Origin of the sequence: Saccharibacillus sp. WB 17 (assembly GCF_008634075.2) — a bacterium.
Lineage (GTDB): Bacteria > Bacillota > Bacilli > Paenibacillales > Paenibacillaceae > Saccharibacillus > Saccharibacillus brassicae.
Genome location: NZ_VPFK02000024.1, coordinates 230,019 through 287,689, shown reverse-complemented (window position 1 = coordinate 287,689; position 57,671 = coordinate 230,019). Strand labels below are relative to the sequence as shown.

Annotated in this window: 50 protein-coding genes and 2 tRNA genes (2 of these 52 cut by a window edge); 43 read left to right on the top strand and 9 right to left on the bottom strand. The window is 59.0% G+C overall.

The window, feature by feature from the left end; all coding sequences use genetic code 11:
* The 29 genes from FTE24_RS13950 to FTE24_RS13810 all read left to right on the top strand — a co-directional run.
* A protein-coding gene (locus tag FTE24_RS13950; protein ID WP_150230286.1) for a DUF3397 domain-containing protein crosses the window boundary here: on the top strand, positions 1 to 76 show its end. Its footprint begins 311 nt before the window's first position; only the last 76 of its 387 coding nucleotides appear in the window; its start codon lies beyond the left edge, outside the window; it ends in the stop codon at positions 74 to 76.
* A gap of 206 nt (positions 77 to 282) precedes the next feature.
* Positions 283 to 2,010 carry a peptide ABC transporter substrate-binding protein gene (locus FTE24_RS13945; RefSeq protein ID WP_141446281.1) on the top strand — a complete coding sequence of 576 codons (1,728 nt, stop codon included), beginning with the start codon at positions 283 to 285 and terminating at the stop codon, positions 2,008 to 2,010.
* Between the two features lie 227 nt (positions 2,011 to 2,237).
* Positions 2,238 to 3,170, top strand: a complete 933-nt coding sequence (locus tag FTE24_RS13940) for an ABC transporter permease (protein WP_141446280.1) — start codon at positions 2,238 to 2,240, stop codon at positions 3,168 to 3,170.
* Between the two features lie 22 nt (positions 3,171 to 3,192).
* On the top strand, positions 3,193 to 4,140 hold the full coding sequence (locus tag FTE24_RS13935) for an ABC transporter permease (protein WP_272915080.1): 948 nt from the start codon (positions 3,193 to 3,195) through the stop codon (positions 4,138 to 4,140).
* A gap of 33 nt (positions 4,141 to 4,173) precedes the next feature.
* Entirely contained in the window at positions 4,174 to 5,097 is a 924-nt protein-coding gene (locus FTE24_RS13930) for an ABC transporter ATP-binding protein (protein ID WP_150230281.1), read from the top strand.
* A gap of 272 nt (positions 5,098 to 5,369) precedes the next feature.
* Positions 5,370 to 6,998: a bacillithiol biosynthesis cysteine-adding enzyme BshC gene (bshC, locus tag FTE24_RS13925; protein WP_141446277.1), complete on the top strand. Its 1,629-nt coding sequence runs from the start codon at positions 5,370 to 5,372 to the stop codon at positions 6,996 to 6,998.
* Between the two features lie 57 nt (positions 6,999 to 7,055).
* Complete coding sequence (locus FTE24_RS13920; RefSeq protein WP_150230278.1) at positions 7,056 to 8,321, top strand: adenosylhomocysteinase; 1,266 nt, start codon at positions 7,056 to 7,058, stop codon at positions 8,319 to 8,321.
* Between the two features lie 216 nt (positions 8,322 to 8,537).
* Positions 8,538 to 8,975 (top strand): division/cell wall cluster transcriptional repressor MraZ, encoded by a 438-nt coding sequence (gene mraZ / locus FTE24_RS13915; RefSeq protein WP_141450301.1) that lies wholly within the window; start codon positions 8,538 to 8,540, stop codon positions 8,973 to 8,975.
* A gap of 46 nt (positions 8,976 to 9,021) precedes the next feature.
* Positions 9,022 to 9,978, top strand: coding sequence for a 16S rRNA (cytosine(1402)-N(4))-methyltransferase RsmH (gene rsmH / locus FTE24_RS13910; RefSeq protein ID WP_150230276.1), 957 nt, complete (start codon positions 9,022 to 9,024; stop codon positions 9,976 to 9,978).
* Positions 9,979 to 10,001: 23 nt separating this feature from the next.
* Complete coding sequence (locus FTE24_RS13905; RefSeq protein ID WP_150230273.1) at positions 10,002 to 10,409, top strand: hypothetical protein; 408 nt, start codon at positions 10,002 to 10,004, stop codon at positions 10,407 to 10,409.
* Positions 10,410 to 10,491: 82 nt separating this feature from the next.
* Positions 10,492 to 12,897: a penicillin-binding transpeptidase domain-containing protein gene (locus FTE24_RS13900; protein ID WP_150230271.1), complete on the top strand. Its 2,406-nt coding sequence runs from the start codon at positions 10,492 to 10,494 to the stop codon at positions 12,895 to 12,897.
* Positions 12,898 to 13,006: 109 nt separating this feature from the next.
* Positions 13,007 to 14,494, top strand: a complete 1,488-nt coding sequence (locus FTE24_RS13895; RefSeq protein WP_150230742.1) for a UDP-N-acetylmuramoyl-L-alanyl-D-glutamate--2,6-diaminopimelate ligase — start codon at positions 13,007 to 13,009, stop codon at positions 14,492 to 14,494.
* Positions 14,494 to 15,903, top strand: a complete 1,410-nt coding sequence (locus FTE24_RS13890; RefSeq protein WP_150230740.1) for a UDP-N-acetylmuramoyl-tripeptide--D-alanyl-D-alanine ligase — start codon at positions 14,494 to 14,496, stop codon at positions 15,901 to 15,903. Before FTE24_RS13895 ends, FTE24_RS13890 begins: the two co-directional genes overlap by 1 nt.
* 7 nt (positions 15,904 to 15,910) lie before the next feature.
* A complete protein-coding gene (mraY, locus tag FTE24_RS13885) occupies positions 15,911 to 16,876 on the top strand; it encodes a phospho-N-acetylmuramoyl-pentapeptide-transferase (RefSeq protein WP_141446272.1) in 966 nt (321 codons plus the stop codon).
* Between the two features lie 4 nt (positions 16,877 to 16,880).
* The gene (gene murD / locus FTE24_RS13880; protein ID WP_150230268.1) at positions 16,881 to 18,314 is read left to right on the top strand and encodes a UDP-N-acetylmuramoyl-L-alanine--D-glutamate ligase; all 1,434 of its coding nucleotides are present in this window, start codon (positions 16,881 to 16,883) and stop codon (positions 18,312 to 18,314) included.
* Between the two features lie 15 nt (positions 18,315 to 18,329).
* Positions 18,330 to 19,463 (top strand): undecaprenyldiphospho-muramoylpentapeptide beta-N-acetylglucosaminyltransferase, encoded by a 1,134-nt coding sequence (murG, locus tag FTE24_RS13875; protein WP_150230265.1) that lies wholly within the window; start codon positions 18,330 to 18,332, stop codon positions 19,461 to 19,463.
* A gap of 164 nt (positions 19,464 to 19,627) precedes the next feature.
* A complete protein-coding gene (locus tag FTE24_RS13870) occupies positions 19,628 to 20,401 on the top strand; it encodes a cell division protein FtsQ/DivIB (protein ID WP_150230263.1) in 774 nt (257 codons plus the stop codon).
* Between the two features lie 196 nt (positions 20,402 to 20,597).
* Entirely contained in the window at positions 20,598 to 21,851 is a 1,254-nt protein-coding gene (ftsA, locus tag FTE24_RS13865) for a cell division protein FtsA (RefSeq protein ID WP_150230261.1), read from the top strand.
* A gap of 51 nt (positions 21,852 to 21,902) precedes the next feature.
* Positions 21,903 to 23,033, top strand: a complete 1,131-nt coding sequence (gene ftsZ / locus FTE24_RS13860) for a cell division protein FtsZ (RefSeq protein WP_141446268.1) — start codon at positions 21,903 to 21,905, stop codon at positions 23,031 to 23,033.
* Between the two features lie 114 nt (positions 23,034 to 23,147).
* The gene (gene pgeF / locus FTE24_RS13855; RefSeq protein WP_150230258.1) at positions 23,148 to 24,023 is read left to right on the top strand and encodes a peptidoglycan editing factor PgeF; all 876 of its coding nucleotides are present in this window, start codon (positions 23,148 to 23,150) and stop codon (positions 24,021 to 24,023) included.
* Positions 24,020 to 24,709, top strand: a complete 690-nt coding sequence (locus FTE24_RS13850; RefSeq protein ID WP_150230255.1) for a YggS family pyridoxal phosphate-dependent enzyme — start codon at positions 24,020 to 24,022, stop codon at positions 24,707 to 24,709. The genes pgeF and FTE24_RS13850 overlap by 4 nt, the downstream gene beginning before the upstream one ends.
* A gap of 2 nt (positions 24,710 to 24,711) precedes the next feature.
* Positions 24,712 to 25,167 (top strand): cell division protein SepF, encoded by a 456-nt coding sequence (locus FTE24_RS13845; protein ID WP_141446265.1) that lies wholly within the window; start codon positions 24,712 to 24,714, stop codon positions 25,165 to 25,167.
* Between the two features lie 10 nt (positions 25,168 to 25,177).
* A complete protein-coding gene (locus FTE24_RS13840; protein ID WP_150230253.1) occupies positions 25,178 to 25,468 on the top strand; it encodes a YggT family protein in 291 nt (96 codons plus the stop codon).
* Between the two features lie 12 nt (positions 25,469 to 25,480).
* Complete coding sequence (locus FTE24_RS13835) at positions 25,481 to 26,263, top strand: YlmH family RNA-binding protein (protein ID WP_141446263.1); 783 nt, start codon at positions 25,481 to 25,483, stop codon at positions 26,261 to 26,263.
* Positions 26,264 to 26,429: 166 nt separating this feature from the next.
* The gene (locus FTE24_RS13830) at positions 26,430 to 26,960 is read left to right on the top strand and encodes a DivIVA domain-containing protein (protein ID WP_141446262.1); all 531 of its coding nucleotides are present in this window, start codon (positions 26,430 to 26,432) and stop codon (positions 26,958 to 26,960) included.
* 533 nt (positions 26,961 to 27,493) lie between these two features.
* Positions 27,494 to 30,586, top strand: a complete 3,093-nt coding sequence (gene ileS / locus FTE24_RS13825) for an isoleucine--tRNA ligase (protein ID WP_150230250.1) — start codon at positions 27,494 to 27,496, stop codon at positions 30,584 to 30,586.
* A 209-nt stretch (positions 30,587 to 30,795) separates the two neighbouring features.
* The gene (lspA, locus tag FTE24_RS13820; RefSeq protein ID WP_141446260.1) at positions 30,796 to 31,302 is read left to right on the top strand and encodes a signal peptidase II; all 507 of its coding nucleotides are present in this window, start codon (positions 30,796 to 30,798) and stop codon (positions 31,300 to 31,302) included.
* 2 nt (positions 31,303 to 31,304) lie between these two features.
* Positions 31,305 to 32,276, top strand: a complete 972-nt coding sequence (locus tag FTE24_RS13815) for an RluA family pseudouridine synthase (protein ID WP_150230246.1) — start codon at positions 31,305 to 31,307, stop codon at positions 32,274 to 32,276.
* Between the two features lie 314 nt (positions 32,277 to 32,590).
* Complete coding sequence (locus FTE24_RS13810) at positions 32,591 to 33,844, top strand: LL-diaminopimelate aminotransferase (protein ID WP_150230244.1); 1,254 nt, start codon at positions 32,591 to 32,593, stop codon at positions 33,842 to 33,844.
* A 192-nt stretch (positions 33,845 to 34,036) separates the two neighbouring features.
* Here FTE24_RS13810 and FTE24_RS13805 read toward each other — a convergent pair whose 3' ends face one another.
* Positions 34,037 to 36,034 carry a methyl-accepting chemotaxis protein gene (locus tag FTE24_RS13805; protein WP_150230240.1) on the bottom strand — a complete coding sequence of 666 codons (1,998 nt, stop codon included), beginning with the start codon at positions 36,032 to 36,034 and terminating at the stop codon, positions 34,037 to 34,039.
* Positions 36,035 to 36,590: 556 nt separating this feature from the next.
* Here FTE24_RS13805 and pyrR point away from each other — a divergent pair.
* The 10 genes from pyrR (at position 36,591) to FTE24_RS13755 (ending at position 47,749) form a co-directional block, all read left to right on the top strand.
* The gene (gene pyrR, locus FTE24_RS13800) at positions 36,591 to 37,148 is read left to right on the top strand and encodes a bifunctional pyr operon transcriptional regulator/uracil phosphoribosyltransferase PyrR (RefSeq protein ID WP_141446256.1); all 558 of its coding nucleotides are present in this window, start codon (positions 36,591 to 36,593) and stop codon (positions 37,146 to 37,148) included.
* A complete protein-coding gene (locus FTE24_RS13795) occupies positions 37,145 to 38,056 on the top strand; it encodes an aspartate carbamoyltransferase catalytic subunit (protein WP_150230238.1) in 912 nt (303 codons plus the stop codon). The genes pyrR and FTE24_RS13795 overlap by 4 nt, the downstream gene beginning before the upstream one ends.
* A 106-nt stretch (positions 38,057 to 38,162) precedes the next feature.
* A complete protein-coding gene (locus FTE24_RS13790) occupies positions 38,163 to 39,512 on the top strand; it encodes a dihydroorotase (RefSeq protein WP_150230235.1) in 1,350 nt (449 codons plus the stop codon).
* A 357-nt stretch (positions 39,513 to 39,869) separates the two neighbouring features.
* The gene (carA, locus tag FTE24_RS13785) at positions 39,870 to 41,000 is read left to right on the top strand and encodes a glutamine-hydrolyzing carbamoyl-phosphate synthase small subunit (RefSeq protein ID WP_141446253.1); all 1,131 of its coding nucleotides are present in this window, start codon (positions 39,870 to 39,872) and stop codon (positions 40,998 to 41,000) included.
* Between the two features lie 2 nt (positions 41,001 to 41,002).
* Positions 41,003 to 44,227, top strand: coding sequence for a carbamoyl-phosphate synthase large subunit (gene carB, locus FTE24_RS13780; protein ID WP_150230233.1), 3,225 nt, complete (start codon positions 41,003 to 41,005; stop codon positions 44,225 to 44,227).
* A gap of 112 nt (positions 44,228 to 44,339) precedes the next feature.
* Positions 44,340 to 45,077 (top strand): orotidine-5'-phosphate decarboxylase, encoded by a 738-nt coding sequence (gene pyrF / locus FTE24_RS13775; protein ID WP_272915078.1) that lies wholly within the window; start codon positions 44,340 to 44,342, stop codon positions 45,075 to 45,077.
* The gene (gene pyrE / locus FTE24_RS13770; RefSeq protein WP_150230230.1) at positions 45,074 to 45,715 is read left to right on the top strand and encodes an orotate phosphoribosyltransferase; all 642 of its coding nucleotides are present in this window, start codon (positions 45,074 to 45,076) and stop codon (positions 45,713 to 45,715) included. The genes pyrF and pyrE overlap by 4 nt, the downstream gene beginning before the upstream one ends.
* A gap of 217 nt (positions 45,716 to 45,932) precedes the next feature.
* Positions 45,933 to 47,489: an ABC transporter substrate-binding protein gene (locus tag FTE24_RS13765; RefSeq protein WP_150230228.1), complete on the top strand. Its 1,557-nt coding sequence runs from the start codon at positions 45,933 to 45,935 to the stop codon at positions 47,487 to 47,489.
* 64 nt (positions 47,490 to 47,553) lie between these two features.
* Positions 47,554 to 47,627: transfer RNA gene (locus FTE24_RS13760), tRNA-Met, on the top strand.
* Positions 47,628 to 47,675: 48 nt separating this feature from the next.
* Positions 47,676 to 47,749: transfer RNA gene (locus FTE24_RS13755), tRNA-Ile, on the top strand.
* Between the two features lie 645 nt (positions 47,750 to 48,394).
* On the opposite strand, the gene FTE24_RS13750 is transcribed toward FTE24_RS13755, so the two are convergent.
* Both FTE24_RS13750 and FTE24_RS13745 read right to left on the bottom strand, forming a co-directional pair.
* Positions 48,395 to 49,570: a serine hydrolase domain-containing protein gene (locus tag FTE24_RS13750; RefSeq protein WP_150230225.1), complete on the bottom strand. Its 1,176-nt coding sequence runs from the start codon at positions 49,568 to 49,570 to the stop codon at positions 48,395 to 48,397.
* A 120-nt stretch (positions 49,571 to 49,690) separates the two neighbouring features.
* A complete protein-coding gene (locus tag FTE24_RS13745; RefSeq protein ID WP_150230222.1) occupies positions 49,691 to 50,494 on the bottom strand; it encodes a helix-turn-helix domain-containing protein in 804 nt (267 codons plus the stop codon).
* Between the two features lie 155 nt (positions 50,495 to 50,649).
* Between FTE24_RS13745 and FTE24_RS13740 the strand changes: the two genes are divergently transcribed.
* From FTE24_RS13740 to FTE24_RS13730, 3 genes are all read left to right on the top strand, one after another.
* Positions 50,650 to 51,807, top strand: a complete 1,158-nt coding sequence (locus tag FTE24_RS13740; RefSeq protein WP_150230219.1) for a glycoside hydrolase family 88 protein — start codon at positions 50,650 to 50,652, stop codon at positions 51,805 to 51,807.
* Positions 51,801 to 52,949 carry a DUF2264 domain-containing protein gene (locus FTE24_RS13735; RefSeq protein WP_150230216.1) on the top strand — a complete coding sequence of 383 codons (1,149 nt, stop codon included), beginning with the start codon at positions 51,801 to 51,803 and terminating at the stop codon, positions 52,947 to 52,949. The genes FTE24_RS13740 and FTE24_RS13735 overlap by 7 nt, the downstream gene beginning before the upstream one ends.
* 203 nt (positions 52,950 to 53,152) lie before the next feature.
* Entirely contained in the window at positions 53,153 to 54,103 is a 951-nt protein-coding gene (locus tag FTE24_RS13730; RefSeq protein ID WP_150230214.1) for a ring-cleaving dioxygenase, read from the top strand.
* Positions 54,104 to 54,196: 93 nt separating this feature from the next.
* Here the strand turns inward: FTE24_RS13730 and FTE24_RS13725 are convergent, their stop codons facing one another.
* Entirely contained in the window at positions 54,197 to 54,346 is a 150-nt protein-coding gene (locus FTE24_RS13725; protein WP_160441764.1) for a hypothetical protein, read from the bottom strand.
* 219 nt (positions 54,347 to 54,565) lie between these two features.
* Here FTE24_RS13725 and FTE24_RS13720 point away from each other — a divergent pair, with 219 nt between their 5' ends.
* Positions 54,566 to 54,796: a hypothetical protein gene (locus tag FTE24_RS13720; RefSeq protein ID WP_141446244.1), complete on the top strand. Its 231-nt coding sequence runs from the start codon at positions 54,566 to 54,568 to the stop codon at positions 54,794 to 54,796.
* A 138-nt stretch (positions 54,797 to 54,934) separates the two neighbouring features.
* Here FTE24_RS13720 and FTE24_RS13715 read toward each other — a convergent pair whose 3' ends face one another.
* The 5 genes from FTE24_RS13715 to FTE24_RS13695 form a co-directional block, all read right to left on the bottom strand.
* Complete coding sequence (locus tag FTE24_RS13715) at positions 54,935 to 55,561, bottom strand: FMN-dependent NADH-azoreductase (protein ID WP_150230211.1); 627 nt, start codon at positions 55,559 to 55,561, stop codon at positions 54,935 to 54,937.
* A 319-nt stretch (positions 55,562 to 55,880) separates the two neighbouring features.
* Positions 55,881 to 56,018, bottom strand: a complete 138-nt coding sequence (locus FTE24_RS13710) for a hypothetical protein (RefSeq protein ID WP_160441763.1) — start codon at positions 56,016 to 56,018, stop codon at positions 55,881 to 55,883.
* 510 nt (positions 56,019 to 56,528) lie between these two features.
* Positions 56,529 to 56,903: a DUF202 domain-containing protein gene (locus FTE24_RS13705; protein ID WP_160441762.1), complete on the bottom strand. Its 375-nt coding sequence runs from the start codon at positions 56,901 to 56,903 to the stop codon at positions 56,529 to 56,531.
* Between the two features lie 15 nt (positions 56,904 to 56,918).
* On the bottom strand, positions 56,919 to 57,284 hold the full coding sequence (locus FTE24_RS13700; protein WP_237401762.1) for a NucA/NucB deoxyribonuclease domain-containing protein: 366 nt from the start codon (positions 57,282 to 57,284) through the stop codon (positions 56,919 to 56,921).
* Positions 57,285 to 57,490: 206 nt separating this feature from the next.
* On the bottom strand, positions 57,491 to 57,671 hold the 3' portion of the coding sequence (locus tag FTE24_RS13695; protein ID WP_141446240.1) for a hypothetical protein. The gene runs 2 nt beyond the window's last position; the window shows 181 of its 183 coding nt (coding positions 3–183); only part of the start codon is in view: it crosses the right edge, with 1 base visible at position 57,671; its stop codon occupies positions 57,491 to 57,493.

The following is a 57,671-nucleotide window of genomic DNA, read 5'->3' as shown; positions in this document are numbered from 1 at the left end:
AAGCTTCCTGCTGTTGGCTTTTTGCTATGTTTTGCTCGGAGTGAGCGGTTTTATCGTGCATATCGTAAATAGTTGACATGATGATGGCAGATACGCAGGAAAAGAGTGAAAAATAAAGTCTTTTTTTACCGAAATCTCAAGCTTCAAGACAGAAAAGATGACAGAAAACGAATAAAATCTGAAAAAAACCGTAAGATTCTGAAAAAAGGTTATAGATTTTTTTTGCCACCCGGGGTATAATCAATAAAAAAAATAATCTTTTTGTAGGGGGAAAGTTGCAGGATGAAAAAGAAAAGCTGGATGTTGCTTCTTACGCTGGTTCTTGTAATCGGCACGGTTCTCGCAGGGTGCGGAAGCGCCAACGAGACAACGACTACGGAACCGGGTACTACGACCGAGACCGGAACTACGGAAGGTACGGCTACCGAACCGGCAGCCGACGCTAACCTTGCCGCCGACCAGACCCTGCACTTGAACCTCAGTGCTGAGCCGCCGACGCTTGATCCGGCACAAGCTCAAGACAGCCAAGCCAACACGGCGCTGCGTTTCATGTATGAAGGTCTTGCGACGATCGACGCTGACGGCAACCCGGCTCCGGGTGCTGCCGAGAAGTGGGACATCTCCGAAGACGGCCTGACTTACACGTTCAACATGCGTCAAGGCGCAACTTGGAGTAACGGCGACCCTGTAACGGCGAACGATTTCGTATTCGCTTGGGAACGCGCTCTGAGCCCGGAAACCGTTCCGGCTCCGGTCTACGCTTACCAGCTTTACTACATCAAAGGTGCTGAAGAGTTCAACACCGGCAAAACGAAAGACTTCTCGACTGTAGGCGTCAAAGCCGTTGACGAGAACACGCTTGAAGTTACGCTGACGAACCCGACTCCTTACTTCCTGGGTCTGACTTCGTTCTACACGTTCTACCCGGTTCACCAAGCAACCGTTGAAGGCAACGAAGCTTGGGCAGCCGACGCAAGCACGATGGTAACAAACGGACCGTTCACATTGACGACCTGGACAACAGGTTCCGAAATGGGCTGGACCAAAAACGAAAAATACTGGGATGCAGCCAACATCAAGCTGACGAACGTAACAGCTTCGATCGTAAACAGCGGCGCAACCGAGACCGCTTCGTACCAAGGCGGCGAAATCGATTACGCGGGCGCACCTACCGGCGAAATCCCGACCGACCAAATTCAACCGCTCTCGCAGCAGTTCGCTGACGAGTTCAAATTGACTGACATCGCTTCGACGTACTACTACGAGTTCAACACCAAAGAAAAACCGTTCAACAACGTCAAGATCCGTAAAGCCTTCGCTATGGCGATCGATCGTCAATCCCTGATCGACAACGTAACGAAAGCCGGACAAACGCCGGCATACGGTTTCGTACCGACTTCGATCGCAGGACTGAACAACCAATCGTTCCGCGACGAGCATCCGGACAGCGAATACTTCAAGGAAGATGCGGCGCAAGCCAAAACGATGCTTGAAGAAGGCATGAAAGAAGAAGGCTACACAACGCTTCCTCCGATCACCCTGCTCTACAATACAAGCGAAAACCACCAGAAGCTGGCCCTGGCCGTAGCCGACATGTGGAAAACGAACCTTGGCGTCGAGATCGAAACGAAAAACGAAGAATGGTCCGTATTCCTGGAAAGCAGAAAAACGGGCAACTTCCAAATCGCTCGCGCAGGCTGGTCTGCCGACTACAACGATCCGATGACTTACATGGATATGTTCGTAAGCGGTGGCGGCAACAACAACACCGGCTATGCGGACCCGGCTTACGACGCTCTGATCGACGGCGCTTACAAAGGCGGCAACGATCCGGAGAAACGTATGCAGGATATGGCTGCAGCCGAAAAAATGCTGATCCAAGACAACATGGTTATCATGCCTGTCTACTACTACACGCAGGCGTCGCTCACCAAGCCTTACCTCAAAGGCGTAACGACTGACTTCTCCGGTGCTATCAACTTCACTCGCGCTTATCTGGAACAACAATAAGATTCCCGCTTTGAAAGTTGAAAGAAGATCGACCAAAGTTAAATAAAGGCTCGGGATATATGTGGATTCCCATATATATCCCGATTTTTTTGCATGTTCGCTAAACTTCCATTTTTGCTCTTGCTTAACCAGTAAATAGGGTTGAATATAATGAATATGCAACTATACATTCAAGACATTATGTTACATTTCGAGCAGGACCAGAATGAAGGAGGAGAGGTACGCAGATGGCACGGTATATAACCAGTAAACTTCTATATACGCTGCTTTCGCTGTTTATTTTGATAACGGCGACGTTTTTCTTGATGAAAGCTATCCCGGGCGATCCGTTTATGTCCGAAAAAGAAGTTCCCGCTCCGATTCGTGCACGTTTGGAAGCGCAGTATGGACTGGATAAACCTCTCATGACGCAGTACGCGAACTATCTCGGCAACATCGTGCAGGGCGACCTGGGCATCTCGATGAAAAAGCTGAATCAGGAAGTATCCGGCATTATCGGTCAGACGTTCGGCGTTTCGCTGCGTCTCGGTCTGATTGCCGTTGTTGTGTCGACGATCGTCGGGGTGACCCTCGGTCTGCTCGCCGCTCTCTACCATCGAAAATTCATCGACAGTATGGTCATGGTGCTCGCCGTCATCGGCATAGCCGTGCCGAGCTTCGTGCTGGCTTCGCTGCTGCAGTACGCGCTCGGCCTGAGGCTGGACTTGTTCCCGATCACGGGTCTGCGCAGCCCGCTCGGCTATGTCCTGCCGGTTATCGCGCTCTCGGCCGGACCGATCGCTTATATCGCGCGCCTCACCCGTTCGAGCATGCTCGAAGTGCTGCACGCCGATTACATCAAGACGGCCAAAGCCAAAGGCTTGAAATGGCCGGCCATTCTCTGGAAACACGTTATCCGCAACGGCATTCTGCCGGTCGTCACTTATGTGGGACCGATGACAGCCAACATCATTACCGGTTCCGTCGTCGTGGAACGCATCTTCGGCATCGGCGGCATCGGCAAAGTGTTCGTCGACAGCATCACCAACCGCGACTACACGTTGATCATGGGCATTACGCTCTTCTACGGTATCATTTTGATGGCGGCTCGTTTCGTTACCGATATCGTTTACGTCCTTGTCGATCCGCGTATCAAATTAACATCGGGTAAGGAGGGCTAAACCAGTGTCTAACGAAAAAAACTTGAACAAACAGCCTCTTCCCGCTTTGACGGCGGCCGATTTCGAGTCTGTCAACGTTAACGAACGCGAATCGGAAGTTATCAAACGCGAAAGTCTTACGGCTTGGCGCGATACCTGGGAACGCCTGCGCAGAAACAAAGTCGCGATGAGCGGCCTCGTCGCGCTCGTCGTCATCATTATCGCATCGATCTTCGGTCCGCTCGTCTCCTATTGGGTACACGGGTACGATTACCAGACCAACGACCTGTTGGCGACCAACCAGCCGCCTTCCGCGCTGCACTGGTTCGGAACGGACGATCTGGGCCGCGACATGTTCGTCAGAACGTGGTCGGGCGCCCGGATCTCCCTGATCGTCGGTATCGCTGCCGCGCTGATCGACCTGCTGATCGGCGTCATCTACGGCGGCATCATGGGTTACTTCGGCGGCCGCGTCGACACGATCATGAACAAGTTCTCCGAAATCCTGTACGCGATTCCTTACCTGCTCGTTACGATCCTGCTGCTCGTCGTATTCAAGCCAAGCTTGGGCACGATCATCCTGGCGCTGACGATTACGGGTTGGATCAATATGTCGTGGATCGTCCGCGGCGAAATCATGAAATTGAAAAACCGCGAGTACGTGCTCGCTTCCCGCTCAATGGGCGCCGGTACGGGCAGACTGTTGTTCCGTCACCTGCTGCCTAACGCAAGCGGCCCGATCATCGTCACGCTGACGCTGTCGGTTCCGAACGCGATCTTCGCCGAGTCGTTCCTGAGCTTCCTCGGTCTGGGCGTTCAGGCTCCGATCTCGTCGCTCGGTTCGATGGTCGAAAACGCTTTGACCGGCTGGATGTTCTATCCTTGGCGGATGCTGTTCCCGGCTGTTCTGATCAGCATCATCATGCTGGCGTTCAACCTGCTGGGAGACGGCCTGCGCGATGCGCTCGATCCGTCGCTCAAAAACAAATAATTCGCAGATCCTAAAGTGAAGGAGGCGTCAGCCATGAGAACAGAACTCGGCAAAAACCTGATTGAGGTTGAAGGACTGAAGAAGTATTTTAATGTAGGAAAAGGCAAAGTGCTCAAAGCGGTCGACAACTTGAACTTCTCCATCCGCGAAGGCGAGACGCTGGGTATGGTCGGCGAATCCGGCTGCGGCAAGTCTACGGCGGGCCGGACCATTCTGCGTCTGTACGAGCCTACCGGAGGAAGCGTGCGGTACAACGGAACGGATATTTACAAGCTGCCGCCGAACAAGATGAAAGCGATGCGCCGCGATATGCAGATGATCTTCCAGGATCCTTACGCCTCGCTGAACCCGCGCTTTACGGTGTCGGACATTATCGGCGAAGCGCTGGACATCCACAAAATGGCGGGTACCGGCGGCGAACGCAAAAAGCGGATCGAAGAGCTGCTGGATCTGGTCGGCTTGAACACCGATCACGCTACGCGTTACCCGCACGAATTCTCGGGCGGCCAGCGTCAGCGGATCGGGATTGCCCGCGCACTCGCGGTCAATCCGAAGTTCATCATCTGCGACGAGCCGATCTCGGCGCTTGACGTCTCGATTCAGGCGCAGGTCGTCAACTTGCTGCAGGAACTGCAGGAACGTCTCGGCCTGACCTACCTGTTCATCGCGCACGATCTGTCGATGGTTAAGCATATCAGCGACCGCGTAGCCGTGATGTATCTGGGTAAAATGGTGGAACTGGCGGAGAGCGAAGAGCTGTACAGCAATCCGATCCACCCGTACACCAAATCGCTGCTGTCCGCGATTCCGATCGCGGACCCGGAAGTCGAATCGCAGAAAAAACGTATTCTGCTGACGGCGGAAGGCGGCGGTCCGATCCGTTCGGCCGGCGAGCAGAGCGAAGAAACGACGCTGGTCGAAGTTTCTCCGGGACACTGGGTCGCTACGCCTCACTAAAGAATTGAACGCTTGATCGAAAATAGCGGCAGGACGGACCCGGATCTTATCCATCGGGAACTTTCCGCCGCGCCGCACGCTCTGTCCACCTTTGAACGGACAGGGTTCAGCCGTCTTTCCGAAGCGCATGCCGCTTCGGAAAGACGGCTTTTTGTTTGGCCCGGCGCCGGACTTTTATCCGAATCGGCAGAAAGTGGCTTTGACGACTTGAGAGCGATTGGGTACAATCAAGAAGGGTTTAAGCAGATAGCAGACAGGAGGCAAGGCCAGACATGAATGTCATTCCGCAGGCGCTTCGCAAGGGTTCGGCCTTGGGAGAAGATTATGTGCGCGGACAGCACGCGCATAACTTATATGAATACGATTTAGAGGATGCTCAGGCGCTTCGGCGCAGAGCCGAATGGCTGGATGCCCCGCACCGGCCGCAGGCCGATCGCCAAGCGCTGGTGAAAGTGCTGAGCGCCTATAATGCCAAATATAACGATCATGAAGCGGTGCATAGCTCGATCGCGACGCTCGCCGACGAGCGTGCGCTCGTCGTAGTCGGCGGCCAGCAAAGCGGATTGTTTACCGGTTCATTGTTGGTCATCTACAAAGCGGCGACGATCGTGAACGCGGCGCGGCTCGCCGCGCAGCAGCTCGGGCGCGACGTCGTGCCGGTATTCTGGATCGCGGGCGAAGACCACGACTGGGACGAAGCGGACCATACGTATGTGCTGACGCCGGAACTGGAAGTGCGCCGGCTGCGCATGGAATCGTGGCATGACGGCAAGTCTTCCGTGAGCGATGTCGAAGTGACGGCGGAGAAATGGCAAGCGGTCATCGCGGAGCTGGAGCGGGTACTGGCCGATTCGGCGTTCAAAAGCGAGCTGCTTGATATGCTGCGCAGCGAACTGCCGCATTCGATCAGTCTGAGCGAAGGATTCGCCCGTCTGATCGGCCGTCTGTTCGGCCGCTACGGCCTGGTGCTGGTCGATTCGGCCGATCCGTCGCTGCGGCAGGTGGAACAGCCGATGTTCCGGCGGTTGATCGAACGCAACGACGAGCTGGAAGCGGCGTATCTGACAGCGGCCGCGCGGATCGAAGAAGCGGGCTACGAGCAGCAGGCGCAGGCCGCCGAAGGCGCGGCCAACCTGTTCTATATCCATGAAGGGCAGCGTCTGCTGCTGTTCAAGCAGGACGGCAAATTCGTCGATCGGCGCGGCACGGTTATCTTGAGCCGGGACGAACTGCTGGAACGCGTGGAGCGATGTCCGGAATGTTTTAGCAACAACGTACTGACCCGTCCGCTGATGCAGGATTATTTGTTCCCGGTGCTGTATGCGGTGCTCGGCCTCGGCGAAGTCGCCTATTGGGCCGGAACCAAAGACGGTTTCGAAGCGGCGGATATGCAGATGCCGATTTTGCTGCCGCGCATGTCGTTCACGCTCGTCGACGCTTCGACGAAGAAATATATGCAGGCGTACGATCTGAGCTTCGAAGACGTCATGGAGCGGTTCGGCGAGCGCAAGGAAGCCTGGCTTGCGGAGCAGGACAAGCTCGGCACGGACGGGCTGTTCGAGCAGACCAAAGCCGAATTCGAGCAGCTGTACGCGCCGCTGATCGAACGGATCGGCGAGCTGCATCCCGGCCTTGCCGACCTGGGCGAGACGAACCGCGGCAAGATCATGGCGCAGATCGACTTTTTGCAGGGCAAGACGAAGCAGACGATCGCCCGGCAGAACGAAGCGGAGCTGCGCAGATGGGACCGCATTTACAAAACGCTGTTCCCGCTCGACCGTCCGCAGGAACGCGTCTATACCGTCTTTTACATGCTGAACCGTTATGGCCCGGACTGGATCGACGATTTGATGCGGATCGAGCCGGACCTGACGGGAGCGCATCGCATCATCGAAGCTTGACCGGTTCGTGAATCACGGATCGCTTTACCATTACGCAAGCGAAGCGGAGGAAAACCTATGAGTTCGTTGGCCAAGCAAAACAGCATTATCGCGGATATCAATCTGGCACCGGAAGGCCGCCTGAAGATCGACTGGGCTTCGGCGCACATGCCGGTACTGAATCGTATCCGGGAGCAGTTCGAACGCGATCAGCCTTTTAAAGGACTCAAAATATCGGTCTGCCTGCATCTCGAAGCCAAAACGGCCTACCTGGCGAAAGTCATTCAGGCCGGCGGCGCGGAAGTGACCATTACGGGCAGCAATCCGCTCTCCACGCAGGACGACGTGTGCGCGGCGCTGGTCGAAGACGGCATTACCGTATTCGCCAAGTACCAGCCGGCTCCGGGTGAGCTCAAAGCTTTGAACATCAAAGCGCTCGAAGCGAAGCCGGACCTGATCATCGACGACGGCGGCGATCTGGCCACGATTTTGCACGGAGAGCGTCCCGACCTGCTGGCAACGATTCGCGGCGGCGCGGAAGAGACGACGACGGGCATCATCAAGCTGCGTTCGCTCGAAAACGAAGGCACGCTCCGAATTCCGATGATCGGCGTCAACGACGCGTTCTGCAAATCGCTGTTCGACAACCGTTACGGCACAGGCCAATCGGCGTGGGACGGCATTATGCGCACGACAAACCTGATCGTGGCCGGCAAAACGGTTGTCGTCGTCGGCTACGGCTGGTGCGGCAAAGGCATGGCGATGCGTGCGCGCGGACTCGGGGCGAACGTGATCGTGACCGAAATCGATCCGATCAAAGCGGTGGAAGCGCATATGGAAGGCTTTCGCGTCATGACGATGCTCGAAGCGGCGCCGCTCGGCGATTTCTTCATCACGGTGACGGGCAACAAGGCGGTCATCGCCGGCGAACATTTCGACGTCATGAAAGACGGCGCGATTTTGTCCAATGCCGGACACTTTGACGTTGAAGTCAGCAAGCCGGACATGGAAGAACGTTCGGAGTCGATCCGTACGGTGCGCAAAAACATCGAAGAGTACCAGTTCAAGGACGGCCGGAAGATCTATCTGCTGGCCGAAGGCCGCCTCGTCAATCTGGGCGCCGCGGACGGGCATCCGGCGGAAATCATGGACATGACGTTTGCGCTGCAGGCGCTGTCGCTGCGTTACGTCAACGAGAATTACGAAGAAATCGGCCGCCACATGATCAAGGTGCCGTACGAGCTCGACGAGCAGGTCGCCCGCTACAAACTGGAAAGTATGGGCATCCGGATCGACGAATTAAGCGAGATGCAAAAAACGTATTTGCAGAGCTGGAACGTCTAAACCGTCATCCAAAAACAGGTCGTTTCTCCCAAATCAACCGGGAGAAGCGGCTTTTTTCTAATTATGAAAGAGTACAAAGACAGAAAAAACGTCAAATACGGCGAAAAAGCGTGAAATTTGCGGAAGGACTTTGATTTTGGGCGTGTAATCCATTATGCTGTAAGTGGCGGGAAGTGGTACAAAGTGGAGGGAAAAGGACGAAGGGTGGGTCTGACGATGTTTATGGGCGAATATCGGCACAACATCGACGATAAAGGCCGCCTGATCGTCCCTGCCAGATTCCGGGAGAAATTGGGCTTGCGCTGCATCGTGACCCGGGGTCTGGACCAATGCCTTTTCGTTTATTCCGAGCAGGAATGGGAACTTCTCGAACGCAAACTGAACAACCTGCCTTTGATGAAATCCGACGCGCGGGCTTTTACCCGGTTTTTTTTCTCGGGCGCGGCGGAATGCGAATGGGACAAGCAGGGAAGAGCCAACCTGCCCGCCAACTTGCGGGAGTACGCGCAGTTGGACAAAGAATGCGTCGTGATCGGCGCGGGCAGCCGGGTCGAGATTTGGAGCCGGGACAACTGGGACCGTTATTACAAGCGGTCGGAAGAGTCGTTCGGCGAAATTGCGGAGAAGCTTTCCGATTTTGACATCGACTTTTAACAGGAACATCCATTAATTTGACAAGGTACGTCTGGGGGATACGAAATTGTTTCATCACATTACGGTGCTTAGGGAAGAAGCCGTCGAAGGGCTGAATATTAAGCCGGACGGCATTTACGTGGATTGCACGCTCGGCGGAGCCGGGCACAGCGCTTTGATCGCGTCCGCGCTCGGCGAAGGCGGACGCTTGATCGCGCTCGATCAGGACGATTGGGCGCTTGACAACGCGCGCGAGAAATTGGCCGACTACGGCGAGCGGATCACGCTCGTCAAGACCAATTTCCGCGAGTTGGAACAGGCGCTGATCGAAGCGGGCGTTCCGCTGGGCGAAGACGGTGCGCCGCAGGTCGACGGCTTCCTGTTCGATCTCGGCGTGTCTTCGCCGCAGTTCGACGAAGGTTCCCGCGGGTTCAGCTACAATCACGAAGCCCCGCTGGACATGCGGATGGACCAGTCGGCCGAACTGACGGCGCGAACGATTATCAACGAATGGCCGGAAGAAGAAATCACGCGTATTTTGTACCGGTACGGCGAAGAGAAGTTCTCCCGCCGCATCGCCGGCAAGATCGGGCAGCATCGATCCAAGCAGCCGATCGAGACGACGACGGAACTGGCGGAGATTATCAAGGAAGGCATTCCGGCCGCGGCCCGCAGAACGGGCGGCCATCCGGCCAAGCGCAGCTTCCAGGCGCTGCGGATCGCCGTCAACGACGAGCTGTCCGCGTTCGAAGACGCGCTGCACGCGGCGGTACGCTGCACGGCCAAGGGCGGACGGATCAGCGTGATCACGTTCCATTCGCTCGAAGACCGAATCTGTAAACAGATTTTACTCGGTTATACGGGTAAAAACGTGGCTCCGCCGGGATTCCCCGTCGAAGTGTACGAAGGGCCGAACAGCATCAAATTGATTAACCGCAAACCGGTTTTGCCGACGGATGAAGAGATCGAACAAAATCCGAGAGCGCGTTCGGCCAAACTTCGGGTAGCGGAGAAGACGAAATAATTCCACGACGAGGAGATTGATCAATGGTACAGACACGCGGAAATCTGGCGGTCCGGGAACAGGAGCAGCGGCAGAGCTCGCAGCAGTATCGTCAAAAGACGACAGTCGTCACGCGCCGGGCCGAGCTCCCGATGCGGGAAAAAATGCTGTATCTGGCCAGCGTGCTGGTCGCGGTCGCCCTGTGCAGCATCGTGGCTTGGCGATACGTACATATCTACGATCTGAATCACCAGATCGCTACGATTCAGAGCGAGACGAACCAGATCAACAAAGATATCGCCCAGGCGGAACGGGACAAGCAGGAACTTCGCCAGGCGATCGTACCGACGGCGCTGTCCATGGGCCTTGTGCAGGCTACGGAACACGAGCCGATCTTCGTCGAGCGCAAAAGCGGCGAAGAAACGCAGCCGGCTGCGGAAGGCAGCAAGTAGCCGTTTTTTGAACACCGAAGCGCCCCGGCGTTAGGGCCCCGCGCGGAAGCGTGGAACGAAACGAGCAGGAGGTTCCATCGCCATGCTGACAAAAAGAGTGAAAATGCGTACGCTTTTAATCGGAGGGGCAATCACCCTCTTTTTTCTCGTTCTGGTCGGAAGAGTGTTTTTCCTCCAGGTGATTCAGGGCGATTTCTGGCATAGGACGGCGGTCGACCAGTGGTCGGCTTCCAAAGTGCTGCGCGCGGAGCGCGGCGCGATCACGGACCGCAACGGCAAGGAACTGGCGGTCGATTCGCCCGCTTATTCCGTCGTGGTGGAACCGAATATCATCAACCAGCGCGGGACGGCGGACGAAGTCGTCCGCATTCTGCATGACAAGCTGGGCGTCGACGAGACGAAACTGCGCGATATGGTCTCGCGAACGTACGACAAAGACAGCGAGACCGGCACGTACAAAAAAGGCGATTACAGCGTCTGGGTCGAAGTGCGGCCGCAGGGCTGGAAAATCGACGGCGACCTCAAAGCGGAAATCGAAACCGAGATCGCCTCGGTGCGCAAGCAAAAAGATCTGTCGGACAAAGCCGATATCGGCATCGTGTTCGACGACCAGATCAAGCGCTTCTATCCCCAGCATATGCTGGCGGCGAACGTGCTCGGCTTCGTCGATAACGACGGCAACCCGAAATACGGCATCGAGTCTTTTTACGGAGAAAAACTGCAGGGCATCGACGGCAAAATCGCTTACCAGAGAGACGCCAAAGGCGTCGAACTGCCGGACGCGAAAAGCGAAGTGACCGCACCCAAAGACGGCACTTCGATTCAGCTGACGATCGACAGCACGATCCAGTATTATGCCGAACAGGCTGCCAAAAAAGCGTACGAGCAGTACAAACCGAAAAGTATGTCGATCGTTATGGCCGATCCGAACACGATGGATATTCTGGCCATGGTCAACATGCCGACGTTCGATCCGAACAGCTATGCGGACTACGCCGATCCCGAAAACGATCCGTACCGCGCGTTGGCCGTATCGGGCATGTACGAGCCGGGTTCCACGTTCAAGATCGTCACGTTGTCGGCGGCGGTGCAAGAAGGCAAGTTCAACCCGAACGATCTGTATCAATCGGGAACGATCCAGGTCGGCCGCAGCACGGTGCATGACGTAAGCCGGAATTGGGGCACCATCTCGTACCTGGACGGCGTCAAGCATTCCAGTAACGTCGCGTTCGTGAAGTTGGGCATGGAGATGGTCGGTACGAAGAAGCTGGCCGAATATATCAAAAACTTCGGGTTCGGCGAGAAGACCGACATTCAACTGCCGGGCGAGCTGACCGGTACGATGAACGTAACCGAGAATAGTCCGCTGATCGACCAGGCGGCGATTACGTTCGGCCACAACGTCAACGTGACGCCGATCCAGCAGATTGCCGCGATCTCGGCTGTCGCCAACGGCGGTCGGCTGTTGAAGCCGCATATCGTCAAGTCAGAAAGCAATCCGATGACGGGCGAAGTCGAGAAATTGAACGACGTGGCCAAAGTGCGCGACGTCATTACGCCCGAAACGGCGAAAGTGGTCAGCGGCTACCTGGAGCAGGTCGTGTCCGACCAGAAAATCGGCACCGGCCGCAACGCCTACATTCCGGGCTACCGGGTAGCGGGCAAGACCGGTACGGCCGAGAAGACGGGCACCGTCAATGCCGACGGCAACGCTTATGACAAGACGCGTTCCGCCGTCTCGTTTATCGGCTACGCGCCGGCCGACGATCCGAAAGTCGCCATTTTCGTCATGTTGGACGAACCGAATGACCCGAACGCGAGCGGCGGACGGATCGCCGCTCCGGTCGCCAAAGAAATTTTGGCGCAAACGCTGGAATATATGGGCGTGCCGAAGAAATTTTCCGATACCGAAATCCAGAGCGAATCCGAGAACGCCGAGACCGGCGATACGCTGCTCAAAGTCACGGCGCCGAACCTGGTCAAAATGAATTTGCAGGACGCGAAGGACAAACTTCTGGACGAAGGGCTGGCCTATGAACAGGTCGGTGCGGGCAAGACCGTGCTGGAGCAGTATCCGGCCGCGGGCAGCGCCATGTATGCCGGACAGAAGATCTATCTGCTGTCCGAGAACAAGGAACAGATGAACGTGCCGGATCTGACCGGATTGTCGCTGCGCGACGCGGTGGACATCCTGGCGCTGCTGGACGTCTCGATCAGTACCAAAGGATCGGGCTACGTCGCTTCGCAAAAGCTGTCGAAGCATGCGGACGGCAGCCGGGTGGTCGTGCTGACGCTCAAATCGGCCAAAACGACCGTGACCGGCATCGACGATCCGGAGACCGAGGACGTGACGGTGGGAGGCGAAGCGATAGCGGAAGAGCCGGCCGCAGAGGACGGGGAGATCGAGACGAACGAACCGCTGATCGACGGCGGCATCGTGGCGCCGGCCGATCCCGCTCCGGAAAGCGACGCGGCTCCTCTGAACTGATGCGCGAGCAAAGCCCGGGCCTGCCATTGGCGGGCTCGGGCATTTTGCGGCCCGGGCAGGATAGGAAGACGGAGCAATACGATTACGAGGAATAAGGGGAGAATGAATGATGCGATTGCAGCAGTTGGCTACACAATTGATTACCGCGCGTCTGATCGGCAGCGGAGAAACCGAATGTACGGGGATCGAGATCGATTCCCGCAAAGTCTCTTCCGGCGACTTGTTTATCTGCCTGCCGGGCTTCACGGTAGACGGACACGATTACGCCAAACAGGCGGAAGCGCAAGGTGCGGTCGCGCTCGTCGTCGAGCGCGAGCTGGACACGCAGCTGCCGCAGCTGCTCGTTCGCGACAGCCGGATGGCGATGGCCGTCTTGGCCAACGCGTTTTTCGGCGAGCCGAGCCGCGGTATGCGCATGATCGGCGTCACCGGAACGAACGGCAAGACGACGACGACCTACCTGATCGAGCGGATCATGCAGGATCACGGCGTCAAGACGGGACTGATCGGCACGATCGAGATGCGCTACGACGGCGAGACGTTCCCGATGTCGGGCACGACGCCGGAATCGCTTGGCCTGCAGCGCTCGCTCGCGGACATGTCCGGGCGGGGCGTGGAATGCTGCATCATGGAAGTGTCTTCGCACGCACTGGAGCAGGGACGCGTCAAAGGGACCGATTACCGCACGGCGGTCTTCACGAACCTGACGCAGGATCATCTCGATTACCATCACTCGATGGAAGAGTACCGCGCGGCCAAAGGGCTGTTCTTTTCCCGGTTGGGCAACGCGCTTCCGGCGGACCCGTCGCAGCGCAAATACGCCGTGCTGAACGCGGACGACGCTGCTTCGGCGGAATTCGCCAAAGCGACAGCGGCCGAAGTCGTGACGTACGGCGTCGAGAACGACTGCGACGTTCGCGCTTCGGCGATCAAGATTACGGCCCAGGGCACGTTTTTCCACGTTGACACGTTCAAAGGCTCGGCCGACGTCCAGCTGCGCATGGTCGGCAAGTTCAACGTCTATAACGCGTTGGCCGCTATTTCGGCGGCCCTGATCGAAGGCGTGGCGCTGGAGGAGATCAAAGCCAGCCTCGAAGCTGTCGCCGGCGTCGATGGCCGCGTCGAAGCGGTCGATGCGGGGCAGCCGTTCGCGATCATCGTCGATTACGCGCATACGCCGGACGGACTGGAGAACGTGCTGCGCACCGTCGTCGAGTTTGCCGAGAAGCGGGTGCTGTGCGTCTTCGGCTGCGGCGGCGACCGCGACCGGACCAAACGTCCGATCATGGGCCGCATCGCGGTCAAATACAGCGATATGGCGTTCGTCACGTCGGACAATCCGCGTACGGAAGATCCCGACGCCATCCTGCGCGACATCGAAGCGGGCCTCATCGAAGACGGCGTCGATCGAAGCCGGTACACGCTCGTCGTGGACCGCGCCGAAGCGATCCGCCTCGCCGTGGCGGAAGCGCAGCCGGGCGACGTCGTGCTGATCGCGGGCAAAGGGCATGAGACCTACCAATTGGTCGGCAAACAAGTGCTGGACTTCGACGACCGGATCGTCGCGGCGGAAGCGGTAAGGGGAGTCGCGAAGTGATCGAACGGACACTCGGCCGGATAGCCGATATGTGCGGCGGCCGTCTTCTCCGGGCAGCCGACGCCGACAAGCCGATCGCGGGCGTCGTTATCGATTCCCGCAAGCTGGGCGAACGCTCGCTGTTCGTACCGCTCGGCGGCTCGAACGTGGACGGGCACGAGTTCGTGGCCGGGGCGCTGGAAGCCGGCGCGGCTTCTTTGTGGCAGCGCGGCCGGGCCGGCGCGCCCGAAGGCGCGCTGATCGAAGTGGACGATGTACTGGAGGCGCTGCAGCGGCTCGCTTCGGCCTATCTGCAAGAGAGCGGCGCCAAAGTCGTCGGCATTACCGGCAGCAACGGCAAGACGACGACCAAAGACATGGTGTACGCGCTGCTGGACACCAAGCTGCGCGTCCATAAGACGCAGGGCAACTTCAACAATCATCTGGGCCTTCCGCTGACGCTGCTGTCCATGCCGGAGCAGACCGAAGTCGTCGTGCTGGAGATGGGCATGAGCGATCTCGGCGAGATCGCGCTGCTTGCGCGCATCGCGCCGCCGGACGTGGCGATTGTGACCAATATTGGCGAATCCCACCTGCTGAATCTGGGCAGCCGGCACAATATCGCGCGCGCCAAGCTTGAGATCGCGGCGGGCACGAAGCCCGGCGGGCTGCTGATCTGCAGCGGCGACGAGCCGCTGATCCCGCAGGTGCTGGAAGAGATCAAGGCCGATCTGCCGCAGGATCTGCGGATCTTCACGTTCGGCGCGGACGCTGCCAGCGACGATTATCCGATCGGCATGAAGCCGGAAGACGGCGGCATGGCGTTCTCGGCGCGAAGCGAAGGCGAAGCCCGCTTTGCGATTCCGGTACTCGGCAGCCATAACGTGGGCAATGCGCTCGCGGCGATGGCGGCGGCCCGGGAATTCGGCATCGACGCCTATCGCATGAAGACCGGCTTGGCGAATCTGCGCCTGACCGGCATGCGCATCGAGCGTTTGACCGGCGTGTCGGGACTTGCCCTGTTCAACGATGCCTACAACGCAAGTCCCACGTCCGCCCGCGCGGCGATCGACGTGCTGGCCGGGCTGCAGGGCTTCGCTTCCCGCGTGCTCGTGCTCGGCGACATGCTCGAGCTCGGCGCAGACGAACGCCGGTACCACCGCGAAGTCGGCCGGTATGCCGCGGATGCGGGGATCGACGCGGTATACGCGTACGGCCCGCTGTCCGCGGACGCCGCCGAAGGCGCGCGCGAGAACATGGCGCCGGACCGCGTGCACGCGTTTACCGACAAGGCGGCGATGATTGCGCATCTGCGCTCGCATCTGAAGTCCGAAGACGCGGTACTGTTCAAAGCTTCGCGCGGCATGCGGCTGGAAGAAGCGGTACAGGCGCTCCAGAGCGAGCCTTTGACCGGGGAAAACGGAGTCTGAGCGGCCTATGGACCTGCAGCTGCTTTTCCTGACCGCCGCCGTCTCGTTTCTGTTGGCCGTGCTGGCCGGTCCCCTGTGCATCCCTCTGCTGCAGCGTCTGAAATTCGGGCAGCAGGTACGGGGGGAAGGTCCGCAGGCCCATCTGAAAAAGGCGGGAACGCCTACGATGGGCGGGATCGTGATCCTGTTGGCGTTCACGCTGTCTTTTGCCAAGTTTTCTGTCATCAATACGGAGTTTTACGTGCTGCTGACCGCGACGCTCGGGTTCGGCCTGGTCGGATTGCTGGATGATTGGATCAAAATTGTCCGCAAGCGTTCCATGGGCCTCACTTCGCTGCAAAAGCTCGCCGGGCAGCTGGTCTTCTCCGCGATCGTCTGCTGGCTGCTGATCGATTCGGGCCACAGCACGGCGCTGTCCGTTCCCGGCACTTCGATCTCGCTCGACTGGGGCGGCTGGTTCTATTATCCGTTCATCGTGCTGATGCTGCTGGCGATCTCCAACGCGGTCAACTTTACCGACGGCGTGGACGGACTGCTCTCCGCGGTCAGTGCGCCTGCGCTCGGCGCGTATGCGCTGATCGCCATGCAGGCGACCCAGTTTCCGGCCGCGCTCGGCGCGTCGGCGATGGCGGGAGCCGTCCTGGGCTTTCTCGTCTACAACGCGCATCCCGCGAAAGTGTTCATGGGAGATACCGGCTCGCTCGGGATCGGCGGAGCGCTTGGCGCCGTGGCGATTCTGACCAAACAGGAATTTTTGTTCCTGCTGATCGGCGGCGTGTTCGTGATCGAACTGTTGTCCGTCGTGATCCAGGTGATCTCGTTCAAGACGCGGGGCAAGCGGATTTTTAAAATGAGTCCGATTCATCATCATTACGAGCTGTCCGGCTGGTCGGAATGGCGGATCGTTGCCGTATTCTTCGGCGTCGCTCTGCTTCTGGCCGCGCTCGGGCTGTATCTCGGCAAGGGGCTGTAGACAAATGGAACATCCAAAACAATATGCAAACCGCGAAGTCGTCGTGCTGGGCCTTGCGCGCAGCGGCGTATCGGCGGCCAAAACGATGCACGCTTTCGGCGCGAACGTGACGGTAAATGACCGGAAAACGCGCGAAGAAAGCCCCGAAGCTTCCGCGTTGGAAGAACTGGGAATCAAAGTGGTGTGCGGCGGCCATCCCGACGACCTGATTCATTCGGAAGTCGCGCTGGTAATTAAGAACCCGGGCATTCCGTACTCGTCGCCTCCGATTGCCGCCGCGCTTGCGCTCGGGATCGAGGTCGTCACCGAGGTGGAAGTGGCTTATTATCTCTCGGCCGCTCCGATGATCGGGATTACCGGTTCGAACGGCAAGACGACGACGACGACGTGGATCGGCGAGATTCTGAAGTCCGCCGGCCTGAACCCGATCGTCGCCGGCAATATCGGCACGCCGCTGTGCGACGCCGCGCTCGATGCGCAGCCGGACGACTGGCTCGTCGTCGAATTGAGCAGTTTCCAGCTCAAAGGCACGCTCAAGTTCGCGCCGCGTATCGCCTGCCTGCTGAACGTGGCGGAGACGCATCTGGATTATCACGGTTCCATGGAAGACTACTCGTCGTCCAAAGCGAAAATTTTCGTCAACCAGACGCCGGAAGACGTCAGCATCGTCAACTGGGACGATCCGTTCTGCCGGGATCTGGTTCCGTATCTCAAAGGGCGGGTATTCCCTTTTTCGATGACCGAGGAACTGACGCTCGAAGGCGTGTACGCTTCGCCCGCCTATCCGGCGGACGGCAGCGACGATAACGCCGACCGCCGAATCGTCTACCGCGACGCGTCGGGAACGGTGCACGAATTGATCCGCACCGAAGAGATCCGCCTTGCGGGCACGTACAACGTGGCGAACGCGATGGCGGCCTGCGCCGCGGCGATCGCGGCCGGGGTCGAACCCGCCGCGCTCCGGGCGCCGCTTGCCGCGTTCGGAGGCGTGGAACACCGCCTGGAAGCGCTCGGTACTTTCGGCGGCCTGTCGTATTACAACAACTCGAAAGCGACCAACTCCCAGGCGACGCTGACGGCGCTGTCGGCGTTCGAAGCGCCGGTCGTCCTGATCGCGGGCGGACTCGATCGCGGTTCCGATTACGAAGAGCTGCTGCCGGGATTGCAGTCCAAAGTCAAAGCGCTCGTCACCTTCGGCGAGACGCGCAGCACGATCGCCGGCGTCGCGCGCCGCGCGGGCGTGGGCGAGGTCTCGGTCGTCGAACCGCTGGGCGACGCGGCGGACACGCTGCGGGCCGCGGTCGCCGAAGCGCAGCGCCTCGCCGAAGCCGGCGATACGGTGCTGCTGTCGCCGGCCTGCGCCAGCTGGGACATGTTCGCTTCGTTCGAAGAACGGGGACGGCTGTTCAAGGAAGCGGTCCGTTCGATATCTGAATAGACGGGAGGACATCGTATGCGTGTCGTATTGACCGGAGGCGGAACCGGCGGACATATTTATCCCGCCCTCGCTATTGCCGAGCAGTTGAAGGCGGACAAGCCGGATACCGAATTTTTGTACGTCGGAGGAAAAAGGGGACTGGAGAACACGATCGTGCCCGCCACGGGCATGCGTTTCGAGACGCTGGACATCACCGGGTTCCGCCGCAACCTTTCGGCCGACAACATCAAGACCGTGCTGCGCTTTCTGCGCGGCGTACAGGCTTCTTCGGAACTGCTGGAGAAGTTCAAGCCCGACGTCGTGATCGGGACCGGCGGCTACGTGTGCGGCCCGGTCGTCTACGCGGCCCACAAGCTGCGCATTCCGACGCTGATTCACGAGCAGAACGCGATTCCCGGATTGACGAACCGCTTCCTGAGCCGTTACGTGAACACGGTGGCGGTCAGTTTCGACGGGACGCAGGATCAGTTCCCCAAAGCCAGACGTGTCATGTACAGCGGCAATCCGCGTGCCACGACCGTGCACAGCGCCGATGCGGCGGAAGGATTCCGCCTGCTCGGTCTGCCGCAGGGCACGCCGGTCGTGCTCGTGGTCGGAGGCAGTATCGGCGCCAAAGCGATCAACGAAGCGATGCTGCAGATGGTGCCAGACATCGTGCGTATGCCGGACGTGCATTTCGTGTACGTGACAGGCAAACGGTACTACGAAGAAGCGAAAAGAACGCTGGAAGAGGCGCCGTGGGTGACGCCTTCCAATCTGCATGTGCTGCCTTACGTGGAGCGCATGCCCGAGGTGCTGGCGGCTTCGACGCTCGTCGTCAGCCGCGCGGGCGCTTCGTTTCTGGCGGAAGTGACTTCGCTCGGCATCCCGGCGGTATTGATTCCGTCGCCGAACGTCACGAACAATCACCAGGAAGTGAACGCCCGCGCGCTGGAAGAAGACGGCGCCGCCATCGTCATTTTGGAGCGCGAACTCGGCGGGGAAAGTCTGTTCGCCGCTGTCGAAGCGGTCATGCGCGACGAATATTTGCGCACCCGCATGGCGGAACGGTCGGCGGAACTCGGCAAGCCGGACTCCGCGGTCGTGATCGCGACCGAGCTTCGCAAGCTTGCCGTGAGGGCCCAGGCGATTCGCCGCGGCGTCTTGTGACGGTGTCATCTTTGCCATCGTGCTTCGCACGTGTATAATGAACGTAACACAAAAGCCCGTCGTTTTTTCGGCGGCGCGGATGCCGCGTACCGCGCAATTAACCGCTCTGTTCCTATTCCCGTTTTTGAAGAAGCGGACGCCGGGCGGCCGGATGGAGAATATGCATGCTTAAAGTAGTCAAACCGATCGAAAATCGAGAGCCGGACACCCGGAAGCCGCGCCGCGGGAAACGCTGGAAGTTGGGGCTGATTCTTGCCTTGCTGCTGGCAGCCGGGTTAAGCCTGATCTTTTTCCGTTCTTCGTTGAGCCGCATTCAGCAGATCGAGGTCGAAGGCAACGTGTACGTCGACCGTTCGGCGGTGATCGAAGCGGCGGGGCTGCGGATCGGCGGCCAATTTTTCGGATCGAGCGTGGAGAGCGTCGAGCAGCGGATCGTATCGAATCTGAACGCGGTCGAAAAAGTCACGGTGGACAAAAAGTTCCCGGGGACGGTGCGGCTGATCGTCGACGAGTACGATCCGGTCGCGTACGAACTGCTGGAAGACGGCAGCATTCAGGCGCTGCTCGGCAGCGGCGCGGAGATCAAGCTGCGCGATCAGGGGCTGCCGGCCGAGAAGCCGATGCTGACGGAGTGGGCCGGCCGGGAAGAAGAGAAGGCGAAGCTGTGCCGCGTGCTCGATTCGGTGCCCGACAGCCTGCTGGCCGACCTGTCCGAGATCATGCCCTGGCCGTCGGACGCTTATCCGGACAAGATTCGGATCTATACGCGCTCGCGGTTCGAGGTGGAGACGACCGTTGCGCTGCTGAAGGAAAAGCTCGAAATTTTGGGCGGAATTACCGAAACGCAGGCGCCGGGCATGATCAAAATGCTCGAAGCCAACGATTTGGTTCCTTTCGTGAGTACGGAAGACGGAGAGAACGGCGTGATCTCGCCCTAAAGCCCGCTACTCCCCGCTGCCAAAAGATGCTATAATGTTTGCTGTATTCTCGCAAAAAGATACACAATCCGCATAAAAATCTTTAAAACGAAAGAGGGAAAGTTTAAGCCGTGTTGAATTAGGTATGAAGATACGCCAAACATCCGGCTTTAGACGAACCAGATGAACAATTTTGCAAACGGGAGGTGCCAAGGGCTTGAGCAGCAATGACATCATTGTTAGTTTGGACATCGGTACATCCAAAGTTCGTGCTATTATTGGGGAAATCAACAACGGAACCTTTAATATTATTGGAGTTGGATCTGCCGATTCGGAAGGAATCCGAAAAGGCGCCATTGTTGACGTCGATCAGACCGTCCAATCGATTCGCGGCGCCGTGGAGCATGCCGAGCGAATGGTCGGCATTCAAATAACGGAAGTTTACGTCGGAATATCGGGCAGCCATATCGGGCTGCAGTCCAGCCGCGGCGTCGTGACCGTGTCGAACGAAGACCGAGAAATCGGGGAGGACGATATCGAGCGCGTAACCAAGGCGGCCGAAGTCGTCGCTCTTCCGCCGGAACGTGAAATCATCGATGTCGTTGCCAAGCAATTCGTGGTTGACGGCTTGGAGGGAATTCAGGATCCGCGGGGCATGATCGGATCCCGCTTGGAGGTGGAAGCTACGATTGTCACCGGCGCAAAAACGGCTATACATAACCTTTTGCGCTGCGTGGAGAAAGCCGACCTCAAGGTGAAAGAACTGGTGCTGATTTCCCTCGGGGCCGGCCAGCTGGCGCTTACCAAGGACGAGAAGACGATGCGTACGGCGCTGATCGACATCGGAGCCGGCCAGGCGACCATTTCCGTCTTCGAAAGCGGCCATCTTGCGGCCGTCTCGACGATTCCGGTCGGAGGCGAATACGTCACGAACGATATCGCTTACGGACTGCGTACGGTGACCGATCAGGCCGAGAAAGTCAAGCTGAAGTACGGATGCGCCATGATGGCGGATGCGGCGGCTGACGTCGTATTCAAGGTCAACCGGATCGGCAGCACGATCGAGAAGGAATATACGCAGGAAGACCTGGCTGCGATCATCGAGCCGCGGGTGCAGGAGATTTTCCAGCTTATTCATCAGGAGATTCAGCGCATGGGTTATCCGGACATTCCGGGCGGCTACGTGCTGAGCGGCGGAACGGTCGCGATGCCGGGGGTTCTGCAAGTTGCCCAAAGCGAACTGTCGGCGTCCGTCCGTCTTGCCGTGCCGGATTACATCGGCGTGCGGGACCCGGCCTTTACGAGCGGGATCGGCATTTTGTACAGCGTCATTCGGAAAAATCGCGGCAGAGGAAACGCAGCGCCGGGCAAGAAACCCGTCAATCGACCTAAATCCAATCCCGCACCGGAGACGACCCAGAAAACCGGTTTCCTAGAAAAGCTCAAAAATATGTTTAGCGAATTTATTTAAGTCACACAAAAACGAGCCCATCCAAGGAAAACGAGGGGGAGATGGAGGAATATGTTGGAATTCGATTTCGAAATGGAAAGCCTGGCGCGTATTAAAGTCATCGGCGTAGGCGGCGGAGGCAGCAATGCCGTCAACCGGATGATCGAGAACGGCGTTCAAGGCGTGGAGTTTATTACGGTCAACACGGATGCCCAGGCACTTCACCTGGCTAAGTCGGAACACAAGCTGCAGATCGGCGACAAGCTGACAAGAGGTCTTGGCGCGGGTGCCAATCCGGACGTCGGCAAGAAGGCGGCGGAAGAATCCCGCGAACTGATCAGCAATACGCTCAAAGGAGCGGATATGGTGTTCGTTACCGCCGGCATGGGCGGCGGCACGGGCACGGGCGCAGCTCCGGTTATCGCGGAGATCGCGCGCGAATGCGGCGCTTTGACGGTGGGGGTCGTCACGCGCCCGTTCACGTTCGAAGGCCGCAAGCGCGCTGCGCAGGCCGAGCTCGGCATTGAAGCGCTCAAAGAAAAAGTCGATACGCTGATCGTCATTCCGAACGATCGCCTGCTTGAGATCGTCGACAAGAAGACCCCGATGCTGGAAGCGTTCCGCGAAGCGGACAACGTCCTGCGTCAGGCTGTTCAGGGCATTTCCGACCTGATCGCCGTTCCGGGTCTGATCAACCTCGACTTTGCGGACGTCAAGACGATCATGACCGAGCGCGGTTCCGCGCTGATGGGCATTGGCGAAGCGGCCGGCGAGAACCGTGCGGCGGACGCCGCGCGCAAAGCGATCATGAGCCCGCTGCTCGAGACGTCGATCGAAGGCGCCCGCGGCGTCATCATGAACATCACGGGCGGTTCGAACCTCTCGCTGTACGAAGTCAACGAAGCGGCCGAAATCGTCATCGAAGCTTCCGATCCGGAAGTGAACATGATCTTCGGTGCCATCATCGACGAGACGATGAAAGAAGAGATCAAAGTGACCGTTATTGCGACCGGCTTCGAACACAAGCCTGCGCCGATGAAGCCTCTGATCCGTCGTCCGGCGGCCCAGCAGCCCGAAGGCGGTCAACCCGACCGTCCTCAGCCGCAGCAGCCGCAGCGTCCCGCTTTCGAGCCTCAGGCCGGAGGCGACCAGCTGGATATTCCGACGTTCCTGCGGAACCGCTCGCGCCAGAACAACGATTAAGAAAGATTGCGACTTACGAAAGATCCGCTTTCGCTATACGGAAGCGGATCTTTTTTTCAACATACGGATACGGGGCTATACGCTGTGCGTATTCGGCAAGGAGGAATCGATTAGATGACGAGCATGACGGAACCTTTCGTTCGCCGGACGGCGGACAACGGGGCGGAAGTATTCGATATCGCTCCGTGGCAGCGGTTCGACGGCTTGAGCGCGGGCTTCACGGGTCGCGGAGGCGGCGTCAGCGAGGGCTTCCGCGCCAGCCTCAACTGCGCGCTGCACGTCGGCGACGATCCGGCTCACGTAGCGGAGAATCGGTCGCGGGTCGCGGAAGCGGCCGGTTTCCGGTTCGAAGACTGGACGAGCGGCGAACAGGTGCATCTGGCCGAGATCGCTATTGTGACGGAAAAAGACCGCGGCCGGGGCCGGTCGGACCGCGACAGCGCGTTTCCCGATACGGATGGCCTGCTGACGAACGTGCCGGGCATTCTGCTGACTTCGTTCTACGCCGACTGTACGCCGCTGTACGTGTTCGATCCGGTACGGCAGGTAGTCGGCCTTGCGCATGCGGGCTGGAAAGGCACGGTCGCCGGGATCGGCCGGCGGCTGGTCGAGCGCATGGGCGAGCAGTACGGCAGCCGGCCCGACGACGTTCTGGCGGCGATCGGTCCCTGCATCGGGGAACGCCGCTACGAGGTGGACGAAGCGGTGCTTGGGCAGGTCGGCGTTTTGCTGGAAAAGGAGTCGGGTAATGGTTCTCGTTCGCTGTCTGACTTTTCCGAAGATTTGGGCGGAGGCAAAGCGCTGCTTAACTTGAAAGAATTGAATCGACACCTTATGATAAGAGCAGGATTACGTCCGGAAAACGTGCTGCGCACGCAGTGGTGCACGGGCAGCCGGACCGATTTGTTCTTTTCGCATCGACAGGAAAAAGGACAGACCGGCCGAATGGCGAGCTGGATCGGATTACGAGAAGGAGGCACGCTCCGGTGACTTTACAGCAGCGGATCGCGCATGTGAACGAGAAGGTGGCCGAAGCCTGCGCGCGCGCGGGCCGATCGCCGGAAGAAGTGAACATTGTAGCGGTAACGAAGTACGTCTCGACGGAAAAAACGGCGCAGGTGTTCGACAGCGGCATTCGCCATATCGGCGAAAACCGTTGGCAAAACGCCAAACCGAAATGGGAAGCGCTCGGCAGCCGGGGCACGTGGCATTTTATCGGCCAGCTGCAGAGCAATAAAGTAAAAGACGTGATCGGGAGATTCGCGTATATTCATTCGCTGGATCGTCTCTCGTTGGCCAAAGAACTGGAACGTCAGGCCGCCGCGTCCGATATAGAGGTGAACGTCTTCGTTCAGGTCAACGTATCGGGCGAAGATTCCAAATCCGGCATGCCGCCCGAAGAAGTATACGATTTCGTGCGGCAGCTGCGGGACTATCCCCATCTGAACGTGGTGGGCCTGATGACGATGGCGCCGCTGGACCGGGACGCCGAAGGCGCCCGCCCGACGTTCCGGGGACTGCGCGAACTGCGGGACGAACTCAATGCCCGCGAAGCGTGGTCCGCGCCGATCGAGCATCTGTCGATGGGCATGTCGGGCGATTTTGAAGTGGCGATCGAAGAAGGAGCGACCTGGCTTCGCCTGGGCTCCATTCTGGTAGGAAAAGAGGAGGATTGAAGATGGGTGTCATGAACCGTTTTATGAATTTTCTCGGCCTGCAGGAAGAAGAAGAGATCGTAGAGCGCGAGAAAGTAGCCGATCCGGACGATCAGCCTTACGACGCGGCTTCCAATTACGAGACACGCAAAAACGCGAAAGCGAACAATGTGGTCAGCATTCATGCGCAGAAAAGCGTCAAAGTGATTCTGGTGGAACCGCGTACGTACGACGACGCCCAACAGATCGCCGACCATCTGCGCGCGCACCGTTCGGTCGTCGTCAATTTGCAGCAGGTTCGCCGCGACCACGCCAAGCGGATCATCGATTTTCTCGGTGGCACCGTGTACGCGATCAACGGCAACATTTCCAAAGTCGGAGGAGACATTTTCCTCTGCACGCCGGATACGGTGGAAGTGGAAGGCACCATCGCGGACCTGATCCGCGAAGATCACGAATTCAATAATCAAATGAGGTGAATATCGTTTAATGGAATTTCTTGCTCTGCTCCATAACGTCATTGTTCCTTGGGCTTTCCAGATCTATTCCTGGATTCTGATCATCTATATCCTGATGTCTTGGGTACCGAACGTGCGCGAGAGCCAGGTCGGCGTCATCCTGGGCAAAATTGCCGAACCTTACCTGGCCATCTTCCGCCGCTTCATCCCGCCGATCGGCGGCATGCTCGACATTTCCCCGATCGTGGCATTCTTCGTTCTTCAATTCGTGCAGCGCGGCGTGCTGTACCTGATCGAACTGCTTGCCAGAGCGATCGGTTAAAGAGGGCCTGACATGAGTAAAAACATGTACGAACATATCCATCCCGACGAACGCGAATTCGTCGACCGCGCTTCCGAATGGCTTGAAGGCGCGGCCCGCTATCACGAGACGAAGCTGACCGATTTTCTCGATCCGCGCCAGCTGCAGATTTTGACGATGCTGGCGAACCGCGAACCGGACGTCGACTTTCGCCTGGACGGGGGCAGCGAGGCTGCCGAACGCCGGCGCGCCGTGATCGCTCCGGATTACCGGGACCTGCAGGAAGAAGACACGAAGCTTGCCGTGCTGTCGATCACTCCGTCGGACACCAAGTTCATGGAGCTCGGGCACGGCGATTATATGGGTTCGGTATTGGGACTCGGCATGAAGCGTTCCAAAGTCGGCGATATCCATCCGCGCGAAGACGGCTGCCATATCGTGGTAGCCGCCGAGATCGCGGATTTTCTTAATCTGGAGCTGCGTCAGGTGCACCGGGTGAACGTGTTCACTGAAGTGCTGCCGATTGCTTCGCTGCTTGCCGCGGAATCGGAGCTTGCGGAACTGGAACTGACGGTCGCTTCGCCGCGGCTTGACGGGATCGCGAGCGACGTATACCGTATGAGCCGGGCGAAGATTCTCGCTCCGATCAAGGCGGGGCGCTGCCGGGTGAACTGGAAAGTGGAAGAAGATCCTTCCAAAATGCTGCGCGAAGGAGACACCGTCTCCCTGCAGGGCTTCGGGCGCTTTCGGGTGCTGGAAGTCGGCGATTTGACCAAAAAAGGCCGGTATCGGGTCCGGATCGGCAAGTTTGTATAGAATTTGTGGAGAAGGCGTATCGTTTCATGCAGGAATTCGCGTGCGAACGTCGAAATTCCGATAAAGCAAAGGGGCCGCAGTCGGGCGGCCCGATTCACAAACCGGATACGGCCGGCCGTTCGCCGAGGGGTTGGCAGCGTGCTCAATACACTTGGAGGTGCACATCATGGCATTAACACCGCTGGATATACATAACAAAGAATTCAGCCGGCGTCTTCGCGGATACGATGAAGATGAAGTCAACGAGTTTTTGGATCAGGTGATCAAAGACTACGAGAGCGTCATTCGCGAAAATAAAGATCTTCTGCACCGCATGACGTCGATGGAAGAGCGTCTCAACCATTTCATGAACCTGGAAGACACGCTGAGCAAGACGATCATCGTGGCGCAGGAAGCGGCGGACGAAGTACGCGGCAACGCGAAGAAGGAAGCCCAGCTGATCGTGAAGGAAGCGGAGAAAAACGCCGATCGCATCATCAACGAATCTTTGGTCAAATCGCGCAAAGTCGCCGTGGAGATGGAAGAGCTCAAGAAGCAGGCGTCCATCTACCGCACCCGTTTCCGGACGCTGATCGAAGCGCAGCTCGAACTGCTCGCCCAGGACGGCTGGGACGCGCTGGATCGCCAGAGCCGCGAACTCGATCGCGAGATGGAGCAGGCCCAGGCCGAACGCCGCCGCGCGAGCGAATCGTACTAGGCGGACCGCGCTTAGGTCCGCTGCGGCGGTCGGTGTCAGCTATTGACAACCGCCGCGGATAGCGCTATAAATAAAGAACGCCGCTGCGGCGTTTCGGACGATAAGTCCGGATGAGATCCATAACATGAACCAAATTCCACGATGGGAACAGTAAGCGATGCCGTTCGTTCTCCAGAGAGCCGGGCCTTCAAGAGCTGCAAGCCGGCGTACGAAGCATTGACCGAAGATCGTCCCGGAGAAGTACGCCCGAATCCTTTTGCGACATTCATGCAGGAGAGAGTAGGCCGTACCGGATGCCGACCGTTACAGCGGCCCCGCGTTATTGGACGCGGAAGACAAGGTGTCGCTCTGCTGCGCGATGCCCGAAAAGCGGCGTTCTCCGGCGTTTTTCGGACAGACTGTGCAGGCAGGCGAAACAAGGGTGGTAACGCGAGCAGGTCTCGTCCCTTTACGGGGGCGGGGCTTTTTTTGTTTTCGGATCGCTGATTTTTGTTTACGAGCATTTATTCCCCATACAAAAGGAGCCGACAGACATGCAAAGAGTCGATGTCAGAGAAAAAGCGCGCGCGCGCGACCTGCGGGTATTGAACCGTTGGAATGAAGAGAATACGTTCAAGCAGTCGATCGAGAACCGCGAAGGCAAGCCGAACTTCGTCTTCTACGAAGGACCGCCGACCGCAAACGGAGTGCCGCATATCGGACACGTGCTGGGACGCGTCATCAAGGACTTCGTCGGCCGCTACCAGACGATGAAAGGCTTCCACGTCGTTCGCAAAGCGGGCTGGGATACGCACGGCCTGCCGGTCGAGCTGGGCGTGGAGAAACAGCTCGGCATCTCCGGCAAGCACGATATCGAAGAGTACGGCGTCGAGAAGTTTATCAAAAAGTGCAAAGAGAGCGTGTTTACGTACGAGAAGCAGTGGCGCGAGCTGACCGAAGCGATCGGCTACTGGACGGATCTCGACAACCCGTACATCACGCTGGACAACAAATATATCGAAAGCGTCTGGAACCTGCTCGGCACGATCCACGACAAAGGGCTGTTGTACCGCGGACACCGCGTCAGCCCGTACTGTCCTTCGTGCCAGACGACGCTGAGCTCGCACGAAGTGGCGCAGGGCTACGAAGACGTCAAAGACCTGAGCGCGACCGCCAAGTTCAAGCTTGAGAGCGGCGAGTACGTGCTGGCCTGGACGACGACGCCGTGGACGCTGCCTTCGAACATCGCGCTGGCCGTCAATCCGGCGATGACGTACGTCAAAGTACAGCAGGAAGGCGAAGTGCTGATCCTGGCGAAAAACTTGACGGGCAGCGTGCTCAAAGGCGAGTTCGAGACGCTGGGCGAACTGCCGGGCTCTGAACTGGTCGGCTTGAGCTACGACGCGCCGTTCCATTACTTCACGCCGGAAAAAGGGCATCTGATCCTCGGCGCGGACTTCGTCACGGACGCGAGCGGTACGGGCGTCGTGCATCTGGCGCCGGCGCACGGCGAAGACGATTACCGCGTCTGCCGCGAGAACGGGATCAGCTTTATCAACCTGGTCGATTCGCAGGGCCGCTTCGTCGACGAAGTGACCGATTTTGCCGGACGTTTCGTCAAAGACGGCGAGACCGATATCGAGATCGTCAAAGCGCTGTCGGAAAAAGGACGTCTCTACAGCAAAGAAAAATACGAGCACAGCTATCCGTTTTGCTGGAGATGCCACACGCCGCTGCTGTATTACGCGACAGACAGCTGGTTTATCCGCACGACGGCCGTCAAAGACAAACTGGTCGAAAACAACAAAGGCGTCAAATGGTATCCGGAACATGTACGCGACGGCCGTTTCGGCAAATTCCTCGATGACCTGATCGATTGGAACATCAGCCGCAACCGCTACTGGGGCACGCCGCTCAACGTCTGGGTGTGCGAAGAGACAGGCAAGGAATACGCGCCGAAGAGCATCGCCGACCTGCGCGAGCGCGCCGTCGATTTCGTGCCGGAAGACATCGAGCTGCACAAGCCTTACGTGGACGCGATCAAGCTGAAGTCCCCGTTCGCCGAAGGCGCGGTCATGACCCGGACGTCCGAAGTGATCGACGTCTGGTTCGACAGCGGTTCGATGCCGTTTGCCCAGCAGCATTATCCGTTCGAAAACGAAGAAGCGTTCAAAGCGCAGTATCCGGCCGATATGATCGTCGAAGGTATCGACCAGACGCGCGGCTGGTTCTACAGCCTGCTCGCGGTCTCGACGATGATCACGGGCGAAGCGCCGTACAAATCCGTTATGGCGACCGGACATATCCTGGACGAGAACGGCCAGAAGATGTCCAAGTCCAAAGGCAACGTCGTCGATCCGTGGGAAGTGCTCGAAGAATACGGCATGGACGCGTTCCGCTGGGTGATGCTGGCCGACAGCGCGCCGTGGAACACGAAGCGCTTTTCCAAAAGCGTCGTCGGCGAAGCCAAGTCCAAAGTCGTCGACACGATCGTCAACACGCACGCGTTCCTGACGCTGTACGCGGACATCGACGGATTCGATCCGGCGGCGCATCCTTTCCAGGTGCCGACCGGACGTCTGGATCGCTGGATTCTGTCGCGCCTGCACAGCCTGGTGGCGGCCGCGAACGAAGCGCTTGAATACAACGACTTCCTGAGCGCCGCCAAAGGCATCGAAGAATTCGTCGACGGCCTGAGCAACTGGTATATCCGCCGTTCGCGCGACCGGTTCTGGGGCAGCGGCCTGACGGACGACAAGCTCGACGCGTACCGCACGCTGACCGAAGTGCTCTCGACGCTCGCGCGCCTGATCGCTCCGTTCATGCCGGTGCTGGCCGAAGACCTGTACGGCAACCTGGGCGGACAGACGAGCGTGCATCTGGCGGATTATCCGACGGCCGACGCTTCGCTGATCAACCCGGAACTGGAACGCGACATGAAGACGTCGCAGCAGATCGTGGAACTGGCCCGCAACGTGCGCAACGAGAACAGCCTCAAGACGCGCCAGCCGCTGTCCGAGCTGATCGTCTCGATGGACCGCGAGTTCGACCTGACCGATTACGCGGAGATCGTCAAGGACGAGATCAACGTGAAGCAGATCCGGATCGAGAGCGGAGACAGCGATTTCGTCGACTACACGCTCAAGCTGAACCTCAAAGTGGCGGGCAAAAAGTACGGCAAAAACGTCGGCTTCCTGCAAAACCACTTCAAAGGCATGACGGCGCAGGAGACGCGCACGGTCGTGGACAACGGACACTTTAATATCGCGTCGCCGGAAGGCGAAGAACTTCAAGTGACGGGCGAAGAGCTGCTGATCGAGAAAAAAGCGAAAGAAGGATTCGCGTCCGCGTCCGGCTACGGCCTGACGGTGGCGCTCAACACCGACGTGACGCCGGAACTCGAACAGGAAGGCTGGGTCCGCGAGATCGTCCGGGCCGTGCAGGATACGCGCAAAAAGCTCGACCTCAAAGTCGAGCAGCGCGTCGACCTGACGCTCGACGTCGACGCCGAACTGCAGGCTGCGCTTGAAGCGTTCGATTCCGTCCTGCGCGAGAACGTGCTCGTGGACGGCGTATCGTTCGGTTCGGAAGACGGCATGGAGAGAATGACGCTCGGCAGCAAGGAAGTCGGCATCAAGATTCGCTAGAATTCAGGGCGAAGCACAAGCAACACCGCTGCTGGAGCCCCGCGGAGATCGTCCCTGCGGACGGTCGGCCGCGGGGCCTTGTGTTGCCCGGCGGCATCCGGTCGGCACGATAGACGCTATCTTTGGCGCTGTGCTACAATAGACGGGCCGGAAAGGAAGCTTGCATCGTCCGCCGGTCCCAACTTGAAGGTATGAGGTGACGGATTAACGTGATTTATTATGTGATCGCGCTTGTAGCTTTTCTGATTGACCAGGGGACCAAATACCTGGTCGCTACGCGCATGGAGATTCGAGATCAAATTCCGATCATCGGCGACTTCTTCATTTTGACTTCGCACCGGAACAAAGGCGCGGCTTTTGGCATTTTGCAGGAGCAGCAGTGGTTCTTCATCATTGTGACGCTCGTCGTCGTCGCCGGGATCATCTGGTATCTGCAGCGCGTCAAAAACGCCAGAGGTTCGGCCCGCCTGCTGCCGATCGCGCTCAGCCTCGTGCTCGGCGGAGCGCTGGGCAACTTCCTGGACCGTCTTCGGATGGGCGAAGTCGTCGACTTTTTCCTGTTCAACTTCGGCAGTTACAGCTTCCCGATCTTCAACGTTGCGGATGCCTGCATCGTGGTCGGCGTCGCCCTGATCATCATCGATACGCTGCTTGACGCCAAACGCCCGAACGAACCGCAGTCTACGGACAAGCTTGAGCAACGCACGGAGGAATAGACATGGATAAGCATCAATCTGCCGATCCCGGCGCTTTGCCGGAAGAGATCGCAGTCGAAGAAGAAAGTATGCAGTGGAACGTGTCTGCCGAATTCAACAAGCAGCGCGTCGATAAATACGTAACCGAAGCAATGGGCGACGAAGTGTCCCGCTCCCAGATCCAGCTCTGGATCGACCAGGGGCACGTCACCGTCAACGGCAAGACCGTCAAAGCCAATTACAAACTGTCCCCGAACGAGACGGTGGACGTTCGCGTGCCCGCGCCGGAATCGGTCGACATCGTGCCGGAGAACATCCCGCTCGACGTCGTGTACGAAGACTCCGACGTTATCGTGGTGAACAAGCCGCGCGGCATGGTCGTGCACCCGGCCGTCGGCCATTCGTCCGGCACGCTCGTTAATGCCCTGATGTTCCATTGCAAAGACCTCTCGGGCATCAACGGCGAAGTGCGTCCCGGCATCGTGCATCGCATCGACAAAGACACGAGCGGCCTCCTAATGGCTGCCAAGAACGACAAAGCGCACGCCTCGCTGGCCGAACAGCTCAAAGAGCACTCCGTCAGCCGCATCTATACCGCTTTGGCGCACGGCAACATCGCGCATAACCACGGCACCGTGGACGCCAATCTGGGCCGCGACCCGCACGACCGCAAAATGTTCACCGTCGTCCAGAGCGGCGGCAAGCACGCGATCACGCATTTTAACGTGTCCGAACGGTTTGGCGACTACACGCTGCTCGAACTGAAGCTTGAGACCGGCCGTACGCACCAGATCCGCGCGCATATGAAGTTCATCGGCCACCCTCTCGTAGGCGACCCGATGTACGGCCGCACCGGCGGACTGAAGCTGCAGGGCCAGGCGCTGCACGCCGCCTCGCTCGGTTTCACGCATCCGACGACGGGCGAACGGCTGGAGTTCTCCGCGCCGATCCCCGCCGATCTGGAAGAGCTGCTGACCCATCTCCGCAGCCGCTAAGCGCTGCTCTTGCGCTCTTGGCGAGCCGCGAAGCGGAGCCCATCTTGTACTGTTCGCCTCCCGGTGAGGCGAACCCAAGGGCAAGGACCGCCCATGCTTGCCCTGCTTGAAGAGGGCAAGCCTTTTTTCGCCTTCCCGTCCCGCCGCGAGCCGGTTGGGGCGGACGGCAGCCGCGATCCGCAGGCCCTTCCACCCCGAAGCGTCTCCAACCGTCGCAAAAACACCAATTTTCCGCCACATAATCCATGTTCTCCGCCGCGAATCTGCGGCATGATGGAACATAGAACAATCTGTCCAAGGAGCTGAACTTAACCATGAGTATCGAGAACTATCAGAACACGTTCGTCCAGCAGGTATTTGCCGACCGGATCGGCGGAGCCAACTACGGCAAGGACACCAATATTTATAAATTCGAGAAGATCAAGCGCGCCAAAGCGGCCGCGCGCCAGGCGTTCCCCGATGTCGAACTGATCGACATGGGCGTCGGCGAGCCGGACGAGATGGCCGATGCGGGCATCGTGGCCAAGCTGGCCGAAGAAGCGGCCAAGCCGGAGAACCGCGGTTACGCCGATAACGGCATTCCGGAATTCAAAGCGGCCGCCGCGCAGTACCTGGCCGACGTGTTCAAGGTCGAAGGCATCGATCCGAACACCGAAATCGTGCACTCGATCGGCTCCAAGCCGGCGCTTGCGATGCTGCCGTCCGTATTTATCAATCCGGGCGACGTGGCGATTCTGACCGTACCGGGCTATCCGGTGCTCGGCACGCACACGAAATACGTGGGCGGCGAAGTGTACAACGTGCAGCTGACCCAGGAGAATAACTTCCTGCCGAATCTCGACGAGATTCCGTCCGATATCGCGAAGCGCGCCAAGCTGCTGTACCTCAACTACCCGAACAACCCGACCGGCGCAAGCGCCACGGTCGAGTTCTTCACGAAGGTAGTCGAGTGGGCCAAAGCGAACGAAGTCATCGTCGTGCATGACGCCCCTTACGCGGCATTGACTTACGACGGCCTCAAGCCGCTCAGCTTCCTGAGCGTACCGGGCGCCAAAGACGTGGGCATCGAACTGCATTCCCTGTCCAAGTCGTACAACATGACCGGCTGGAGAATCGGCTTCGTCGCCGGCAATCCGCTGATCGTCAAAGCGTTCAGCGACGTGAAGGACAACAACGATTCCGGCCAATTCATCGCGATCCAGAAAGCGGCCGCGTACGGCCTGGCCAATCCGTCGATCACCGAAGGCATCGCGGAGAAATATTCGCGCCGCCACGATATGCTGGTCGGAGCGTTGAACGAACTGGGCTTTACCGCCACGAAGCCAAAAGGCTCGTTCTTCCTGTACGTGCAGGCACCCAAAGGAATCAAAGGCGGCGAAACGTTCGGCAGCGGCGAAGCGTTCTCGCAGTTCCTGATTCGTGAAAAATTGATCTCCACCGTGCCGTGGGACGATGCGGGTTCGTTCGTACGCTTCTCCGTCACGTTCGAAGCGAAAGGTCTCGACGAAGAGAAACGCGTCATCGAAGAGATCAAGCGCCGCCTGAGCGACGTGGAATTCGAATTTTAATCGGCTGCAGCCGTTCGATTTCGATACGTTCAACGGTTGACCCAAGCCAAGTCCGAACAAGTAAAAAGCCGATTCCCGGATCATCCGGGAATCGGCTTTTTTGTGTTTTGATTTGCGTTTCGATTTTGAATTTCGATTTGCGTTTCGATTTTGCGTTCGATTTGCGGATTCGCAAAAGGAAGGAGGCACGGTTCAATCGATCTTGAACCGTTCGACTTCGCCCTGCAGCTGCTCGGCGAGCAGCGCCAGCGAAGACGACGACTGCCCGATCTGCTCCATCGAAGCGAGCTGTTCTTCGGCGGCGGCGGCGATCTCGTGGGTGCCGGCCTGGTTCGCCTGTGCGGCCTGCGCGATCGCGCCTACCGCCTGGGCGACTTCCTGGGCATGCCCGGCAATCTCGCCGACCTGCGTGTTCATGCCGCTGAGGTCGTCGGACACTTCTTCCGACGCAGTCTTGAGCCGGCGCAGATTGTCCGAGGTCTGCTCGGCCGTCTCCAGACCGCCCGTGACGGAGTGGCGGATCTTGACGAACGTCTCCAGCGAAGCTTGAATATCGGCCACGATGTCCTGAATGAGCCTTTCGATCGTTTTGGCCGAATCGGCCGACTGCTGAGCGAGCTTCTTGACTTCGCTCGCGACGACCGTGAAGCCGAGCCCGGCTTCACCCGCGCGCGCCGCTTCGATCGAAGCGTTCAGCGCGAGCAGATTCGTCTGCGAAGCGATCTCGTCGATCGTATGCAGGATACCGGTAATCGCCTGCGATTTGGCGGACAGGCCGGAGATCACTTCGCCGCCTTCGCGGACCGACGCGTCGATCTCCCGCATGCGGTCCAGCGTCCGGTCGACCAGCAGGTCGCCTTCTTCGGCCATCTCGGCCGAACTGCGCGAAGCCTGCGCCAGACGTTCCGAACCGGTGCGAAGCTCGGACAGCCATTCGAACACTTCGGCCAGGCGGCGCGAACTGTCGGCGACTTTCTCGCTTTGCCGTTCGCTGCCGGCCGCGAAGCCTTCGATCGACTCCGTGATCTGCCGGGTCGCTTTGCCCGTGTGCTCGGCGCTTGCGCTGAGCTGCTCGGAAGAAGCCGCCACGTCCGAGACCGAGCCGTTGATCGAGCGGACGAGCCCGCCGAGCGAAGCGTTCATGTCCCGGAACGAAGCGGCCAGCCGGCCGATCTCGTCGCCGCTGGAATCGGTGATCGTGCCGGTCAGGTCGCCGGCGCTGATCGCTTCGGCGGCGCGGGCGACTTTTTGCAGGCGGCGCGCGATCGAACGGGTCAGCAGCCAGATGATCGTTCCGCCGACAAGCAGAGACACGGCGAGCACGGTCATAAGCAGGTAGAAGATCGGCCGCGCCGCTTCCTGCACTTCGTTTTCGTAATAGCTGCCGGAGATGATCCAGCCGCTAAGTTCGTTTTTTTCATAAATGAGCACTTTCGGTTCCGATTCGAAAATATAGCTGAACGTGCCGGCGGCCGCGGTTTGTTCGGACAGCCGGACGGAAATATCGTTGCTTTCTCCGGGTTTGTACGTCGGATGCGAAATATACGTGCCGCTTTCCGTCGTGATGAACGCGTAGCCTTCTTTGCCGATCGTCATCGCCTGCGTCGTTTGCAGCAGCGAATCGATCGAGAGATCGATACCGACCACGCCGCTGCCGTCGCTTATGCGCTTGGCGATCGTGATACCCGTTTTGCCGCTTGAAGCCGAGACGTAAGGTTCCGTGACGACCGCCCGATCCGGATTGTCCATCGCAAGGGTGTACCAATCCCGGGTGCGCGGATCGTAATCGGCGGGCAGGTTGACGTAGCTCGAAGCGGAACCGATATAGGCGCCAGCCGCCGAACCGGCGTAAGCCAGGTCGACGTCGCTTTGCGTCAAGTCGTACGTATCGAGCGGCGCGTTCACCGTTCCGGTCTTGAATCCGCCGGACGCGAAAGCGGTCGAGGTCAGCGTGGACGCCAGGTAATCGACCGCGTCGATTCTCGACTGGATATCGCGCGAGACGATCGCATTCATCGTTTTGACGCTCGAAGTCGAATTGGTCGTCAGCTCTCGGCTGAGCGCGGTTACGGCCGAGCGGTAAGACAAGGCGGCCGACACGAACAGCGAGACGACCAGGATAGAGATGAAGAAGATTAACAGTTTGCTGCCCAAAGATAAAGAAAAACGTTTGCTTTTTAACAAGTTCATTCAGTAATCGCTCCCTAGTTGCGTTCTAACCTATAATATCGGTAATCCAATCCAGAAATTCCAGCAACCGTTTTCGAAAAAAGCCCGGGAGAAGTTTAACAAAAACCTGTTGCATAAATACAACATTTAAATGTATAATTATAAACAAGAAAACAAACGGTTTACGAGCTTGCGCATGCCGCATGAATCGAAGACGCACTCAAGCGGAGCCGCGTCACGCCGGTCATGCGGCACAGATGAGGCCAAAGCGAAGGCGGGTGGTTGACAGGAGCAAGCGCTTCTGTCATAATTCATTGCAACAGAGGCGCTGCGGCGCCCAATGAATAGCACCTTTAATTCAGTCCCGTGAGACTGGCAAGGTAACGTGAACGACGATTCACCAGGTATGCATCCGCCGAGAGCGGGTACATTTTTGGCGCGCTTCGTCGCATCAATGTGTCGATTTCGACCCCTTGCCCATTCGGGCGAGGGGTCTTTTTGCGCACAACGGCAAAAGAACCGACGTTCACGGGGCCGAGAGGTGACACCAACCTTTTGCCTAAGGAGGCGCACGCTCATGAACGAAACGCATGTCATTATGGATGAAGCCGCTATTCGCCGGGCATTGACCCGGATCGCCCACGAAATTCTGGAAAAGAACAAAGGGATCGAAGGCTGCGTGCTTGTCGGCATCAAGACGCGCGGCGTACCGCTGGCCAAGCGGATCGCCAAACGCATCTTCGAAATCGAGGGAACGCCGGTCGCCTGCGGAGAGATCGACATCAGCTCGTACCGCGACGACCGCGATTCGAGAGAGCCGAACATCAACTGCCAGGAACTGTTCGGAGACGCGGACGTGTCGATCGAGAACAAAAAAGTAATTTTGTTCGACGACGTGCTCTACACGGGCCGCACGATCCGCGCCGCCATGGACGCCCTGATGGACTGCGGACGGCCGCAGATGATCCAGCTCGCCGTGCTCGCCGACCGCGGACACCGCGAACTGCCGATCCGCGCCGACTACGTGGGCAAGAACGTACCGACCTCGCGGACGGAAGAGATCGAAGTGTTCCTGAGCGAAATCGACGGAGCCGAAGAAGTGCGTATCGGCAGCCGCCGGGAGGTGCTCGCATGATCGCCTACCATCCTTCGCTCCGCGATCGCCAGCTGCTCGGCCTCAAAGACATGGGAGCCGCCGAGCTGGAATCGATCCTCAAACGAGCCGCTTACTGGGAAGCACATGAAGAAAAGCGCATTCCGGTGCTGGAGCACCGTTTTATCGCCAATATGTTTTTCGAGAACAGCACGCGCACCCGCTTCTCGTTCGAAATGGCGCAAAAAAGACTCGGCGCGCAGGTATTGAACTTTGCGGCAGCCGCTTCGAGCGTCGAAAAAGGCGAGTCGGTCTACGACACGGTCCGCACGCTTGAAAGCATGGGTATCGACGCCGGCGTCATCCGGCTGAAGCCGATCGGCGTGCTCGAAGAACTCGCCAAGCACGTCAAGGTGCCGCTGATCAATGCCGGCGACGGCAACAACGAACATCCGACGCAGGCGCTGCTCGATCTGTACACGATGAAGAAACAGTTCGGCGAGATTCGCGGCCTGACCGTCTCGATCGTCGGCGACATCAAGCACAGCCGCGTGGCCCGCTCGAATCTGTGGGCGCTCAAGGCGCTCGGCGCGAACGTGAAGTTCTGCGCCCCCGGCAGTATGCAGGCCCCCGAGCTTGAAGCCCATGCGCCTTATGTGACGATGGACGAAGCGCTGGACGCGGACGTCGTCATGATGCTGCGGGTGCAGCTGGAGCGGCATGCCGAAGGCGTGCTGAAGTCGGCTGACGAGTACCGCGCCCAGTACGGCTTGACGACGCAGCGCGCCGCCAAGATGAAGCCGCACGCGATCATCATGCATCCGGCTCCCGTGAACCGCGACGTCGAGATCGACAGCGAACTGGTGGAAGCGCCGAACTCGCGGATTTTCCCGCAGATGCAAAACGGCGTGCCGATCCGCATGGCGGTCGTCGAACGGGCGCTGCGCTAAGCGGACCCCGGCAGAGCGGCACACGGATAGCGGATAGACGGCGGACAACGGACGGACAAGGCGGACGGAAACGAAAAGCGAGAACGGAACCGGAGGGATTTGGACCATGATGAATTATTCGAACGTGGACGTATGGATTCAAAATGCAAGCGTGCTGAGCGAAGACGGGCAGCTGCAGCGGAGCGATATTCTGATTCAGGACGGCAAAGTGCTGGCCATTCTGTCTTCCGGCTGGTACCAATCGGCGGACGACCGGATGATCGAGAACGAGAACGAAGCGATGCTCGTGTACGACGCCCAGGGCAAGCTTGTGACGCCGGGCTTGATCGATATGCACGTGCATCTGCGCGAACCGGGCTTCGAGCACAAAGAAACGATCGAGAGCGGCGCGCGTTCCGCGGCGCAGGGCGGATTCACGACGATCGCCTGCATGCCGAACACCAAGCCGGTCACCGACAATCCGGAGACGGTCAAGCTGGTACTGGACAAAGCCAAAGAAGCGAATCTGGTCAACGTGCTGCCGTACGCGGCGATTACCAAAAACGAATTGGGCCGCGAACTGACAGACTTCGAAGCGTTGAAAGAGGCGGGCGCGATCGGCTTTACCGACGACGGCGTAGGCGTGCAGAACGCGCAGATGATGAAAGACGCCATGACCAAAGCCGCCGCGCTCGGCATGCCGGTCATCGCCCACTGCGAAGACGACTCGCTGGTCGAAGGTCTGTACGTGTCCGAAGGCGAATTTGCGAAAAAACACGGCATCAAAGGCATTCCGAACGAATCCGAAGCGATTCATGTCGGACGGGACGTGCTGCTGGCCGAAGCGACAGGCGTGCATTACCATGTGTGCCACGTCAGCACCGAACAGTCGATCCGCCTGATCCGCCTCGCCAAATCGATCGGCGTGAACGTGACCGCCGAAGTGTGCCCGCACCATCTGGTGCTGTCCGACGAAGACATTCCGGGCATGGACGCCAACTGGAAAATGAACCCGCCGCTGCGCACGCCTCGCGATGTCGCGGCCTGCATCGAAGCGCTTGAAGACGGCACGATCGATATCCTCGTGACCGACCATGCGCCGCACAGCGCGGAAGAGAAAGCCAAAGGCATGCTGCTCGCGCCGTTCGGCATCGTCGGCTTCGAGACGGCCTTCCCGCTGCTGTACACCGAATTCGTCCAAAAAGGACGCTGGACGCTGGACTTCCTCGTCCGCCGCCTGACCCAGGACCCGGCCCGCGTGTTCGGCCTGAACGCCGGCAAGCTGCAGGTTGGCGCCACCGCCGATCTCGCCGTCATCGACCTCGAACTCGAAAAGATCGTCGATCCCGACCAGTTCGCGACCAAAGGCCGCAACACGCCTTTCACCGGCCGCGCGCTGTCCGGTTGGCCCGTCATGACCCTGGTCGCCGGCCGCCCCGTCTTCGGCGCCGAATTGACCCAGAGCGTGAACAGCTGACCCGCGCGAGCCGTCCAGAAGCCATAGCTTCGGTGACGCTCCCGACCCTGACCGCTTTTCCCGAGCCGTCCAGAAGCTATAGCTTCGGTGACGCTCCCGATCTTGATTCCCTTGATCTTAAGCTTTGAGTCTTTGACCTTACCGTACCGCCTACATCCAAAGGGAGCGGAGGGCTGAAGAGGAGATTGAGAAGCGCAGCGTTCGCATTTGAAATCCGCTTTTCTACCGACAGCTGCTTTAAGTCCAATCGGAAGAAAAACGGATTTCAACGGCGATCGAAAGCCCTCTTCAGCCCGCAGCGTCTCCCAACCACCCCCCTATCTATTATTTTCCAAAAACCGAGGAGGATACACACCCATGCAGGCAAAACTTCTGCTCGAAGACGGCACGCTCTTCACCGGCCGCTCGTTCGGCGCCCAAGGCGACACAACCGGCGAGGTCGTGTTCAATACAGGCATCACCGGATACCAGGAAGTACTGTCCGATCCGTCGTACTGCAACCAGATCGTGACGATGACCTACCCGCTGATCGGCAACTACGGCATTACCCGCGACGACTTCGAATCGGTCCGCCCGTTCGTGAACGGCTTCGTCGTGCGGCGCTACGAGCCGGTGCCGAGCAACTGGCGCGCCGAGTACACGCTCGACGAGCTGCTCAAAGAGCACGGCATCGTCGGCATCAGCGACATTGACACCCGCATGCTGACCCGTATCCTGCGCAACCACGGCACGATGCGCGGCATTTTGACCGCGGGCAGCAAGTCCGTCGAAGAGCTGCAGGAGATGCTGCAATCTTCCGAATTGGTCACAAATCAGGTGCAAAGAACGTCCACGCAGCATGTGTATAACAGCCCCGGCAAAGGCGAGCGGATCGTCGTGATCGACTACGGCGCCAAAAGCGGCATCGTGCGCGAATTGAGCGCCCGCGGCTGCGACATCGTCGTCGTGCCGCAGGACACGACGGCCGAGCAGATTCGCCGCATGAGCCCGGACGGCATCCAGCTGTCCAACGGCCCCGGCGACCCGAAAGACGTGCCGCAGGCGGTCGAGACGATCAAGCAGCTGCTCGGCGAATACCCGATCTTCGGTATCTGCCTCGGGCATCAGCTGCTGGCGCTGGCCGGCGGAGCGGATACCGAGAAGCTGAAGTTCGGCCACCGCGGCGGCAACCACCCGGTGAAGGAACTGGAAAGCGGCCGCTGCTACATCACGTCGCAGAACCACGGCTACACGGTCAAGGAAGAATCGCTGGCCGGCACCGACTTTGAAGTGACGCATATCAACAACAACGACAAGACGATCGAAGGGCTGCGGCATACGAAATTCCCGGCGTTTTCCGTGCAGTACCACCCGGAAGCGGCGCCCGGTCCGTTTGACAACAGCTATCTGTTCGACCGCTTTATCGATACGATCCGCGAATTCAAAAAAAGCAGTCCCAAGCAGCCGCGACAAGCCGCAATGATGGCCGCGATGAGAGGAGCACGTTAATTATGCCGAAAAACGACAAACTCAAAAAAATTCTGGTGATCGGTTCGGGCCCGATCGTAATCGGTCAGGCGGCCGAGTTCGATTATGCCGGTACCCAGGCGTGCCAGGCTCTCCGTGAAGAAGGCGTGGAAGTCGTCCTGATCAACAGCAACCCGGCTACGATCATGACCGACACGAACATGGCCGACAAAGTATATATCGAACCGATCACGCTCGAATTCGTGACGCAGATCATCCGCCACGAACGTCCGGACGGCCTGCTGCCGACGCTCGGCGGCCAGACCGGCCTGAACATGGCGGTTGAATTGGCGCGCGCCGGCGTGCTTGAGAGCGAGAACGTCAAGCTGCTCGGCACCCAGTTGGAATCGATCGAAAAAGCGGAAGACCGCGATTTGTTCCGCGATCTGATGCGTGAGCTGGAACAGCCGGTTCCGGACAGCGTTATCGTGACGACGCTCAACGAAGCGCTTGATTTCGCGGGCGAGATCGGCTATCCGATCATCGTGCGTCCGGCCTACACGCTGGGCGGCACCGGCGGCGGGATCTGCGTCGACGAAGAAGAACTGCGCGAGATCGTCGTATCCGGCCTGCGCTACAGCCCGATCGGGCAGTGCCTGGTCGAGCGCAGCATCGCCGGCATGAAGGAAGTCGAATACGAAGTGATGCGCGACGCCAACGATAACTGTATCGTCGTCTGCAACATGGAGAACTTCGATCCGGTCGGCGTACATACCGGCGACAGCATCGTCGTCGCGCCGAGCCAGACGCTGTCCGACCGCGAATACCAAATGCTGCGTTCCGCATCGCTCAAAATCATCCGCGCGCTGAACATCGAAGGCGGCTGCAACGTGCAGTTCGCGCTCGATCCGCACAGCTTCCAATATTATGTTATCGAAGTGAATCCGCGGGTCAGCCGCTCGTCGGCGCTCGCTTCCAAAGCGACCGGCTACCCGATCGCCAAAATGGCTTCCAAGATCGCGCTCGGCTACACGCTGGACGAGCTGATGAACCCGGTTACCGGGCAGACGTACGCCTGCTTCGAACCGGCGCTCGACTACATCGTGTCGAAGATCCCGCGCTGGCCGTTCGACAAGTTCATGCACGCCAACCGCAAGCTTGGCACGCAGATGAAAGCGACCGGCGAAGTCATGGCGATCGGCCGCACATTCGAAGAATCGATTCAAAAAGCGGTCCGTTCGCTGGAGATCGGCACGCACCGCCTGCTCGTCAAAGGCGCCGACGCGCTGAGCGAAGAAGACTTGAACAGCCGCCTGGCGAAGCCGGACGACGAGCGCATGTTCCTGATCGCCGAAGCGTTCCGCCGCGGCTACGCGCTGGAGACGATCCAGGATCTGACCAAGGTCGACTGGTGGTTCCTCGACAAGATCGAGCGCATCGTCGTGTTCGAGACGGTGCTGGCCGAGACCGACGAACTGTCGGACGAGCTGCTGACCGAAGCGAAGCGCATGGGCTTCACCGACCGTGCGATCGCCGAACTGCGCGCGCAGGGACGCGAGAACGGAAGATTGACCAAGGAAGCCGACGTGCGCGCCTACCGCAAAGAGATCGGGCTCGTGCCGGTCTACAAAATGGTCGATACGTGCGCGGCCGAGTTCGAATCGGAGACGCCGTACTACTACTCGACGTACGAGCAGGAGAACGAAGTGACGCAGACGGACAAAGAGAAGATCATCGTGCTCGGTTCCGGCCCGATCCGTATCGGCCAGGGCATCGAGTTCGACTACTCGACCGTCCATGCCGTCTGGGCGATCCGCAAAGCCGGTTACGAAGCGATCATTATCAACAACAACCCGGAGACGGTCTCGACCGACTTCAACACGTCCGACCGTCTCTACTTCGAGCCGCTCTTCTTCGAAGACGTCATGAACGTCATCGAACAGGAGAAGCCGATCGGCGTCATCGTGCAGTTCGGCGGCCAGACGGCGATCAACCTCGCGAAGCCGCTGCAGGACGCGGGCGTGAAGATTCTCGGCACGTCGCTCGACAGTATCGACGAAGCGGAAGACCGCAAGCGGTTCGAAGCGATGCTGTCCCGTCTTGATATTGCGCAGCCAAAAGGCAAAACGGTCACTTCGGTCGACCAGGCGGTCGAAACGGCGGAAGGCCTCGGCTATCCGGTACTCGTGCGTCCGTCGTACGTGCTCGGCGGCCGCGCGATGGAGATCGTGTACTCCGACGAAGAGCTGCTCAGCTACATGAAGGAAGCGGTAGACATCAACCCGGAGCATCCGGTTCTGATCGACCGTTACATGCTCGGCAAGGAAGTCGAAGTCGACGCGATCTGCGACGGCGAGACGGTGCTCGTGCCGGGCATCATGGAACATATCGAACGTGCGGGCGTTCACTCCGGCGACTCGATCGCGGTGTATCCGCCGCAGCATCTGTCCAAAGAACTGCAGGAGAAAGTCGTCGATATCACGATTCGTATCGCGAAAGAGCTGAAGACGATCGGCCTGCTCAATATCCAGTTCGTTATTTTCCAAAATGAAGTCTATGTTATCGAAGTGAATCCGCGTTCGTCGCGTACGGTACCGTTCCTGAGCAAAGTTACGGACATTCCGATGGCGAACCTCGCGACGCAGGCCATTCTCGGCGTCAAGCTGGCGGATCTGAACTACAAAGAAGGACTGTGGCCGGAAAGCAATCAGGTCGCGGTCAAAGTGCCGGTGTTCTCGTTTGCCAAGCTGCGCCGCGTCGAGCCGACGCTCGGACCGGAAATGAAGTCGACAGGCGAAGTTATGGGCCGCGACAAACATTACGCCAAAGCGCTGTACAAAGGTCTTGTCGGCGCGGGCATGAAGATTCCGTCCACCGGATCGATCATCGTCACTGTCGCCGAAAAAGACAAAGCGGAAGCGGTCAAGCTGATGGAAGGCTTTTACACGCTGGGTTACTCGATCATGGCGACCGGAGGCACGGCCAAAGCGCTTGAAGACGCCGGCATCCCGGTAACGCGCGTCAACAAGCTGAGCGAAGGCGAGCCGAACATTCTGGACAAAATCCGCAGCGGAGAAGCGAACTTCGTGTTCAATACGCTAACCAAAGGCAAAACGCCGGCGCGCGACGGATTCCGTATCCGCCGCGAAGCGGTCGAGAACGGCGTCGTCTGCATGACTTCGCTCGATACGGTCGCGGCGCTGCTGGACATGCTGGAGACGGTAAGCTTCACGTCCCGCGCTATGCCGGTCGGAGCGCAGAGTCTGTAATCATCGACAACCGGAACAGCGAACAATGACAGGCGCCATGCAGATTTTGCGGGCGCCTGTCGTCTGCGCGCCGGGCCGGATACCGTCGCAACACGGAAAAGGGAGGAACCCCATGACTTCGATCCATACTTCGCCGATGGCGCAGCGGCTTATGGTCGCGCTCGATTACCCGGACGACCGGGCGGCGCGGCAGCTCATGCTGAGCCTGGAAGGCATTCCCTGCTATATGAAAGTGGGCATGCAGCTTTTTTATCAAGCGGGACCGCAGTTCGTACGCGAGCTCAAAGAGCGGGGATACTCGGTTTTTCTCGATTTGAAAATGCACGACATCCCGAATACGGTCAAAGGCGGCGCGAACAGCATCACGAAGCTCGGCGTCGACATGTTCAACGTGCACGCCGCGGGCGGTTCGGCCATGATGGCCGCCGCAATGCGGGGCGTGGAAGAAGCTTTGGCGGCGGATTCGGCGCTGGGCCGGCCGCTCGTGATCGCGGTCACGCAGCTGACGAGCACCAATCTGGGCACGATGAACGAAGAGATCGGCATCCCGGGCAGTATCGAAGACGCAGTTATCCGCTACGCGAAGCTTGCGGCCGGCGCCGGCCTGGACGGCGTCGTGGCCAGCCCGCTCGAAGCGCAGGGCATCAAGGACGCCTGCGGCGCGCATTTCCGTACGGTAACGCCGGGTATCCGGCCCGCGGGCAGCGCGGCGGACGATCAATCGCGCACGAAGACGCCGGGCGAAGCGATCGCCGGCGGCAGCGACTATATCGTCGTCGGCCGGCCGATCACCGCCGCAGCCGATCCGAGAGAAGCGATCATTCGAATATTGGAGGAGATGACACAATGACGACTCATACGGCAACGGAAGCGAAAATTGCGGCAGATCTGCTGAACATCGGCGCGGTGGCGCTGAGCCCCGACGAACCTTTTACATGGACATCGGGCATCAAATCCCCGATCTACTGCGACAACCGCCTGACGATGGCGTACCCGGAAGTGCGCGAGCGGATCGCGGACGCTTTCGCCGAATTGATCCGGACGGAATACCCGGACGCGGAAGTCATCGCCGGAACGGCGACGGCCGGCATTCCGCACGCGGCTTGGGTGGCGCAGAAGCTGAACCTGCCGATGGCGTATATTCGCGACAAAGCCAAAGGCCACGGCAAGCAGAACCAGATCGAAGGACTGATCAAGGCAGGGCAGAAAGTCGTCGTGATCGAAGACCTGATCTCCACCGGCGGCAGTTCCCTCAAGGCGGCGCTGGCCGTGCGCGAAGCCGGAGCGGAGCCGCTCGCCGTACTCGCGATTTTCAGCTATCAGCTGGACCGCGCGACTTCCGCTTTTGCCGAGGAGAATGTGCCGCTTGCGACGTTGTCCAACTATACGGCGCTGATGCAGACGGCGCTTGAGCTTGGCACGATTCAAGAGAGCCAGGTCGAGCTGCTCCAATCGTGGCGTGCGGACCCGTCGGCGTTCGGCCGCTGATCGACACCCTTATCACTCAGGCAAGGCCGGAATCCGCAATCGGAATTCCGGCCTTTTGACGATTTCCCGGCGGGCGTCTCTGGACGGCCTCTGCGCAATGGGTTAAGCTTGTTCCAAGAATGATTCTCAAAATAAACCGTCATATCCGTAACCAATCCCACGATATCGGCGTTCATACAAGCGGGACGTCACCCAGACAACGAGAGGGGCAGGGATCATGAAGAGGTTGACCAGACCGTACTGGACGGGCATGATAACCCTATTGACGGGGCTGCTTGTGCTGCCGGGCTGTTTTTCGGAGAATGACCCGCCGAAGCCGACGCTGCATGCGGAAGGTGCTGCCGGCGAGTCCGCCGGCAATCGCGGAAGCGGCGATACGCTGCGGATCGGTATCTTGACCGGCGAAGCCGGAGATCGCTATTATCGCGAAGCCTACACGGACGTTTACGAATATATGCACCCCGAGCTCGATATACAGATCGTGCCTGCCGTCGACACGTCTCGCTACCGGTATCTCGATCCGGACTCGGAGCAGTACCGACCGGAAGTTCCATTGGATGAGCTTAAAAAGTTGACCGAAGGCGACGACCCGGTCGACGTGCTGATCCTCGATCCCGAGACGCTGCGCGCGGCCGCAAGTAACGGCTGGACCGCACCGCTGGCGCCTTATCTGGCGCAGACGGGCGCAAGCGAACAGGACTTCGCTCCGGCCGTTATCGGCGGACTCAAAGAGCTTGGCGGCGGCGAACTGTACGCGCTGGCGCCGGAGTATGCGTCGTCCGCGCTGTACTACAACGCCGACTGGTTCGAGCGCAGCGGGGTCAAGCCGCCGGAAGACGGTATGACGTGGGACGAGATCTTCGCGCTGGCCCGCGCGGCGAGCGGAGAAAATGCCGACAAAGGGCATGTGTACGGATTGTCTTTTACCCAGACACTCGCGGAAGATCCGCTCTGGGCGATCCGCCTGTACACCGATCCGCTCGGGCTGTCGACGTTCGATTCGGACAAAGGCGAGATGACCGTCAATACGCCGCAGTGGCTGGACGTCTGGACGAAGCTTGCCGATATGGCGCAGCAGGAAGCGATACCGCTCAATCTTCGCCCGAATACCGATCCGGACCGCTATGATCCGTTCGGCGGCGACCTGTTCCTCGGCGGGCAGACGGCCATGACGATCGCCGACAGCAGCTACGCGTCGAACTTGCAGACGGCGTCGCGCAACGCGGAGCGGATCGAAGGCTTCGACGCGTTCAAATGGAACACCGTGACGCTGCCGGTCCATCCCGGCCGGGAAGGGATCGGCGCCGGGGTCAAGCTCGGCGATACGTTCTCGATCGTCGCTTCGAGCAAGAAGAAGGCCGAGGCGTGGGCGTTTATCGACTTCGTGACCGGCGAGCGGATGCAGGGCATGGAGCTGCACGATCCGTACCGGATGCCGAGCCGGCTGAGCGCGATCGCGCAGGAAGCGGAGCGTCACGGCTACCGGAGCGAAGCGTTCACGCAGCTGCGGCCCGCCGAGCCGATCGCCGAGCGCGAAGAGAAAGCCGTACAGGAAAATCCGCAGCTGTGGCAGATCAGCGATGCCGGCCGTCAGCTGTTCCAGCGCGTGCTGCGCGGCGAACTTCCGGCGAAGCAGGGACTGGAACAATGGGAGAACGAAGGCCGCCGCTGGCTCAAGGGTCCGTTCGCCGAAGACGGCACGCTTGCGCTTGGCGAGCGGGACTTTGGACAAGGACTTGCGGGCCTGTATAGACCGATGCTAAAAAGCTCTTGACTTGACGGTACGCAGGGGTTATACTATTCAATGTTGCTGTTCACGGATAGCACATTGAAAATGTCGCGGGGTGGAGCAGCTCGGTAGCTCGTCGGGCTCATAACCCGAAGGTCGCAGGTTCAAATCCTGCCCCCGCAATTGAAGCAAGATTGTCCCGGCTCGGTCTTCCGGCCGCAACCGGAACCAGGGCCCTTAGCTCAGTTGGTTAGAGCTACCGGCTCATAACCGGTTGGTCACAGGTTCGAGTCCTGTAGGGCCCATTATGGCAAAAACCCTTACGCAGTAAGGGTTTTTTTGCGTTTGGAGATAAGATGCGTACGTTCTGACAAGTAATCCCGGTCTTCTTCGAAAGTTAAAACAGCCCTTACTTTCCAGAGTAAAGGCTGTCCAAAGTTCCCCTAATCAAATAAAACTCCAACAAAACAAACCGCTCTTTTGCGCTCTGATCCAACTCATGCCCAGCCCAGCTCAACCCAATCCAACCGAAATAAGTGCACCACTACACTTATTCCCGCTAAAAACCGACCAAATCGCAAATAACTGCACAGATCCATTTATTTGGCGGGAAAATGGTTTTTCAATCGCCTGTATGAGTAAATAACTGCCCTCACGCAGTTATTCTGCTCAAACCGGGCATCCAACACGGAAATAACTGCTCTCACGCAGCTATTCCCTCCCACACCAGCTCATTCACTCACTCAAACGTACCCTTCCGCCCAGACACGCCTACTCACCCACGTCCTTCCGTCTACGCGCCTGTTCATTCACTCACTCAAACGTACCCTTCCGCCCAGACACGCCTACTCACCCACGTCCTTCCGTCTACGCGCCTGTTCATTCACTCACTCACATTCGCCCACCCATCTACACGTTCATCCGCCAACTCCGCTCCAGTCTTACACCCCCTACAACCCCGCAAACACCAAATTCCGCAATTTCCGCGTTACCGCAAGGGTGCCGGAGTCTCTTTTTTGCACCATAAACAGGAATGTCAGCTTGTCGAGCGGGCTGTTGGCGAAGTAGGCGCCGAGCCAGCCGTCCCAGCCGTATTCGCCGACGCTGCCGAGCAGGCCGGCTTGGCCGGGGTGGGTCAGGACGCGCATCTGGCTGCCGTAGCTGTGGCCGATCAGCGAATGCCAGCCGGCGAAGCCGGCCTGTTGGCGGTCGCTCAGCGCTGCGGAAGTGAGCTGGCGGACGGTTCTCGGCTTCAGCAGACGGGCGCTGCCGAGGCAGCCTTCATTGAGCAGCATCGTCGTGAATTTGGCGGCGTCGTCGATCGTGGAGCACAGTCCGGCTCCGCCGGACTCGAACGCCGGTTCCCGGTCGAAATGGTGCAGGATGCCGAGGTGGTCGCCTTCGTACAGCTTCAATCCGCCGTTCCCGTCGTCTTGAACCGTTTTCGACAGGCGTGTACGTTTACTTTCCGGCAGCCAGAAGCCCGTGTCGGGCATGTCCAGCGGCTCGAAGATTTCCCGTCGCAGAAACTCCCCGAACCGCATGCCGCTGACGATCTCCACGATCGCGCCGAGGATATCGGCCGATGTGCCGTAACGCCAGTCCGAACCCGGTTCGAACGCGAGCGGGCCCCGGCCCATCCGGTCGGTGAACTCGAGCGTGCCCATCGGACGATCGCCTTGGAGGCGGTCGCCAAGCTCCCGGAACAACGCTTCCGCGTGCTGCCCCGCCCGGTCTTCTCCGCCGTAGACCAGCCCCGACGTCATATGCAGCAGGTCGTGCACGTGGACTTCGCGGATCGGCGGAACAAGCTTGCCTTCCTGCTCGATCAGCGGACTGCCAAAAGACGGAATATACCGGCTCACCGGATCAAGCAGATCGATTTCCCCGCGCTCCACTAACATCATAATAGCGGTCGCCGTGATCGGCTTCGTCATCGAATAGAGGCGGAAGATGGCGTCCCGGGTCATCGGGCGTCCCGACTGTGGATCGGCGAGACCGTCTTCCAGGTAAAAAAGTTCGCGGCCCCCTTGCAGCACGAGCAGATTGGCACCGGCGATTTCCTGGCGTTCGATGCTTGTTCTCAGCGTTTTTTCCAAACTTGCGAGTGTATCGGATTGCAGCATGGTCGTAAGTCTCCTTTTTCCGGTTCAAATGGTTCTTCAAGTCTATCCCCAAGAAATAGTAAGCCTATTTGAAAAAGTTGTACAGGGGAAAGCATCGTTTTGGTGTTGGCGTCGGGACCTTCAGCGCGGTAACGTCTGCGTCCCCGTACAGCTTTTGCGGTATTGGCTCGGCGTTTTGCCGGTGAACTTTTTGAACTGCCGCATGAAATGGGTGTCGTTCTCGTAGCCGCACATGAGCGAGACGGAGCCGATCGACTGCGTGTCGTTTTCGAGCAAATATTTGGCGAATTCCAATCGGCTGCCGATCAGGTCGAGCGAGACGGGGGAGCCGAACAGTTCTTTGTACACGTGCTGAAAATGGGAACGGCTGAGATTGACTTCCGCCGCCAGTTCGTCGATCGTGTACCGCTGCTGCGGCGTGCTGTAGATCCGGCTGCGCAGTTCGGACAGTTGGGCGAAATAACGCGCCATGCGCTCCGAACCCGGACGCAGCCGGCGCAGATTGCCAAGCTTCAGCAGCAGGCCGCGCAGGTCGGAGTCGATAATCCGCTCCTGCAGCGGACCGCCGAGCCATGTGCTGCGCTGAAGTTCCATCACGAGCCGGGACAGCGAGCCCGAATGGACGGCGGGCACCGGTTCGTCGAGCGGCAGGTCAAGGTCCGACAGCAGTCCCGATACGTCCGCGCCGTCAAAATGCAGCCAGTCGTTGACGAACGAACGGTCGGCGCTGCGGTACCGGTAAGGCGTATCCGGGCGAAATATCATCCACGTGTCCGGCGATACGGTGACCGTGCGTCCGTTCACGGTAACGTGCGCATGGCTTTTGAACAGCACGAACACGTAGCGCCCCGAGCCGTTCGGCCGGTCGATCAGCAGGCCGTCGGGATGGGTGGAATGGTATCCGCACTTGGCGAGCTTGAGCATAAGCGGCTCCTCTCGATCACACAATCGATCAGTTTTTGCTCATTATAGGCTATCGCTTTGCCGCCATGCAAAATTTTATAGTAAAGAAGCGGACGGGACACGCCGGCATGCGGCGCAGCCCGCCAACTTTTGGTGAAGGAGTGGAGGATAACGCTATGCAATCATCCAACGACAAGCACGCGGCAATCGGCGAACACCGGGACTGGCTGGACTCGACGCTGGACAAATTGAAGGTGAAAATGTCGGCGGAATGCGCCCGGATCGGCGGAGGCATCCCGTATATTCCGGCGAACGGACGTTACGAAGACTGGGGCGTTCGGGACATCTACTGGTGGACGAACGGTTTCTGGCCGGGCATGCTGTGGCAGATGCACGAGGCGACAAGGGAAGCGGATTATCGCTCGGCGGCGGAGGAAGTGGAGGAGCGGCTCGACGAGGCGCTGCTCGGCTTCGACGGACTGCACCACGACGTAGGCTTTATGTGGCTGCACACGGCGGTCGCCAACTACCGGCTGACCGGCAGCGCCCGTTCCCGGAGCCGGGGACTGCAGGCGGCCAGCGTGCTCGCGGGACGCTACAATCCGGCGGGACGGTTTCTGCGCGCGTGGAACGACGAGCCGGGCAACAACCGCGCGGGCTGGATGATCGTCGACTGCCTGATGAACGTGCCGCTGCTGTATTGGGCGAGCGAAGAGACGCAGGACCCGAGATACCGGGACATCGCGATCGCTCATGTCGACACGGTGCTGCGCACGACGCTGCGGGCGGACGGTTCTGCGAACCATATCGTGATCCTCGATCCAGGCGACGGCACCGTATTGGACAAGCCGGGCGGTCAGGGCTTTGCCGAAGGTTCGTCGTGGAGCCGCGGGCAGGCCTGGGCGCTGTACGGCATGGCGTTGAGCCACAGGCATACGCGCAAAAGCGAATATTTGGACGCCGCGAAGCGGATCGCGCACTATTTTATCGCCAATGCCGCCATGACCGATTACGTGCCGCTGGCCGATTTCCGCGCGCCGGCGGAGCCGGTCGTACACGATACGACGGCGGCGGCCTGCGCGGCCTGCGGCCTGCTGGAGCTTGCCGAGGCGGTGGACGAGCACGAACGCCGGCTGTACGTCGAGGCCGCGATTCGCATGCTGCGGGCTTCGGAGCAAAAATTCGCCAACTGGGCGCCGGGCGAGGACGGTATCCTCGGAGGCGGGACAGTGGCGTACTTCAGCGAAGAGCGCGAAGTTCCGATCATCTACGGCGATTATTTCTTCGTTGAAGGCGTGCTGCGGCTGTCGGGGCAGGATCGGCATCTATGGTAAAATCGGACGGGACGCGCAAAGCCTGGGTCGATACGCTGCTTGCGATCGGCGATCCGGTTCTGGACGCGTTGGATCAGGGCGAGCTCAAACAGCGCCTGCCGACACACTTCCATCCCGAACGCGCCCGCTATGCGTGCCTGGAAGCGTTCGCGCGGCTCATCTGCGGCATGGCGCCGTGGCTGGAGCTTGAAGGGCTCGAAGGCGAGGAGGAGCACTTGAGGGCGCGCTGCCAGGACTCGGTACTCCGGGGCATCGCCGCCGCGACCGATCCGGACTCGCCGGATTACATGAACTTCTCGGACGAAGGCCAGCCGCTGGTCGATGCCGCTTTTCTCGCCCATGCGCTTGTACGGGCGCCGCGCGCGCTTGCGGGGCAGCTGCCGGAAAAGGTCAAGACGAGGCTGATCGCGGAGCTTCGCCGCACGCGGCGGACCGTTCCGCCCAAAACGAACTGGCTGCTGTTCAGCGCGATGGTGGAAGCGGCGCTGCATCTGCTCGGCGACGCGGACTACGACCGCATGCGGATCGATCTGGCGCTGCATCTGCATATGGACTGGTATCAGGGCGACGGACTGTACGGAGACGGACCGGAGTTTCGCTGGGATTATTACAACAGCTTCGTGATCCAGCCCATGCTGGTCGATCTGGTAGGGAGGTTCCGGCATCTTTCGCCCGATTATGCCAAAATGGAGAAGACGATCCGGTCCCGGGCATCGCGTTATGCGTCCGTACTGGAGCGGATGATCGCGCCGGACGGCACGTATCCGTATATCGGGCGTTCGCTCGCGTATCGATGCGGGGCGTTCCAGCATTTGGCACAGGCTGCGCTGCAGCATTTTCTGGAAGACAATTTGGCTCCGGCCCAAGTGCGCTGCGCGCTCACCGCCGTTATTCGGCGCAGTCTGGACGCGCCCGGCACGTTCGATACGGAAGGCTGGCTGACGCCCGGCGTGTACGGACATCAGCCGGAGCTTGCGGAAGGGTATATCAGCGCAGGCAGCCTGTATCTGTGTTCGACCGCGTTTCTGCCGCTGGGACTTGCGCCGGACGATCCGTTCTGGGCGGAGCCGGATATCCACTGGACGTCGGCCCAGATTGCGTCGGGAGCACGCGTCGGCGCGGATACGGCACTGCACAGCTGAGCGGAAGCGGGCGGCGCAGGGACGGGACCGGAGGAACCAAACACGGATTTTGGTAAAAAAACGTAGCTTGCCCGTGCTGTCGCGCGAGCGAGCTTTTTTCCATACCGCTTTCGCTTGACATTATCTTTAATCCAAGATATTATAAGGGCAACATAAAACTTTTAAATAAAGATTCTTAAAATAAAACATTCGGAGGGATTCAGATGAATAAACAAACGGCAGGGATCCACCATATCACGGCTATCGTCGGCCATCCTCAGGAAAATATCGATTTCTACGCAGGTGTGCTGGGGCTGCGGTTGGTGAAGCAGACAGTCAACTTCGACGATCCGGAGACGTATCATTTCTACTTTGGCAGCGAGGGCGGCAAGCCGGGTACGATCATGACGTTTTTCCCGTGGGCCAATGCGTATCGGGGCAAAGTGGGAGCGGGGCAGGTCGGCATCACATCGTTCGTTATCCCGGTCGGCTCGATCGGATTCTGGCAGGAACGCCTGGCCAAGTTCGACGTGCCGGTCACGGAGCTGAGCCGCTTCGGCGAGCGTTATCTCGAATTCGACGACCCGCACGGCCTGCATCTGGAGCTGGTGGAGCGGGCGGACGGGGAAGCCAACACGTGGACGTTCGGGGACGTGACGCCGGAGACGGCGATCAAAGGCTTCGGCGGCGCGACGTTGCTGTCGGCCCAGCCGGATAGGACCGCCGAGCTGCTGGAAAAAGTGCTGGGGCTTACGTACGTCGGCACCGACGGCGACCTGGCCCGATACCGCTCGACGGCGGATATCGGCAATCTGATCGACTTGAAAATGACGCCTGTCGCGCGGGGCACGATGGGCGTCGGTACGGTGCATCATATTGCGTGGCGGGCCGAAGACGACGCCGACCAGTTGGCCTGGCAGAATTACGTCGCGGATCACGGATACGGCGTGACGCCGGTGCAGGACCGCAACTACTTCAACGCCGTCTATTTCCGCGAGCATGGCGAGATCCTGTTCGAGATCGCGACCGACCCTCCGGGCTTCGCGCATGACGAGACGCCGGAGACGATGGGCACGAAGCTGATGCTGCCCGCCCAATACGAAGCGCATCGTGCGCAGCTGGAACAGACGCTGATTCCGTTCGAAGTTCGCAGCCTGGATACGAAGCGTTCCTGAAGCGGAGCGGCCGACTCCGTTCGCGAACACACCTGCACTCCCGGCGGAGTGCGGGTTTTTCGGCGCGCGGACACGGGATCGGTCCCGGCCCCGTTAATTCAAAAAGCTCAGCAGAGCCCGGAACAGCAAGAAGATCAGCCGCGGAAAAGCAAGCAGCACTTCGACCAGTATTTCGACAAAAGCCCATTTGCCGTCATTGTTTCCCGAACGCCTGCCGCTGCGTCTGCGCATGCTTCTTGCCATTTTACCGTCTCCTCCCGGTTATCTCTAGGGTACCTCTTTATATACAACTTATTAATATACCCGTTTCACGGAAGACGAAACGAACGGCGGTCGAAAAGTTTGCTTTTCACAGCCTAAATATGTTAAAGTAAAGAGACTGCAAAAGGGGTACAATTGATAGCCGTGCTTTTCCATCGGTTCGGACTGTCCGTTAGTGGGTCCTTACAAAGGAGACTCCATATGGAATTGGAAGAACAGCAAGTCATGAAGGTACAGGCACATCTTCAGCGCATTTTTACGAACGGCTATTTTGTCGTGATTCGGGTACACAGTTCGGACGAGCTGTTTGTGGGACAGATTACGGAGCTTGACTTGAATGGCGGTAAGTTGACGATCGGAAGATGGGGAGAGTTGAAGCAGCTTGAGATTGAAGACATTTCAAGTACGGAAGTTCCCGGCCACGAAGAATAGACAAACTTAATGTTGATCGCATAGAATAGAGCGAAAGCTTCATCCTCGGGATGAAGCTTTTTTTTTGTGGTTATCCCTTTTTCGAGCATACAAAAAAAGCCCCGCCGAAGCGGAGCTTTTGACCGAAGTGGAACGATCTTAGAATTTGGCAGCCAGGTCGGCCGCTTGCTTGACGCCTTCTTCGATGATCGAAGCGGCGCGGTCCGGGAATTGGTTGTGTCCTTCGAGAACGACCACTTCCGGATTGCGGATGCCCCAGAAGCCGAGGGTGTTCTTCACGTAGTTGAGGGACATTTCCATGCCGCTCATCGGTTCTACGGAGTACACGCCGCCACGGGCTTGCAGCAGAGCGACTTTCTTGTCCGTTACGAGACCTACAGGACCTTCAGCGGTGTATTTGAACGTCTTGCCCGCTTGGTTCAGGTAGAACAGGTAAGTCAGCAGTTGAGCCGGAATCGTGAAGTTCCAGAGCGGGAAAGCGAACATGACTTTGTCCGCGCCGAGGAATTGATCCAGGTACGTGTTGGCCAGGCCGGCCAAACGCTGTTCTTCCGGAGTCGCTTCCATGCCTTGGGCCGCTTTGAACAATCCGCTCATCATATCGTTATCGTAGTAAGGAAGATCCGCTTCGAACAGGTTCAATTCGGTAATGATATCATCCGGGTGAGCGGCTCTGTAGCTTTGTACGAAGCTTTCGTACAGCTTGACAGTGGCCGATTGGTCGGCCGGACGGTTGTTTGCTTTAATGAAGAGAACGTGGGACATGGATGGTTTCCTCCTGAAATATCTTTTGTAGTTTAACTTTCTTAATTATAGTATATGAAATAAAATAAAGAGTCAACCCATTTTTTGAAAAAAAGAGAGCAAGCAAATTTTAATCCGATTTTCAGGTTGCTATCAGGTACGTTTAAGCTTGGGTCGGTATATTAACGGTACAACCCCTCTGTAACATAGACTTTAGCCCCGGTGCTTCGGCATCGGGGCTCTTTTTTTGTCCATATCCTTTAAACGACGCCAAAAAGCCCTCGCGAACGAGGGCTTGGCGATTGACGGCTTCATGCGGCCTGAACGGCCGCAGCGTCGATTACAGGAAAAACGACAGGCCGACGACGACGGCTACCGAGCCGAGCGTGAACAGCAGAATCGTGCGCAGTTCGCGAATCATAAGCAGGCCTTCCTGCTTGTGATGTTCTTCCGTACGCTGCAAAGTTCCTTTGGACATTTGGATTTCCTCCTTTCGAAGCGGATTCGATGGCGTTCGGAATCCGGGGAAAAGGCAGGAACGAACCCCTGAACTTGAGCGGCCTCAGCATGCGGTGCTTGCGCAGGATCGGAATGCGCGAATCCGCGTGCGGGCTGCGCGGAGCGAGCGCGAGAGGCGCCGCCGGAAGCCGCGGAAACAGCGGCAGGGCCGCGCTGTCGGGCGCCGGCGTCGAAGGCTGGGCGGCAGGCGGCGCATACGGATGCTGCTGATGGTAGCCCGCGTGCCGAAGCTCCGATTCCGGCACGCTGCCCGCCGTTCCCGGCAGCCGGACTTCCGGCAGCAGCACGAACAGCAGGCACAGCAGCGCAATCGCCGCTTTTGCGCCCAAGCACAAGCTTTTTCCAAGCATGTCTTTGCCTCCTTCCGTCCGGTTCTGCCTTCGCGTTCGTTCTATTTAATACCGTCTCGTATATTATGGGAACAAGAGAGGGACAGCGTCAAGAGATTCGGCGCGTCTGCGCCCCCGGTTCAGCCGAACAGCAGAAATCCGGCCAGCACGAACAAGAGGACGAACAGCACGAGCATGAATCCCAATGTCAAATTGACGATCAGGCGCGAAGAGCGGAACACGCCTTCGTTAATGTCCCGGCGTTTGCGCTGGTAATCGAGCGTCGCGGACAGCAGCAGCGAGAACGCGAACAGCAGCGAACCGACGCCGGCCGCGACCGCGAACAAATGGGCTTTTTCCCCGTAAGTCGAATTGAAGGTCAGCCCGGCGGCCAGAAAGCCGAGGCCCGCCACGGCGATGCACGTCCGCACCCAGGCCAGATACGTGCGTTCGTTGGCCAGATGCTGCTGGACGTATTTGTTTTCCGTCGATCCGGTCGATTGCGGTCCGTTCACAGACAGTTCCTCCGATCAGTTGAGAATGAACTCGACCTGCGTGCCGTCCGGGTAATCGTCCAGCGCGTGGCCGACCCAGGAACCGGCTCCCCGGTTGTCGGACGGTTCGACGTATTCGATATCCGCGCCCGTGCCGCCTTCTTCGCACATCGCCATCGGCCATTCGTCGCGATCGAAGCCTTTTTTGGTCGGGATGCCGCGCAGCGAATCGTCGCGGTTCTCCTCGGCGCCGTCACGGTCGATCGTGCAGACGCGGGATTCGCCGCTTGCGATCGCGTCCCGGATATGCGCGGCCGTAGCGGGATAGCGGTCGACGGGAAATTCGAGGCGAATCGTCTCGCCGCTGCCGCCGCTCCCGATATCGAGGTCCAGATCGAGCAGGGGACCGACGATTTTGTACAGCTGCGGGGCGAACAGGATCAGCAGGACGGCGAGGACGACCGTGATCACCGACGGCGCTTTGCCCTTTTTGTTGCGGGAATTCTTTTTGCTCACACGAAGAAGCCTCCTTAACCGGTAGTCGGAGCTTCATTATACCGGAAAAGAGGCTGTTTCGCGTGCACAAATTTATCGGCTGCGTTCAATGGCTACTTGTCGAGTTCTTCGGAATCTTCCGGATCGTCGATCAGGCTGTCTTCGCCTTTGAGATTGTCGCGGGTCACTTGGTCGAACGAACCCGGATCGGTCTCTTCGTAGCGCGGGTCGACATCGGGAATATCGTCCGGGCCCGGCCCTTTATCGTTTACGTCGGCTTCTCGGTCTCTGGTC

Coding starts and splice junctions, on each gene's coding strand:
- FTE24_RS13945 (WP_141446281.1), top strand. CDS start 283: ATGAAAAAGAAAAGCTGGATGTTGCTTCTTACGCTGGTTCTTGTAATC.
- FTE24_RS13940 (WP_141446280.1), top strand. CDS start 2,238: ATGGCACGGTATATAACCAGTAAACTTCTATATACGCTGCTTTCGCTG.
- FTE24_RS13930 (WP_150230281.1), top strand. CDS start 4,174: ATGAGAACAGAACTCGGCAAAAACCTGATTGAGGTTGAAGGACTGAAG.
- bshC (WP_141446277.1), top strand. CDS start 5,370: ATGAATGTCATTCCGCAGGCGCTTCGCAAGGGTTCGGCCTTGGGAGAA.
- FTE24_RS13920 (WP_150230278.1), top strand. CDS start 7,056: ATGAGTTCGTTGGCCAAGCAAAACAGCATTATCGCGGATATCAATCTG.
- mraZ (WP_141450301.1), top strand. CDS start 8,538: ATGTTTATGGGCGAATATCGGCACAACATCGACGATAAAGGCCGCCTG.
- FTE24_RS13905 (WP_150230273.1), top strand. CDS start 10,002: ATGGTACAGACACGCGGAAATCTGGCGGTCCGGGAACAGGAGCAGCGG.
- FTE24_RS13900 (WP_150230271.1), top strand. CDS start 10,492: ATGCTGACAAAAAGAGTGAAAATGCGTACGCTTTTAATCGGAGGGGCA.
- FTE24_RS13895 (WP_150230742.1), top strand. CDS start 13,007: ATGCGATTGCAGCAGTTGGCTACACAATTGATTACCGCGCGTCTGATC.
- mraY (WP_141446272.1), top strand. CDS start 15,911: ATGGACCTGCAGCTGCTTTTCCTGACCGCCGCCGTCTCGTTTCTGTTG.
- murD (WP_150230268.1), top strand. CDS start 16,881: ATGGAACATCCAAAACAATATGCAAACCGCGAAGTCGTCGTGCTGGGC.
- murG (WP_150230265.1), top strand. CDS start 18,330: ATGCGTGTCGTATTGACCGGAGGCGGAACCGGCGGACATATTTATCCC.
- FTE24_RS13870 (WP_150230263.1), top strand. CDS start 19,628: ATGCTTAAAGTAGTCAAACCGATCGAAAATCGAGAGCCGGACACCCGG.
- ftsZ (WP_141446268.1), top strand. CDS start 21,903: ATGTTGGAATTCGATTTCGAAATGGAAAGCCTGGCGCGTATTAAAGTC.
- pgeF (WP_150230258.1), top strand. CDS start 23,148: ATGACGAGCATGACGGAACCTTTCGTTCGCCGGACGGCGGACAACGGG.
- FTE24_RS13845 (WP_141446265.1), top strand. CDS start 24,712: ATGGGTGTCATGAACCGTTTTATGAATTTTCTCGGCCTGCAGGAAGAA.
- FTE24_RS13840 (WP_150230253.1), top strand. CDS start 25,178: ATGGAATTTCTTGCTCTGCTCCATAACGTCATTGTTCCTTGGGCTTTC.
- FTE24_RS13835 (WP_141446263.1), top strand. CDS start 25,481: ATGAGTAAAAACATGTACGAACATATCCATCCCGACGAACGCGAATTC.
- FTE24_RS13830 (WP_141446262.1), top strand. CDS start 26,430: ATGGCATTAACACCGCTGGATATACATAACAAAGAATTCAGCCGGCGT.
- ileS (WP_150230250.1), top strand. CDS start 27,494: ATGCAAAGAGTCGATGTCAGAGAAAAAGCGCGCGCGCGCGACCTGCGG.
- FTE24_RS13815 (WP_150230246.1), top strand. CDS start 31,305: ATGGATAAGCATCAATCTGCCGATCCCGGCGCTTTGCCGGAAGAGATC.
- FTE24_RS13810 (WP_150230244.1), top strand. CDS start 32,591: ATGAGTATCGAGAACTATCAGAACACGTTCGTCCAGCAGGTATTTGCC.
- FTE24_RS13805 (WP_150230240.1), bottom strand. CDS start 36,034: ATGAACTTGTTAAAAAGCAAACGTTTTTCTTTATCTTTGGGCAGCAAA.
- pyrR (WP_141446256.1), top strand. CDS start 36,591: ATGAACGAAACGCATGTCATTATGGATGAAGCCGCTATTCGCCGGGCA.
- FTE24_RS13795 (WP_150230238.1), top strand. CDS start 37,145: ATGATCGCCTACCATCCTTCGCTCCGCGATCGCCAGCTGCTCGGCCTC.
- FTE24_RS13790 (WP_150230235.1), top strand. CDS start 38,163: ATGATGAATTATTCGAACGTGGACGTATGGATTCAAAATGCAAGCGTG.
- carA (WP_141446253.1), top strand. CDS start 39,870: ATGCAGGCAAAACTTCTGCTCGAAGACGGCACGCTCTTCACCGGCCGC.
- carB (WP_150230233.1), top strand. CDS start 41,003: ATGCCGAAAAACGACAAACTCAAAAAAATTCTGGTGATCGGTTCGGGC.
- pyrF (WP_272915078.1), top strand. CDS start 44,340: ATGACTTCGATCCATACTTCGCCGATGGCGCAGCGGCTTATGGTCGCG.
- pyrE (WP_150230230.1), top strand. CDS start 45,074: ATGACGACTCATACGGCAACGGAAGCGAAAATTGCGGCAGATCTGCTG.
- FTE24_RS13765 (WP_150230228.1), top strand. CDS start 45,933: ATGAAGAGGTTGACCAGACCGTACTGGACGGGCATGATAACCCTATTG.
- FTE24_RS13750 (WP_150230225.1), bottom strand. CDS start 49,570: ATGCTGCAATCCGATACACTCGCAAGTTTGGAAAAAACGCTGAGAACA.
- FTE24_RS13745 (WP_150230222.1), bottom strand. CDS start 50,494: ATGCTCAAGCTCGCCAAGTGCGGATACCATTCCACCCATCCCGACGGC.
- FTE24_RS13740 (WP_150230219.1), top strand. CDS start 50,650: ATGCAATCATCCAACGACAAGCACGCGGCAATCGGCGAACACCGGGAC.
- FTE24_RS13735 (WP_150230216.1), top strand. CDS start 51,801: ATGGTAAAATCGGACGGGACGCGCAAAGCCTGGGTCGATACGCTGCTT.
- FTE24_RS13730 (WP_150230214.1), top strand. CDS start 53,153: ATGAATAAACAAACGGCAGGGATCCACCATATCACGGCTATCGTCGGC.
- FTE24_RS13725 (WP_160441764.1), bottom strand. CDS start 54,346: ATGGCAAGAAGCATGCGCAGACGCAGCGGCAGGCGTTCGGGAAACAAT.
- FTE24_RS13720 (WP_141446244.1), top strand. CDS start 54,566: ATGGAATTGGAAGAACAGCAAGTCATGAAGGTACAGGCACATCTTCAG.
- FTE24_RS13715 (WP_150230211.1), bottom strand. CDS start 55,561: ATGTCCCACGTTCTCTTCATTAAAGCAAACAACCGTCCGGCCGACCAA.
- FTE24_RS13710 (WP_160441763.1), bottom strand. CDS start 56,018: ATGTCCAAAGGAACTTTGCAGCGTACGGAAGAACATCACAAGCAGGAA.